53 protein-coding genes are annotated in these 56,652 nt (G+C 50.0%); 30 read left to right on the top strand and 23 right to left on the bottom strand.

Translation table 11 applies throughout. From position 1 onward, the window contains the following. Positions 1-351 precede the first annotated feature (351 nt). The 3 genes from ACWJ62_RS06145 to ACWJ62_RS06135 all read right to left on the bottom strand — a co-directional run bounded on the left by ACWJ62_RS06145 (position 352) and on the right by ACWJ62_RS06135 (position 5,600). Positions 352-2,652 carry an EAL domain-containing protein gene (locus ACWJ62_RS06145; protein ID WP_449285413.1) on the bottom strand — a complete coding sequence of 767 codons (2,301 nt, stop codon included), beginning with the start codon at positions 2,650-2,652 and terminating at the stop codon, positions 352-354. A gap of 42 nt (positions 2,653-2,694) precedes the next feature. After that, a complete protein-coding gene (locus tag ACWJ62_RS06140) occupies positions 2,695-4,344 on the bottom strand; it encodes an electron transfer flavoprotein-ubiquinone oxidoreductase (protein ID WP_449285412.1) in 1,650 nt (549 codons plus the stop codon). A 158-nt stretch (positions 4,345-4,502) separates the two neighbouring features. Then, a complete protein-coding gene (locus tag ACWJ62_RS06135; RefSeq protein WP_449285411.1) occupies positions 4,503-5,600 on the bottom strand; it encodes a DcaP family trimeric outer membrane transporter in 1,098 nt (365 codons plus the stop codon). A 1,045-nt stretch (positions 5,601-6,645) separates the two neighbouring features. On the opposite strand from ACWJ62_RS06135, the gene ACWJ62_RS06130 reads away from it, so the two are divergent. Next, entirely contained in the window at positions 6,646-8,490 is a 1,845-nt protein-coding gene (locus ACWJ62_RS06130; RefSeq protein ID WP_449285410.1) for a methyl-accepting chemotaxis protein, read from the top strand. 392 nt (positions 8,491-8,882) lie between these two features. On the opposite strand, the gene ACWJ62_RS06125 is transcribed toward ACWJ62_RS06130, so the two are convergent. Together ACWJ62_RS06125 and ACWJ62_RS06120 are read right to left on the bottom strand one after the other, a co-directional pair. Continuing rightward, positions 8,883-10,223: an MmgE/PrpD family protein gene (locus tag ACWJ62_RS06125; protein ID WP_449285409.1), complete on the bottom strand. Its 1,341-nt coding sequence runs from the start codon at positions 10,221-10,223 to the stop codon at positions 8,883-8,885. Positions 10,224-10,268: 45 nt separating this feature from the next. After that, complete coding sequence (locus ACWJ62_RS06120; protein ID WP_449285408.1) at positions 10,269-11,630, bottom strand: MmgE/PrpD family protein; 1,362 nt, start codon at positions 11,628-11,630, stop codon at positions 10,269-10,271. A 175-nt stretch (positions 11,631-11,805) separates the two neighbouring features. On the opposite strand from ACWJ62_RS06120, the gene ACWJ62_RS06115 reads away from it, so the two are divergent. The 13 genes from ACWJ62_RS06115 (at position 11,806) to ACWJ62_RS06055 (ending at position 24,297) form a co-directional block, all read left to right on the top strand. After that, positions 11,806-12,879: a TRAP transporter substrate-binding protein gene (locus ACWJ62_RS06115; RefSeq protein ID WP_449285407.1), complete on the top strand. Its 1,074-nt coding sequence runs from the start codon at positions 11,806-11,808 to the stop codon at positions 12,877-12,879. Positions 12,880-13,047: 168 nt separating this feature from the next. After that, positions 13,048-13,635, top strand: a complete 588-nt coding sequence (locus tag ACWJ62_RS06110; RefSeq protein WP_449285406.1) for a TRAP transporter small permease subunit — start codon at positions 13,048-13,050, stop codon at positions 13,633-13,635. 4 nt (positions 13,636-13,639) lie between these two features. Further along, a complete protein-coding gene (locus tag ACWJ62_RS06105; protein WP_449285405.1) occupies positions 13,640-14,923 on the top strand; it encodes a TRAP transporter large permease in 1,284 nt (427 codons plus the stop codon). Between the two features lie 140 nt (positions 14,924-15,063). Continuing rightward, positions 15,064-15,885, top strand: coding sequence for a hypothetical protein (locus tag ACWJ62_RS06100; protein ID WP_449285404.1), 822 nt, complete (start codon positions 15,064-15,066; stop codon positions 15,883-15,885). Beyond that, positions 15,875-16,771, top strand: coding sequence for a LysR substrate-binding domain-containing protein (locus tag ACWJ62_RS06095; RefSeq protein WP_449285403.1), 897 nt, complete (start codon positions 15,875-15,877; stop codon positions 16,769-16,771). Before ACWJ62_RS06100 ends, ACWJ62_RS06095 begins: the two co-directional genes overlap by 11 nt. 172 nt (positions 16,772-16,943) lie before the next feature. Then, positions 16,944-17,780, top strand: a complete 837-nt coding sequence (locus ACWJ62_RS06090) for an FAS1-like dehydratase domain-containing protein (RefSeq protein ID WP_449285402.1) — start codon at positions 16,944-16,946, stop codon at positions 17,778-17,780. Further along, a complete protein-coding gene (locus tag ACWJ62_RS06085; RefSeq protein ID WP_449285401.1) occupies positions 17,780-18,943 on the top strand; it encodes an acyl-CoA dehydrogenase family protein in 1,164 nt (387 codons plus the stop codon). Before ACWJ62_RS06090 ends, ACWJ62_RS06085 begins: the two co-directional genes overlap by 1 nt. Before the next feature lie 66 nt (positions 18,944-19,009). Further along, a complete protein-coding gene (locus ACWJ62_RS06080) occupies positions 19,010-20,212 on the top strand; it encodes a CaiB/BaiF CoA transferase family protein (RefSeq protein WP_449285400.1) in 1,203 nt (400 codons plus the stop codon). Between the two features lie 12 nt (positions 20,213-20,224). After that, positions 20,225-21,082, top strand: coding sequence for an HpcH/HpaI aldolase/citrate lyase family protein (locus ACWJ62_RS06075; RefSeq protein WP_449285399.1), 858 nt, complete (start codon positions 20,225-20,227; stop codon positions 21,080-21,082). Positions 21,083-21,085: 3 nt separating this feature from the next. Continuing rightward, positions 21,086-21,835, top strand: a complete 750-nt coding sequence (locus ACWJ62_RS06070) for an electron transfer flavoprotein subunit beta/FixA family protein (RefSeq protein WP_449285398.1) — start codon at positions 21,086-21,088, stop codon at positions 21,833-21,835. Further along, entirely contained in the window at positions 21,835-22,773 is a 939-nt protein-coding gene (locus tag ACWJ62_RS06065; RefSeq protein ID WP_449285397.1) for an electron transfer flavoprotein subunit alpha/FixB family protein, read from the top strand. Before ACWJ62_RS06070 ends, ACWJ62_RS06065 begins: the two co-directional genes overlap by 1 nt. Positions 22,774-22,971: 198 nt before the next feature. Then, positions 22,972-23,676, top strand: coding sequence for an NAD(P)-dependent oxidoreductase (locus tag ACWJ62_RS06060; protein ID WP_449285396.1), 705 nt, complete (start codon positions 22,972-22,974; stop codon positions 23,674-23,676). 120 nt (positions 23,677-23,796) lie between these two features. Next, entirely contained in the window at positions 23,797-24,297 is a 501-nt protein-coding gene (locus tag ACWJ62_RS06055; RefSeq protein WP_449285395.1) for an AAA family ATPase, read from the top strand. Between the two features lie 107 nt (positions 24,298-24,404). Here the strand turns inward: ACWJ62_RS06055 and ileS are convergent, their stop codons facing one another. Further along, positions 24,405-27,533, bottom strand: a complete 3,129-nt coding sequence (ileS, locus tag ACWJ62_RS06050) for an isoleucine--tRNA ligase (protein WP_449285394.1) — start codon at positions 27,531-27,533, stop codon at positions 24,405-24,407. A gap of 718 nt (positions 27,534-28,251) precedes the next feature. Here ileS and ACWJ62_RS06045 point away from each other — a divergent pair. Continuing rightward, complete coding sequence (locus tag ACWJ62_RS06045; protein ID WP_449285393.1) at positions 28,252-28,710, top strand: hypothetical protein; 459 nt, start codon at positions 28,252-28,254, stop codon at positions 28,708-28,710. A 79-nt stretch (positions 28,711-28,789) separates the two neighbouring features. On the opposite strand, the gene ACWJ62_RS06040 is transcribed toward ACWJ62_RS06045, so the two are convergent. The 5 genes from ACWJ62_RS06040 to ACWJ62_RS06020 all read right to left on the bottom strand — a co-directional run bounded on the left by ACWJ62_RS06040 (position 28,790) and on the right by ACWJ62_RS06020 (position 32,739). Continuing rightward, the gene (locus tag ACWJ62_RS06040; RefSeq protein WP_449285392.1) at positions 28,790-29,227 is read right to left on the bottom strand and encodes an acetyltransferase; all 438 of its coding nucleotides are present in this window, start codon (positions 29,225-29,227) and stop codon (positions 28,790-28,792) included. Then, positions 29,217-29,762 carry a DinB family protein gene (locus ACWJ62_RS06035; RefSeq protein WP_449285391.1) on the bottom strand — a complete coding sequence of 182 codons (546 nt, stop codon included), beginning with the start codon at positions 29,760-29,762 and terminating at the stop codon, positions 29,217-29,219. Before ACWJ62_RS06035 ends, ACWJ62_RS06040 begins: the two co-directional genes overlap by 11 nt. 226 nt (positions 29,763-29,988) lie before the next feature. Continuing rightward, complete coding sequence (locus tag ACWJ62_RS06030) at positions 29,989-31,383, bottom strand: MmgE/PrpD family protein (RefSeq protein WP_449285390.1); 1,395 nt, start codon at positions 31,381-31,383, stop codon at positions 29,989-29,991. A 23-nt stretch (positions 31,384-31,406) separates the two neighbouring features. After that, complete coding sequence (locus ACWJ62_RS06025) at positions 31,407-32,078, bottom strand: cysteine hydrolase family protein (protein WP_449285389.1); 672 nt, start codon at positions 32,076-32,078, stop codon at positions 31,407-31,409. Further along, entirely contained in the window at positions 32,068-32,739 is a 672-nt protein-coding gene (locus ACWJ62_RS06020; protein ID WP_449285388.1) for a polysaccharide deacetylase family protein, read from the bottom strand. Before ACWJ62_RS06020 ends, ACWJ62_RS06025 begins: the two co-directional genes overlap by 11 nt. 452 nt (positions 32,740-33,191) lie before the next feature. Here ACWJ62_RS06020 and ACWJ62_RS06015 point away from each other — a divergent pair, with 452 nt between their 5' ends. Beyond that, positions 33,192-34,109, top strand: coding sequence for a LysR family transcriptional regulator (locus ACWJ62_RS06015; RefSeq protein ID WP_449285387.1), 918 nt, complete (start codon positions 33,192-33,194; stop codon positions 34,107-34,109). An 84-nt stretch (positions 34,110-34,193) separates the two neighbouring features. Here the strand turns inward: ACWJ62_RS06015 and ACWJ62_RS06010 are convergent, their stop codons facing one another. Next, the gene (locus ACWJ62_RS06010; RefSeq protein ID WP_449285386.1) at positions 34,194-34,994 is read right to left on the bottom strand and encodes a hypothetical protein; all 801 of its coding nucleotides are present in this window, start codon (positions 34,992-34,994) and stop codon (positions 34,194-34,196) included. A 162-nt stretch (positions 34,995-35,156) separates the two neighbouring features. Between ACWJ62_RS06010 and ACWJ62_RS06005 the strand changes: the two genes are divergently transcribed. After that, positions 35,157-36,053: a DMT family transporter gene (locus tag ACWJ62_RS06005; protein ID WP_449285385.1), complete on the top strand. Its 897-nt coding sequence runs from the start codon at positions 35,157-35,159 to the stop codon at positions 36,051-36,053. Here ACWJ62_RS06005 and ACWJ62_RS06000 read toward each other — a convergent pair. Both ACWJ62_RS06000 and ACWJ62_RS05995 read right to left on the bottom strand, forming a co-directional pair. Further along, positions 36,033-36,917: a LysR substrate-binding domain-containing protein gene (locus ACWJ62_RS06000; RefSeq protein ID WP_449285384.1), complete on the bottom strand. Its 885-nt coding sequence runs from the start codon at positions 36,915-36,917 to the stop codon at positions 36,033-36,035. The two genes, ACWJ62_RS06005 and ACWJ62_RS06000, sit on opposite strands and share 21 nt — an antisense overlap. Before the next feature lie 472 nt (positions 36,918-37,389). Then, positions 37,390-38,013 carry a DsbA family oxidoreductase gene (locus ACWJ62_RS05995; protein WP_449285383.1) on the bottom strand — a complete coding sequence of 208 codons (624 nt, stop codon included), beginning with the start codon at positions 38,011-38,013 and terminating at the stop codon, positions 37,390-37,392. A gap of 142 nt (positions 38,014-38,155) precedes the next feature. Between ACWJ62_RS05995 and ACWJ62_RS05990 the strand changes: the two genes are divergently transcribed. The 4 genes from ACWJ62_RS05990 to ACWJ62_RS05975 all read left to right on the top strand — a co-directional run bounded on the left by ACWJ62_RS05990 (position 38,156) and on the right by ACWJ62_RS05975 (position 40,587). Next, positions 38,156-38,770 carry a nitroreductase family protein gene (locus ACWJ62_RS05990; protein ID WP_449285382.1) on the top strand — a complete coding sequence of 205 codons (615 nt, stop codon included), beginning with the start codon at positions 38,156-38,158 and terminating at the stop codon, positions 38,768-38,770. A 282-nt stretch (positions 38,771-39,052) separates the two neighbouring features. Next, positions 39,053-39,466: a DUF3830 family protein gene (locus tag ACWJ62_RS05985; RefSeq protein ID WP_449286147.1), complete on the top strand. Its 414-nt coding sequence runs from the start codon at positions 39,053-39,055 to the stop codon at positions 39,464-39,466. A gap of 189 nt (positions 39,467-39,655) precedes the next feature. Next, positions 39,656-40,105, top strand: coding sequence for an N-acetyltransferase family protein (locus ACWJ62_RS05980; RefSeq protein ID WP_449285381.1), 450 nt, complete (start codon positions 39,656-39,658; stop codon positions 40,103-40,105). Positions 40,106-40,215: 110 nt separating this feature from the next. Next, positions 40,216-40,587, top strand: a complete 372-nt coding sequence (locus ACWJ62_RS05975; protein ID WP_449285380.1) for an antibiotic biosynthesis monooxygenase family protein — start codon at positions 40,216-40,218, stop codon at positions 40,585-40,587. Between the two features lie 262 nt (positions 40,588-40,849). Here the strand turns inward: ACWJ62_RS05975 and ACWJ62_RS05970 are convergent, their stop codons facing one another. Further along, entirely contained in the window at positions 40,850-41,761 is a 912-nt protein-coding gene (locus ACWJ62_RS05970) for a LysR family transcriptional regulator (RefSeq protein ID WP_449286146.1), read from the bottom strand. Positions 41,762-41,929: 168 nt separating this feature from the next. Here ACWJ62_RS05970 and ACWJ62_RS05965 point away from each other — a divergent pair, with 168 nt between their 5' ends. The 3 genes from ACWJ62_RS05965 (at position 41,930) to ACWJ62_RS05955 (ending at position 44,194) form a co-directional block, all read left to right on the top strand. Further along, on the top strand, positions 41,930-42,571 hold the full coding sequence (locus ACWJ62_RS05965; RefSeq protein WP_449285379.1) for an NAD(P)-dependent oxidoreductase: 642 nt from the start codon (positions 41,930-41,932) through the stop codon (positions 42,569-42,571). A gap of 84 nt (positions 42,572-42,655) precedes the next feature. Further along, positions 42,656-43,477: a type 1 glutamine amidotransferase domain-containing protein gene (locus ACWJ62_RS05960; RefSeq protein WP_449285378.1), complete on the top strand. Its 822-nt coding sequence runs from the start codon at positions 42,656-42,658 to the stop codon at positions 43,475-43,477. A gap of 216 nt (positions 43,478-43,693) precedes the next feature. After that, positions 43,694-44,194 carry a Crp/Fnr family transcriptional regulator gene (locus ACWJ62_RS05955; RefSeq protein WP_449285377.1) on the top strand — a complete coding sequence of 167 codons (501 nt, stop codon included), beginning with the start codon at positions 43,694-43,696 and terminating at the stop codon, positions 44,192-44,194. Between the two features lie 61 nt (positions 44,195-44,255). On the opposite strand, the gene ACWJ62_RS05950 is transcribed toward ACWJ62_RS05955, so the two are convergent. The 4 genes from ACWJ62_RS05950 to ACWJ62_RS05935 form a co-directional block, all read right to left on the bottom strand. Next, entirely contained in the window at positions 44,256-44,756 is a 501-nt protein-coding gene (locus ACWJ62_RS05950) for a hypothetical protein (RefSeq protein WP_449285376.1), read from the bottom strand. Between the two features lie 511 nt (positions 44,757-45,267). Further along, the gene (locus tag ACWJ62_RS05945; RefSeq protein ID WP_449285375.1) at positions 45,268-45,711 is read right to left on the bottom strand and encodes a hypothetical protein; all 444 of its coding nucleotides are present in this window, start codon (positions 45,709-45,711) and stop codon (positions 45,268-45,270) included. A gap of 57 nt (positions 45,712-45,768) precedes the next feature. Beyond that, the gene (locus ACWJ62_RS05940; RefSeq protein WP_449285374.1) at positions 45,769-45,909 is read right to left on the bottom strand and encodes a hypothetical protein; all 141 of its coding nucleotides are present in this window, start codon (positions 45,907-45,909) and stop codon (positions 45,769-45,771) included. A 133-nt stretch (positions 45,910-46,042) separates the two neighbouring features. Then, positions 46,043-46,678, bottom strand: a complete 636-nt coding sequence (locus tag ACWJ62_RS05935; protein WP_449285373.1) for a hypothetical protein — start codon at positions 46,676-46,678, stop codon at positions 46,043-46,045. 181 nt (positions 46,679-46,859) lie between these two features. Here ACWJ62_RS05935 and ACWJ62_RS05930 point away from each other — a divergent pair, with 181 nt between their 5' ends. The 5 genes from ACWJ62_RS05930 (at position 46,860) to ACWJ62_RS05910 (ending at position 54,083) form a co-directional block, all read left to right on the top strand. Then, complete coding sequence (locus ACWJ62_RS05930) at positions 46,860-47,408, top strand: hypothetical protein (RefSeq protein ID WP_449285372.1); 549 nt, start codon at positions 46,860-46,862, stop codon at positions 47,406-47,408. 105 nt (positions 47,409-47,513) lie between these two features. Further along, positions 47,514-48,083: a hypothetical protein gene (locus tag ACWJ62_RS05925; RefSeq protein ID WP_449285371.1), complete on the top strand. Its 570-nt coding sequence runs from the start codon at positions 47,514-47,516 to the stop codon at positions 48,081-48,083. After that, the gene (locus ACWJ62_RS05920; protein WP_449285370.1) at positions 48,080-50,389 is read left to right on the top strand and encodes a hypothetical protein; all 2,310 of its coding nucleotides are present in this window, start codon (positions 48,080-48,082) and stop codon (positions 50,387-50,389) included. The genes ACWJ62_RS05925 and ACWJ62_RS05920 overlap by 4 nt, the downstream gene beginning before the upstream one ends. Positions 50,390-50,541: 152 nt before the next feature. Continuing rightward, the gene (locus ACWJ62_RS05915; protein WP_449285369.1) at positions 50,542-53,793 is read left to right on the top strand and encodes a hypothetical protein; all 3,252 of its coding nucleotides are present in this window, start codon (positions 50,542-50,544) and stop codon (positions 53,791-53,793) included. Between the two features lie 71 nt (positions 53,794-53,864). Then, entirely contained in the window at positions 53,865-54,083 is a 219-nt protein-coding gene (locus ACWJ62_RS05910; protein ID WP_449285368.1) for a hypothetical protein, read from the top strand. A 101-nt stretch (positions 54,084-54,184) separates the two neighbouring features. Here the strand turns inward: ACWJ62_RS05910 and ACWJ62_RS05905 are convergent, their stop codons facing one another. From ACWJ62_RS05905 to ACWJ62_RS05890, 4 genes are read right to left on the bottom strand one after another with little or no spacing between them, the layout of a single operon-like run. Then, positions 54,185-54,457, bottom strand: coding sequence for a hypothetical protein (locus ACWJ62_RS05905; protein WP_449285367.1), 273 nt, complete (start codon positions 54,455-54,457; stop codon positions 54,185-54,187). Beyond that, a complete protein-coding gene (locus ACWJ62_RS05900) occupies positions 54,454-54,744 on the bottom strand; it encodes a hypothetical protein (protein WP_449285366.1) in 291 nt (96 codons plus the stop codon). The genes ACWJ62_RS05905 and ACWJ62_RS05900 overlap by 4 nt, the downstream gene beginning before the upstream one ends. Beyond that, a complete protein-coding gene (locus ACWJ62_RS05895; protein ID WP_449285365.1) occupies positions 54,734-55,942 on the bottom strand; it encodes an Arm DNA-binding domain-containing protein in 1,209 nt (402 codons plus the stop codon). The genes ACWJ62_RS05900 and ACWJ62_RS05895 overlap by 11 nt, the downstream gene beginning before the upstream one ends. Beyond that, positions 55,935-56,174: a hypothetical protein gene (locus ACWJ62_RS05890; RefSeq protein ID WP_323128549.1), complete on the bottom strand. Its 240-nt coding sequence runs from the start codon at positions 56,172-56,174 to the stop codon at positions 55,935-55,937. Before ACWJ62_RS05890 ends, ACWJ62_RS05895 begins: the two co-directional genes overlap by 8 nt. A gap of 153 nt (positions 56,175-56,327) precedes the next feature. Here ACWJ62_RS05890 and ACWJ62_RS05885 point away from each other — a divergent pair, with 153 nt between their 5' ends. Next, a complete protein-coding gene (locus ACWJ62_RS05885; RefSeq protein WP_449285364.1) occupies positions 56,328-56,564 on the top strand; it encodes a helix-turn-helix domain-containing protein in 237 nt (78 codons plus the stop codon). Positions 56,565-56,652 lie beyond the last annotated feature (88 nt).

The raw sequence follows: 56,652 nt of genomic DNA, 5'->3' as shown, positions 1-56,652 counted from the left end.
ATTTGAGGCGGTTCAAACGGTTGCGTTTCAAGTTGCACCTTCTGGAAACCCCTTTTAATACCGATGCTTACACGATTTACGCCGAATCTGGGCACAGAGTTGTCCGGTTATGATTGTCGCAAAACTGCCAAAGTGACCGCTGCCCTTTGCCCTTGATTTAATACTCTACTCGCCCAGATAGCCCTATACAACTTACTGAATTTTGTCCGGTTGTCGTTGTCCGAAACTGGAAAAAATTCCGTTGATAAAACATCAACTATATGATGTTTCTCCACCGAAAACGGCAGCAACTGGAGCCAGATTTTGTCAAATCTGGATGGGCTTGCACTCTGTAACGTTTTGTCTGACCGATCAATGTGGGCAGCTTGCATTGTGCTTTGAAAGAAAAGAGGTCAAATCCTCAAACGGCATCGGTTTGGCAAAGAGGTAGCCCTGCAGAAGCTGGCAGTTATGCTTGCGAAGGAATGCTGAATGGGCCTCTGTTTCTACTCCTTCCGCGACGACGTCCAGCGACAAATGATGAGCCAGCGAAAGAATGCCCTGGGTTATTGCCGCATCAGTTGGGTCGATAAAGACATCATTTACAAAAGAACGGTCTATCTTGATCTTGGAGACAGGCATAATTTTCAGATAGCTTAGGCTAGAAAATCCGGTTCCAAAATCGTCAATCGCAATTCCTACCCCCAGAGCACGTAACTCGTGCAGTCGCTCCACAACCCTATGGGTATCGTAAATCACTACCGATTCGACGATCTCAAGTTCCAAAAGGTTGGGGGCTAATCCCGTCCGGCGGAGAACCTTCTTGACCAGTTCCACAAAGCCCTCCTGCCTCAATTGCACCGGTGAGACATTTACCGAGACTTTGTGATTCTGGTAGCCGATGCCGTGCAGGTGTACAGCATCGAAACAGGCTCGCCACAATACCCACTCCCCAAGCTTGATTATCTGGCCGGTATCTTCTGCAAGCGGCACAAACTGGTCTGGCGGAACCAAACCTCGGGACGGGTGATGCCAACGAACCAGAGCCTCAGAGCCAGACACACTTCCAGTCGCGCCTTCTATGATCGGCTGATAGAAAACCGCGAGTTCGCCCTCATTTTCCTCAAGAGTCCGTTGTAATTCGTTTCGCAACTCGACCCTTCTATTCGCTTTATCCGTCAAATCCGAGGCAAACCATTGGTAAGTGTTTCTTCCATGGTGTTTGGCGCGAACCATGGCAAGGTCGGCCTGAAGTACCAGTTTCACGGGATCGCTAGTCTTGCCGTCGTCCATCGCAATGCCAACACTGGCAGTCAGACGCAAAACGTGGCTTTGAATATGGTAGGGAGCGGCGATTGCTTGAAGAAGTTTTTCAACTATAGCCAGAACGTCATCAGGTTGGGCCAGATCCGGAAGTACAACAATAAACTCATCTCCGCTACATCGGGCTACTGTATCGCCGCAGCGGATCCGACTTTCAAGGCGCAAGGCGACTTCGGTAAGGACTTGATCGCCAATCTGATAGCCAAGCGTGTCGTTAATTGGTTTGAAACCGTCGAGGTCGAAAAATAATACGGCAACCTTGCGACCAGATCGCGCTGCTACTTTGCACGCCTGTTTCAGCCGATCTTCCAGCAACGATCGATTAGGAAGTCCTGTCAGAGCGTCATGATTGGCTTGGTATGCAATTTTGACCTCTGCTGCCTTCTGTTCCGAAACATCGTTAAGGATGCCGATGAAGTGGCTGACGTTGCCTTCGTTGTCTCGGATTGGGCTAACGATTAGTTCGTTCCAGAAGGGAGATCCATCTTTGCGGAAATTGCGCAAAACTCCGGAGATTTTCTGCCCGGACCGCAGTCCCTCCCGAATTCTCGCCAGGTCCTCGTTGTCGCTATTGTCAGGTACGGAACAACGGCCGAATTGTAGAAAACGGCAATTGCGCCCAAAGCACTCTTGAGCCGAGTAGCCGGTAATACGCTCGAACGCCGAATTGACGTATACCACGGGCATATCTGGTTGGCGAGCGTCTGAGATAACGATTCCATCAGAGGTGTGCTCAATGGCTCTATGTACAAAATTGAGTTGTCGATTTTGCTCGAGCTGGCCAGTTACATCTACGACAATTATCAGATCGAGTTCTTGATGGCCAACCTGAAGAGGTTGGCGTTGAACTTCCACGAAAAGCTCGGTTCCATCGTTACGTCGATGAACACCGAGAGAACAGCCTTTTCGCGCAAAAAATCCTTCTTCGTTGGCCAAAGAATTCGCCTGCTTCTCTTCAAAAACAAGCTGATCAAATGTAATTCGGCACTTGTCTATATCAGGTATACCGTAGAGCTCCCGAGCTGATCTATTTAGCGAGAGTACTTGGCCATTGGAAGAATCCACCAGGAGCATGGCGAGTGGATTACTATCGAAAGCGATTCGGTAATGCGCTTCGCTCTGAGGCTTTTGCAACAGTTTAGTGTCAGTCTCCGGACCCAGCCTGTGATCCACCAACACAAGATCGTGACGACTCGCGCGCAGTGCTTCCTCAGCACCAGAGGTGTTGTTGACGCACTCCAGTTCCAGGTGCATAACGCCCCGTTGATTGAGCAGATCTCGGGTAATCAAAAAGTCGTTTTCGCCATCTTCAACCAACAAGATACGCATTCGGATCTGGTCTTCCTTCATGGTAGTTTTGCGTCCTGTTACTTCGGTAGTTTTGGCTCAGAACTACATGTTTGGATAGTTGGGCCCACCGCCCCCTTCTGGAGTCACCCAGTTGATGTTCTGGGCAGGATCCTTGATATCGCAGGTCTTGCAGTGAACACAGTTCTGGGCGTTGATCTGGAAGCGCTTGCCGCTGCCGTCGTCTTTCTCGACCACTTCGTACACGCCGGCCGGGCAGTAGCGCTGCGCAGGCTCGTCGTACTTCGGCAGGTTGTCACGAATCGGCAGCTCCGGATCCGTCAGCTTCAGGTGTACCGGCTGGTCTTCCTCGTGGTTGGTGTTGGAGATAAACACCGAGGATAGGCGGTCAAAGGTCAGCGTGTTATCCGGCTTGGGATAGGTCACCTTCTTGCACTCGGACGCCGGCTTCAGGGTGGCGTAGTCCGGAGTGGTATCGTGGAAGGTGATCGGCATGCTGCCACGCAGGATGTTCTGCTCGAAGAAGGCGATAGCGCCGCCAACCACGTTGCCGAACTTGTGCATGGCCGGGCCGAAGTTACGCTCGGCGTAGAGTTCCTTGTACAGCCAGCTATCCTCGAAGCACTTCTGGAAGCTGGTAATTTCCTCGCCGCTCTTACCTTCCTTAAGAGCCTCGAACACCGCCTCGGCGCCCAACAGGCCGGACTTCATGGCCGTGTGGGAACCCTTGATTTTGGAGCTGTTCAGGGTGCCGGCGTCGCAACCCAGAAGCAGGCCGCCCGGGAAGCTCATTTTCGGCAGGGCATTGTAGCCGCCCTTGGCGATGGCGCGCGCACCGTAGGACACCCGCTTGCCACCTTCCAAGTGCTTTTTGATCTCCGGATGCAGCTTCAGGCGCTGAAACTCTTCAAATGGGCTCAGATGCGGGTTGCTGTAGGACAGATCGGTGATCAGGCCCACGTAAACCTGGCCGTTCTCCAGGTGATACAGGAACGAACCGCCGGTGGAGCCGGTCTCGTTGAGCGGCCAACCGGTGGTATGGACGACCAGGCCAGGCTCGTGTTTGGCTGGATCGATGTCCCACAGCTCCTTGATGCCGATGCCGTAGTGCTGGGGATCCTTGCCTTCATCCAGCTTGAAGTCGTTGATCAGGCGCTTGCCCAGGTGGCCACGGCAGCCTTCGGTAAACAGGGTGTACTTGGCGCGCAGTTCCATGCCCGGCATGTAGCCGTCTTTCTCGAAACCGTCGCGGGCCACGCCCATATCGCCGGTAATAATGCCTTTTACCTGACCGTCTTCAACGATGGTCTCGGAGGCGGCAAAGCCGGGATAAACCTCAACGCCAAGCTGCTCGGCCTGTTCGGCGAGCCAGCGGCACAGGTTGCCGAGGCTGATAATGTAGTTGCCATGGTTGTGCATGTTCTTGGGCACAAACGCATTCGGGATCTTGGTGGCGCTGTCCTGGTTCTTCAGCAGGAAAATGTCGTCCCGGGTAACGGGCGTGTTGAGCGGGGCGCCTTTCTCTTTCCAGTCCGGGAAGAGTTCGTTGAGGGCAGAGGGCTCGAATACGGTACCGGCCAGAATGTGGGCGCCGATCTCAGAACCTTTCTCTACAACGCATACGGTGAGTTCCTCGCCAGCTTCCTGTGCCAGTTGCATGACACGGCACGCTGCCGACAGGCCCGCCGGGCCGCCGCCGATCAGAACATCAAATTCCATCGATTCGCGTTTCATTACCAATGCTCTTATAAAAAAATGCCCTCAATAAAGAGGGCTAAGGGGCACAACAACGTGTGACAAGTGGAGTTAACTCAGACATTCAAACTTTTCTAGAATCCGATCCCATTCCTTAGGTCAGGATCCTGGCATACACAGTGTGTTGGTATTGCTCCTCAAAAGCTGTACCGAGTCGCGAACATAATTCGGTTAGCGTCTTCATCGGTGCCGTTAACATATTCGGAGTGCCAGTTGCTCAGCTCCACGCCCATATTGACGTTTTTCAACGGGATCCATTGATAGTTGAGTAAGATGTTTCGGTTTGTTTCGGCTTCGCCACCGGTTGCTACGCCATCAGCAAGAGCATCGTCCCAATCATTTTTTACCATGCCGGCAACAAGGTTGATGCTACTACCTCCCCCCAGGTTGAGACTGGCGCCGATGTTCCCGCCGTAGGCATTGATGTTTTCGATGCTGCCGTTCGCGACATATGCATCGTCTGCATTGGACTGGTACAAGTAACGGTTGGCACCGTTGGAATAGTTCAGGGCACCCTGAACGCTGAAAGCATCGCTAAGGAAAATTTTTCCGGTAGCGAATGCAGCAAATGCCAGAGTGGAATCGTCATTGGCACCGGTGTCATAAGTATTCTGCTTGGTCAGGGCCGCTACGGCGAAAGCGCCACTATCCGTTTTGGATTCGAATCGAGCGGTGAGGGCCGGCGAGCTATTACGAATCTCCGAGTTTGCCAGGCGGCTACGGGGATTCTCCACCGACAGGGAAAGGTTTCCAGTAGTGTAGCGAATCTGCGGCTCGCGATGCCACAGTCCGGCATTACCGGCTACGCCATTGAAATCGATGACAGGAGTCGCGCCAGCGAAGCTGGTGAAGTTAGACCATGTTTGACCAGCTAGTATGCCGTTGTATGAACCATATGCGTGTCGCAGGCGGAGGGTTCCAGCATAGAAATCGCCCTCAACATTTGCCTTCACCCCTTCAGGGTTGTTGACTAGGATACCGATGCGGCTCTGGTTGGCGGACGCGCCAAAGTGACCGTTGGAACCTGAGCTACTAATCCGAGTGAAAGAGCCTTCTTGAGCAAGGCCGGCAAGATTATCGTCAAGGTCATATGTCATGGTCAGGTTAGCGTAACCATATATGCGGGCGTCAACATCGCCAGCCTGGAGGTTGATTGCGTTTGCCTGACTGGCTAGGCCGACTGCAATTGCTGTAGTTATAAGTTGGATTGCTCTTGATTGCTTTTTGTTAGCCATAAATTGTCTCCCGCATTATTGTTGAAATACTTTTTGTATTGCATGTCCAAGACTTCAGCACGCTTTGCCTAATCTGGTGGCAAGCGACTTATTCAAGCTATCAACAGAATAAATGGGTAACAATTGCATATACGTACATAGCTGATATGCAGGTTTGTTATAGGTTGTTTCGCTCAGACAGTTTGATCTGACAGATTTTCTGAGATAGGGAACGGATAAGTAGTTCTCAAAAATGCTAGGTATCATTAAAAGGGGGCTTTGGCTTCAACTGAGCAGGTCTTACATAAATAAGCTCACATGTACTTGTCAGTATTACTGGGTTCCATTTCTTTCGTTGCAGTGATCTTGACTCTAATTCGAGAATAATTCTCGTTACTCCCCTCTGCTGGAATGAATGTGTTGAATCAAAAAAAGCGTCTCGCTTGCTAGGGGTGATGCACCCAAAAAGCTTTCGGTATTCTTACCTTTCGGCTTTTTAAAGGCCATTAAAAACAGTAAATTAGATGCTTTCCGGGGAGGTCGTATAGAGAGCTCTTGGCCTCTTAAACTACCAGGCGACAACTACCCTCAGATATGAGGCCATGGACATTTCTTTGACAAGATTCTAAGTGACTGAAAGGTCTCGAATGACATAGTGGAGGCTCATCATATCGTTTTTGTATAGCTGGTATGCCGACTCTTAAGCTTCGGTCGACATTTTTTTCTGTAACATGAGGTTTGTTTAAGAGGCTTTCTTTTATGGTGCGATGAACGCTGTCGAGGAATGTTTCTATCGTTAAATTTTTAATTTAGGCGTTCTCCAGGCCGTTATACGCAAAGGCTCATGGAGGGTGTCATACGTTGCAGAAAATAGAAGAATAGGTTTGACCATTTAAGATGAGCTCAAATCAGGTTCTTGGATGATGAAAATCATCTAAGAGATAGCTCCTGGAGCGTTCTTAAATCAAAATTTATATATTTATTTACTGTCCATCAAAAGGCAAACAGCACAGCTATTTTCTTCGATATAGTTAGTTGATTGTAGAATAAAAATGAGAAACAGCTTATGGTCCTCCCAAAACTAGGCTTTAAACAGAATCTCCTTCTGGTTGTTTTGCTCACCACCTTCGGTTTTTCATTTCTCGTGTATATGTCTATATCCGCCTTAAATAGTCAGACGGATGCCGCTGAGAGGGTTGACGTTCTTGGAGGCTGGGTAATCGGTTTAAGCAATATCAAAGCCGATATGGCAGTTTCATCCACTATCGAGGGTGACGACTGGCTAAAGAGGCTAAAGCGGCTTCATGAGAAGAAGGTTGAAGAACTGGAGGTTCTCAGGATTCAAGGGATGGAGGAGGCCGGAGATCTGGAGGTTACTATTTCTGAATGGGTTGAAGGGTACGTACAGCGAATGAACCTCTTAGCCCGAATCGGAAGTAGCAATGATGAAGGGCAGCGCGCTGCGGTTACACAAGCTTTGGATGAGCTTGTAAATAACTCTTTTTCTTTCATGCGAGAGGATCTCCGCACATTATCTGATGCGGTCTACCAACTTATTGAAAAGCGCTCGAAGGAAAGCGTGAGTCTCTATGATGAAGCCATGACGAATATGCGTAGCAATCTGGAAATCAGGGACTTCTTGGAAGAGTTTGAGCAGTATGTGGGCCCGCTTGATGAAGAAGCTCAGCAACTAGCGAGCATGATCTCGCAACACCAGTTGCTCGAAAAACAAAACGATAGAACGTTGAAGACACTGACCGCCCAAGTGGAGAGAAGCCTGGAAAGGGTATTGGGAGGGCTGGCCGATGCCCGAAAAGGCGCCGACGAAACTAGCGCTGCCGCCAGGATGACAATACTTATCACTGGAGCCTTGGTAACCGGTGTTTGCATGTTGCTCCTGTTGATCACTTGGCGTCGCTCGACACACTCCCTAAGTGCAACGTTGGATTCCTTGGAACAGATCGCTGCCGGAGATCTATCTTTGAAGATGCCCGTTCGTGACGGAGCACAGGATGAGTTCGATCGACTGGGTTCTGCCGTTAACCATCTAACGGCGGCACTTGGCAGCGTACTGAACAGTGTAAAGGGGAGTAGCGGTCAATTGCTCCATATGTCGTCTAAGCTGAACGACACAATGAAGATGCAGGTTCAGCAGAGCGAGCAAGTCGAGAGCGAAACCACCACAGTAGCAGCATCAATTGAAGAGATTAGCTATACCGTGGCTGGTATGGCAAAGGCATCCGAAGAGACAAATCAATTATCAGTAGAGGCTCTTATAGCTACTGAAAATGGTGGCCTTGTCATAACAGATGCCCTGGGCTTATTGGAGCAGCTATCCAATTTGTTTGAGAACATTCATCGTGAACTTGACCAACTTAATAGCGCCTCAACGCGAGTGGACAATGTAACTGGAATAATCAATGGACTCGCAGAGCAAACTAACCTCTTAGCGCTTAATGCCGCGATAGAGGCAGCACGAGCAGGTGAGGCTGGCAGGGGGTTCTCAGTTGTGGCTGATGAGGTACGAGCGCTTGCAGAAAAAACAGTTGCTGCAACAACAAATATTGATGCAATTATTTTGGATATGAAGCAGCAGATGCAAAAAATACTGTGCTCGATGGAGGATGGACAAAGCCAAGTTAGTGCTAGCCGTGACAGTGGAGGTAAAGCTATAGGCGAAATGGATCAGATCAGAGACCTTTTTGGTCAAGTCAGTGATCGAAATCAGCAACAAGCAGTCAGCATCGAAGAAATTGCTTCAACTGCCCAGGCAATTGCGGAAAGCATGAATGCAGTACTTAAAAATGTCTCTGAAAGTTCAGATAGAAGCAGGGGAGTTGGAAGTTACTCGAATGATGTACTTGCCCATGCAGATAACTTATTGAAGTTAACAAATGAATTTCGATGTTAATGATTTTTAGTGATTTGGCAGAATAGTGGGTGTTATGTATAAAAAGAAACTGTGTAGCTATAGTTTCTTCTACTAGGGCGAGTACGATTCCAGAGCGGCGCGGCATATCAAAAATGCCGCCCATGTTTTGCAGGTTAGCCTAAGAAGGGTGAGACCATATTCGGGCTCATCGACAGCAACTTCGCAGACGATCCATGCTAGATGCTTCAACGTGATTGCTATCTGATAACCTCAAAGGTTAGCCACGTTTCACTATTCGCCGGAACGCAAGGAAACCAGCATTACCGCAGATGTTGTTAATTGGTGCATTGCGTCTAAAAAACGATGTGCCTGTTGCCATGTCAACTGGTCAGGCAAGGAGAAAAACAGATCGCACAGAGAATCTGGGCTATTTACAGGTTGGTCAGCGATTCCAGCCCTCTAAAAAGGGCTTTAGTGCGCGCGCCCTTGGAGCTCAAGCAAAGGATCGAGTCTTCGAGTTCATCAGCCAATTTGTCAGTTAGCCCGGCATGTGCAGCCAAACGCTTGAACTTCTTGCGACTGGCGAGAGCGTCAACCGGGTTTTCAGGGTCGCCCTTTGCTGAAACGATCGTTTCCTTTAAACAGCGGCCATCGGTTGTGTAAAGGACCAGCTGGCAGCCAAAACGTTGGGGAAACTCTTTACTGAGTGCTGGCGACTCGAACACACCCACCTTGGAGCGCAAGGAATCAATATTGATATCACTCAATGAATCACCAACATAGTCGCCTAGATCAGGCTCTCCCTTAACAAAGGCAATGGCAAATGCGTGCTGAAGACTAAATCGAGCCCTGTGCGGTGTGTCAGGCCCGACGTCGTCACAAAAGTCCACCGCACTTTTATAGGTATGCACTTCTACACGGGATATATCATCAAAGGAAAGTATTGAACGATAACGGAGTGCAGCCTCAACGACTGGATGCGTGTGACGACACCCTGGCCAGGGCTTCTCACTGACCTCTTCGATTTTCCAGCGCTCGCTACATTTTTCGCCGAGCGCCTCCAAGCGAGGATTCGTTGAAGTCGCCGCCAACAAGCCAAGGCTTCCGTCAATGATCTGCCGGGGTGCGGGAAACCCTCCGCTTGCCAGATCCGCAGCCAAGACGCCACTTTGTGAAGCTCTGGCTGTAGCTAATTGTTTGCCAAACCCCTTCTCAAGCCGGCATTGCCAAAGCCCACTGGACTGCATTCCAGCCAAACCAACGGCATCAGCCATTTCTTCACTGTCGAGAGAAATCAGGCTTCCGGCAGCAACTGCGGCACCAAAAACACCGCATGTCGCTGTGCTATACCAGAATCGATAATGGTCAGGCCCTGCAGCTTCACCAACGCGAATAGCAGCTTCATAGCCTCTTACGATCGCATCAAGCAGTTCAGTAGCCGAATTCGACTCGCGCTGTGCGACTGCCAGCGCAGCCGGAATTACAGTATCACCGGGATGGACGATCGATGTTCGGTGCAAGTCGTCCATCTCAAGGATGTTACCGAAGGAGCCATTTACAAACGCCGCAGTAGAAGCCTCTCTTCTGCCTGCACCGATACAAGGTACGGAGCCTTCTGGCAGTGTTTTGGCGTATTTAATGATTGCCTGGCCTGATTCTTCTCTTGAGCCAATCAGTGCACAACCTAGCCAATCCAGCAAACGATATGTGGCCTTTTCACGAGTTAACTCATTAATATCTTGGTAAAGAGCAGAGATTAATTTTTCAGACATCACATGATCTCGTTTTTAACTGGGAATGAGCTTTGACGGTGCAAATCAGGCGGGACAGAGAAGATCGAGCAACGATCGGGCGTCCTCGACTTGCTCAAGATTGTCGACTAACGCAATCACGCGCTCAACAACATCTCTAGAAATCGCTGCAGAAGTTAACTCCAGGTTTTCCCTGAATTTCTGCAGGTGTTGGTCTCGAGTCAAAGGATTAGAAGGAGAGCCGGGCATGTCCTCGGTCGCCATAAACAATTTGCGTCCATCACGCATCAGTAACTCAACTGAAGAGGGGCCAAGAGCATTGGGGTCATCATTGGGTTCAACAATCAGATTTACCCGCTGTCCCAACTCACCAACAGTTGGATCGTCAAGAACTTCTTGGTGAAAGTCGCGAGGTCCCAATGTACCTTTCACCAAGGCGCGAGCGACACTGTATTGCAAACATAAGCGCGCATAATTGGGAGCCATGCCGGCTATCAACTTGCGACCTACCAATCTTGCAGTTAAGGGGGTTACATAAGCCCGTACGGCTTGGATGTCTCCAACACTGAATGAATACTGCTGTTTGAGCTTGATTGCTGCCTCAATAGCACCCTGTGTCGCACGACCGGTCGGAAAGGGCTTGTGCGACACTTCCTCAATTTGCCAATTATGCCCCAGAGAAGATATGACTGGGGCAATATCATATTCTCCTTCGAACAAGTTGAAAAAACCGAAACGACCTTCAAGCACATTGCGAGGAGCGACTAGCCCCCGGGCAGCAAGGTCACAGGCAGTTACGGCATTTCGAGTATTAAAGCCAATCTGAAGAGCCAACAACATGCTGCCCTCTTCATGCGACTGCATGGTCCCGCAACTCTGTCCGTAACAGGTGCCAAAAGAGTTGAGCAAAGTCTCCTTATCAAACCCAAGCAGTTTGGCTATGGCAGCTGTAGCCCCGAAGCCACCTGCGGTTCCTGGCCGAAAAAAGCGGAGTGGTGAATTGGAAGCGATACCTATCCCGCAAGAAACGTCCGTTCCCAACGCAATAGCTTCAATGAGGCGTTTTCCTGAGACGCCATCCTCACGGTCAAGAACCGCAAGAGAGGCCCCGAGAATAGAGGCCATAGGATGAACAACGGCCCCCTCGTGTACACAGTCGAACTCAGAATTGTGGATTTGAAAAGCATTGACCAATGCTGCAGTCGCGCATGGATACCGGTCACTTCGGCCAAGTACCCTGCTATCGTTATTATGTCCCCAACCGTGGATCGTTTCGCTCAGCTCATCTGCCCATTGGCCATGCATGCCCGAAACCCCTACGCCAAGTGCATCAAGCAGGAATACCTTGACGGCAGATATGGCTTGAGGAGATAGATCTTCGTATGAACGGCTAACCACATGATCCGTAAAGGAGGCTATCGCATCCATAGCTGTTTTCCTCGCAATGTCTTGTACTTTGATTGAAGTTAATCACAGCAAGACATTGCCCGCCTATACCGTTTCGGCATAGCTGATACACATTCACATCATTGAAACCTAATAGTCGCAGGAATAATGTTAAAGCTCAGCATAAATACTTACCAAAAAAATGAGGCATCATAAAATGAACAATAAACTGTCAGCCATAACTAAATCATTAATCCTCTGCGGTTTGATTGGATCCTCTAGCCTTCAGGCAACTCAGCTTTCTGAGCAAAGCTTGAATTATGTAGGTACATTCAGAAGTCTCGCATTGTTTCAAAATTTTGAAGGTCCTTTCTGGGAGCAAGAAGTCACTCAAGCATCAGGGGGGAAAATTCGCACTCAGGTAACCACTTTCGCAGAGATGGGCCTTGGTGGTAGCGAAGTATTGAAACTCCTTTCCAGGGGGCTCTTCGATGTAGGCTCTACTGTTGCGGGTTATTCTGTCGAAAGCGCGCCTGAGTTAGAAGGGCTGGACATGCCCATGATTGCCCCCCTCGTTGATAAGGCAAGGGACGTCAGCAATAGCTATCGTCCCATCATGGCGGAAGCTATTTCCAAACACTATGACGGTGCAAAACTTCTTTCTGTTGTCCCCTACGGCCCTCAGATGGTGTTCTGCAATGCTCCAATAGCCAAGCTAGATGATCTCAGTGGCAAAAAGATTCGAGCCAGTGGTCGGACCACAGGTGAGTTCCTTGAAGCCCTAGGTGCTCAGGCTGTTACGTTGAGCTTTAATGAAGTTCCAGGTGCACTTCAGAGAGGCGTAATTGACTGCGCGGTGACGGCTCCTCTTTCTGGTTACAACGGCGGCTGGTACGAAGTAACGACTCACCTTTATCCACTTGCAGTTGGTGGCTGGGACCACGTAGTGACTGTCATGAACGGTAAGAAATGGAGTTCTCTGGACTCAGATACTCAGGCATGGCTGGAAGCAGAAACTCTAAAGTATGAAAGCAGAGTATGGGATGCCGCACAGGCCGACTTTGAGGAAGGCGTTAACTGCCTTACTGGACAAGGCATCTGCAAACGTGGTGACTCAGCATCAATGACCCTAGTCGCTACAAGTGATTCTGATGTGGCCTATGCCGCAAGTCGACTGGAAGAACAAGTAATTCCTGCTTGGGCAAACCGAGTCAGTAGCGAATCCGTTGATCAATGGAATAGTACTATCGGAGCAACCACAGGATTGACTGCACAGAAATCTGCCGACTAGTACAAAAAAACGGCCCCATGCTTCACAACTTGGGAATACGTGGGGCCTGTTTAACTTGAGAGTTAATGAACAGTGAAAGATCTTAAATGATTATTTAAGGGTTTGGCTGAATGTACGCTTTAAAAATATTAAGAAGTACTTAGTCGAAATATTAATCAGGTAAAAGCAATGCTTAAAAATATAGCCAAAGTGCTTGATGTGACTATCGATCAAGCTAATAAATTAACACGCTGGATTGCAAGGCTGGGTGGAGTTGTTCTTCTTGCAGCAGTCGTAATGATCGTTATTGAGGTTTTGTTTCGGAAGATTGCTGATATTTCTGTTTTCCCAGCTACCGAGATGTCAGGTTACTTTATGGCTATTATTGCAAGCTGGTCTTTCTCTTATGCAATGCTTGAAAAGGCGCACATAAGAATTGATGTTTTTTACGAAAAAGCCTGCAATAAAATACGGAATCTTCTGGATTTGCTTTCCATTTGTAGCCTTGTGTTCATTAGCATTTTTGCAGCTGATGCTGTCATTAGCGTTGTCTTGGACACGTACAGGTCAAATGCTCACTCGAACTCGCCATTAATGGCACCTCTATGGATACCTCAGCTGCTATGGATGTTTGGTTTCGTTTGGTTCACCTTCTCCGTTTCTTTGCTTCTCCTCCGTGCCCTTGTAGCTTTGCTGGAGCTAGATCAGAGAAGGTTTAGCCACCTGCTCTCCAGCCCGTCGGTAGACGATCATATCAACGAGGTTACACGGGACTAATATCATGATTATTGCATCAATACTGACGCTGCTGGTGTTGCTTTTTTTAAGCGTACCGGTCGCTGCCACACTGATTATACTTGCACTTACAATTGACAGCTTTTTTTCACCTTTCCCGCTCTACTTGGCTTTCGGGGATGTTCTCTGGTCGGCATCTGACAGCTTTCTATTAATTGCCATTCCACTTTTTGTCCTTTTGGGCGAATTGCTGGTCCGTTCCGGCGTCGCGAAAAACACATATATGGCGCTAGAATCTTGGCTCTCTTGGCTTCCTGGCGGTCTGCTCCACGCGAATATTGGTACGGCAACCCTTTTTTCGGCAACTTCAGGCTCCAGTGTTGCGACCTCGGCCACTGTTGGCACTGTCGCCCTGCCGCAAGCCAAACTGCTTGGTTATGATAGTCGACTGTTCACCGGCTCAATCGCTGCTGGCGGTACTCTGGGAATCATGATTCCCCCTTCTATCAACTTGATCGTCTATGGCTTCATCACCGAAACCTCAATTCCTAAGCTGTTTGCCGGTAGCCTGATCCCCGGGCTAATACTGGCTCTTATTTTCGTGATTGGTACGGCCATCATCTGTTCAATGCGCCCTTCATTGGGCGGACCCAAGCGTCGTCATACCTGGTCGGATCGAATCAAAGGGTTGATCGAGCTGTTCCCGGTCCTGTCGCTTTTTCTCATCGTAGTAGGGTCCATTTATGCTGGCTGGGCGACCCCAACCGAAGCAGCGGCTGTTGGCGTTGCCGGCGCACTGGGTTTAGCCGCATTTTTCCGCTCACTGAGCATCAAGATGTTGCTTGAAGCCCTTGAAGGCACTATGAAGACCACAGGCATGATAATGCTTATCATCGTCGCGTCCTACTTCCTCAACTTCGTATTGGCCTCTTCCGGCGTCACGCGTGAAATTTCCAGTTTTATCACTACGAGCGGAATGGAGCCATTCACCACACTCTTGCTGATAATCGCTCTATATGTTGTCTTAGGCTTTTTCCTCGAAACGCTCTCTTTGATGGTGATTACGTTGCCAATGGTAGCGCCAGTAATTATATCTCTGGGCTATGACCCCATCTGGTTTGGTGTTCTGGTTATTCTGCTAATTGAAATGGCGCTCATTACTCCACCTGTCGGCCTTAATCTTTATGTTGTACAAGGCGTTCGTAAAGAAGGCTCGCTGAATGACGTCATGATTGGTGCAGCTCCCTACGTTCTTATGATGATTATCATGGGAATTCTGCTGATTGCATTCCCCGATATAGCCCTGTTCCTCCCAAGAGTTCTGGAGTAAATGCTTTCAAGCATGCTCAGAGGTGGCTTTGGCCTCTGAGCATGTATTTAAACGAACATAAAACAGCGCTGCCATTGGCTCAACCATACAGATATTTCGACTCTTGACTTAATCTACAAAAAGCCTCGCGGGTGGTGATGATGGCTATAGCCATTTTAATAAAGGCCATAACGACCGCTCTGATAATTATCTCCGTTGCCAAGGGAGTCGAGCGTCTAGGCCCACGTTTTGGCGGGATCCTGGCTGGCGCGCCGGTTATTATCGGTCCAGCATACTTTTTTTTGGTCACGGAGCATGATGTCGATTTCGTTATAGACGCCGCCTTATCGTCCATGAATGCTATGTCAGCTACTTTGGTGTTCTCAGCGCTTTATAAGCTGTTACCACGCCAACAACCGCTATGGTTAGCGTTGCTTCTATCATCACTGGCCTGGTTAGCATCGGTACTACTATTACAACACCATATTAAATCCACTTTTTTCGCAACCATTACTTTTATAGCGACTTTTTTACTGGTAAAGAGTATTTCACGCCACACCCAAGCGACACCGAACGGACAAAATAAAGGTAGCACTTTCGATATTGTGTACAGAGCTATTGCCGCTGGCGTCCTTGTTGGTATCGGGGCAGGCCTTGCTCATCATACAGGTCCGGCTTTATCGGGCGCTATCGTTGGCTACCCTATAGGACTGACAACGATCGTGATAACGCTCCACCATCGACACGGTCCAGATGTGCCCAAAGCCACGATGGTCTCTGCACAAACAGGTATTACAAGTATTTTCGCCTTTCTTCTGACGCTTGTTTATTTAGCTGCCTCATTACCTCTTCTGAGTGCCTTTCTTCTGGCTATACTTGCAGCATTATTGACTACTTCTAGTTTCCTGCTGTTCGAGTTTTTTGCTTCTCCAAGCCTTTCACCGTCCCAAATGAAAATGACCGGAGATGACGATGCATTTTGACTTCCGGGATCTTGAACTGTTCGTGAGCATTGCGGAATCTGAAAGTCTGACCAAGGGCGCCAAGCGCAACAATATTTCTTTGACCGCTGCAAGTACGCGCCTCAAAGGCTTGGAGGAGCAGCTATGCTGCAGGCTTTTTTACAGAGAGACTCGTGGCGTTAGACTAACCCCCTCCGGAGCCCGCCTACTCAAACACGCGCGATCAATCCTCCAGGGAGTAGCTGCCGCCAAGGCCGATTTTTCGGCGCTTGAAAATGACCAACTGGGCCATCTCCGTGTCTTGGCCAACACAACGGCTATTACTGAAATTCTGCCAGGCGTGCTTGCCGACTTCCTTGCGCAGAGACCTGGTGTCACTATTGATCTTCAGGAAGCCATGAACCGAGACATCATCAGGACAGTTTGTGAAGGCTCGGCGGATCTTGGCATAGTGTCTGACCAAATCACGGGTTCTGGCCTTGAGGTTATTCCATTTGCAACAGACAATCTGGTTCTCGTGACGGCCCAGACGAACCCGCTCAGCTTAGCCTCGAAGATTAGTTTTTTTGACACCTTGTCTGAGCCCCATATCTGCCTGCAAGAAACTAGCAGTCTCTTTACATTTCTACAGACTGTAACCCTAGAGACCGGGGAAGTCTTCAAACCAAGAGTTCAAGTTTTCGGGTTCGAATCCGTATGCAGGCTGGTCGAGTCCGGTGTTGGTGTAGGCGTGGTTCCCGAGTCGTGTGCGCTGCGGTATAAAGAGACAATGGAACTTCAAATCATAAGTCTTTCCGAGACTTGGGCAAGGCGCAGACGATGTTTGATCTTCAAGGATCGCGATGCTATGCCTCGATGCGGTCATGCACTCATCGACGCAATCCTTGAAAGGTATGCCGAGCAATAACATTGCATCAACCTCTCGTAATAGTTGTTTTCCTTAATTAGTTCCTTTCAATAATTAAATATCAGCTATTCACTTCCATAGCTTCTTATTTTCGGAAGGCCCGGTTCTCAAAACAAATATTTAAATAATCTCTCCCCTGCAACAAACTAAAAATTGTTATAGGAGAGATTTCATGAATACAAAATCAATCGATGATTGGGTCGGAAAGAAGAATCAGACTGAAGATTCAATTTCTAAACTTTTGTGTAATCGCTTGAGTGCCACTTTCTCTGTGCCGGCGCTTGAGAAATATGACGAGCTCCCACCGCTTTGGCACTGGGCTTTCTTTCAGGAACCTGCACCACAAAACGCTTTAGGCCCAGACGGGCATCCGAACGCAGATACCTTTATCCCTGGCATTGATGGCTATGTGCGCATGTGGGCAGGTGGTCGGGTGAAGTTTCTCGAGCCACTGAAAGTAGGAATCGATGCAGTACGAGAATCAACTATAGCCAAGGTTTCTGAGAAAGAAGGACGCACTGGCAAGCTTATTTTTATTACTGTGCACCATGAAATTTTCCAGCAGGGCACGCTCTGTATCAGCGAAGAGCAGGATATAGTTTACCGGCCCCCCGCTCCCATCGTTAAAAAGTCGGAGCCTTTCGACGAAGAGTATGACTGGGTCGAAACGATTGAGCCAAACCCAACACTACTGTTTCGGTATTCCGCCGTCACTTTCAATGCCCACCGCATTCATTACGACTGGCCCTACACAACGGGCGAAGAGTCCTACACGAATCTCGTGGTACATGGCCCGCTAATCGCAACCCTCATGGTTAAAGCATTCACTGACGCAAATCCCAAGCTGAAGCCGGTGCTCTTGTCATACAGAGGCCTCAAGCCATTGACTGCTGACGGAGAGTTCAAGGTTTCCGGAAAGCATGATCAAGATGGTGCTGCTGATCTTCGGGCTTTCAACAAGCATGGACTTGCACACATGGCAAAACTCCAATTTGAGGAGACTCACTGATGTTCCAGCATGATATCGATTCAATCAACGCGATTCGCGAGGGTGTCCGTGGCCTTTGCGAAAATTTCGACTCTGCCTATTGGCGTGAAATTGACGAAAAACGGGCCTTTCCCGAAGAGTTCGTCAAGTCAATGACTGAAGCCGGATGGCTTGCTGCCATGATTCCAGAAGAGTACGGAGGCTCTGGGCTGGGGCTGTCAGAAGCTGCGGTAATCCTGGAGGAAGTAAACCGTTGTGGTGGCAATTCCGGAACGGTCCATGGACAAATGTACAACATGTTCACTTTGCTGCGGCATGGAAGCGACGAGCAAAAGCAACGCTATCTTCCGAAAATTGCGGCCGGTGAGTTGCGGCTTCAGTCTATGGGTGTCACCGAACCAACTACAGGTACGGACACCACCAAAATCAAAACAACTGCTGTCCGTAAAGGCGACAAATACGTTATTAATGGCCAGAAAGTATGGATTTCCCGGGTCCAGCACTCTGATCTCATGATCCTGCTTGCCCGCACGACGCCACTGGCAGAAGTTACTCGTAAGTCTGAAGGCATGTCGATCTTTTTGGTTGACCTTGAGCACGCGCTGAAAAACGGCATGACCGTACAGCCCATCGCTAACATGGTTAACCACGAAACCAACGAACTGTTCTTCGATGATCTCGAGATACCGGCCGAATGTCTGATTGGGGAAGAAGGCAAGGGTTTCCGGTACATTCTGGATGGGCTCAACGCCGAGCGCACCTTGATAGCGGCTGAGTGCATCGGCGATGGCCGCTGGTTCATTGAGAAGGCATCAAATTATGCCCGCGAACGAGAGGTTTTTGGTCGCCCTATTGGTAAAAACCAAGGCATTCAGTTCCCAATCGCTCAGGCTCATATTGATATTGAAGCTGCCGATTTGATGCGTTGGAGGGCCTGCTACGAATATGACAACGGTCTGCATGCTGGTGCCAGTGCAAACATGGCCAAATACTTAGCCGCTGAAGCCTCGTGGAAAGCGGCGAATGTCTGTATGCAGACTCACGGCGGTTTCGGTTTCGCCTGCGAATATGACGTTGAGCGAAAGTTCCGGGAAACCCGTCTTTACCAGGTTGCCCCGATTTCAACCAACTTGATTTTGTCGTACGTGGCCGAGCACCTATTGGAGCTCCCCCGCTCATTCTGATTCAGTCCCCCAGTTTGCTGGGCAATCTGGGGCGTGAACTTAGACCTCAACATAGGCGGCACTACGATGCACAAAAAATCAAACCCAGCTCCGCTTAACGGTATCAATGTCATTAGCCTTGAGCATGCCATTGCAGCCCCCTTTTGCACACGACAGTTGGCCGACCTTGGCGCCAATGTTGTCAAGGTGGAACGGCCAGGCAGTGGTGACTTTGCTCGCGGCTATGATCAACGGGTAAAAGGGCTTTCATCGCATTTTGTCTGGACCAACAGGTCCAAGAAAAGCCTCACGCTCGATCTCAAGTCGGCACAGGCAAAACCGGTTATGGAGTCGCTTCTTGAAAACGCTGATGTCCTAGTACAAAACCTCGCGCCGGGTGCTGCAGCACGTCTTGGACTTTCCTTTGACCAGCTGCACGAGCGTTATCCCCGGTTGATCGTTTGTAACATATCAGGGTATGGCGAAGGCGGACCCTATCAGGACAAGAAAGCTTACGACCTGCTTATCCAGAGCGAAGCCGGTTTTCTCTCCACTAGTGGACTGCCGGGGAGCGAGGGCATGGCCAAAGCCGGCTGCTCAATTGCTGACATAGCGGCCGGTATGTATGCATATACCAATATATTGTCGGCTCTTATATATCGTCAGCAGACAGGCCAAGGTAGCAGCATTGATGTTTCCATGCTTGAAAGCCTCGTCGAGTGGATGGGCTATCCAATGTACTACGCCTTTGAAGGTGCGGAGCCGCCTCCGAGAGCAGGGGCTTCTCATGCAACCATCTATCCTTATGGTCCCTTCATGGCCGGCGATAACCGTTCGGTAATGCTTGGTTTGCAAAATGAGCGTGAGTGGCAGTCATTCTGTGAAACAGTTCTTGAGCAACCAGAACTGGCCGAGGATGAACGTTTCGCCGCTAACTACAAGCGTTCGGAAAATCGAGCCGTTCTTCGTCAGATCATTCATGATGTGTTCAGCACTCTCTCATCCGACGAAGTCGTTGCTCGACTGGACAAGGCCCGCATTGCTAATGCTCGTGTTAACGACATGCATGCTGTGTGGGACCACCCGCAGTTAAGTGCACGCCAACGTTGGACCACCATCGAAAGCCCCAACGGCAAGTTGCCAGCATTGTCGCCGCCTGGTATCAACAGTGCTTATGGGGCTCGTATGGATGCAGTTCCAGCACTGGGGGAACACACCTACGAAATACTGTCCACCTTAGGTTTTCCAGAGAGCGATATTCAAAGTCTGAAAGAAGCATCCGTGATTTGAGGATAAGCCGTCATGACAGTATTCAACAAAGCACGCTCAGTTCTGTTCGTGCCAGCTTCACGCCCGGAGCGTTTCAGTAAAGCTCTTTCTTCGGGTGCCGACGTTGTTGTCATCGATCTGGAAGATGCCGTAGCTCCGTCGGATAAAACTGCAGCGAGAGATGCCGTACGAAAGTTCCTTGAGGAAGAGACTGAAGCGGCAGTGATCGTCCGCATAAACGCGACCGGTACGGAATATTTTCCAGCTGATCTTGAGTTGTGCTGTCGGCTCACTGGCATACGAGCAATCATGGTCGCCAAAGCGCAAAGTGCCGAAAGTTTGCAGGTTGCCGCACATACCGGCAAGCCGATCTGGCCGTTGGTGGAGACGGCCCTCGGTGTTACTGAGCTACCTAAAATGGCGAACGTGCGGGGTGTTGAGCGTTTCTGCCTCGGAGCACTGGACCTGGGGGTCGATCTCGGCATCAAGCCTGATACGGCGGGCGCCCAAATAATGCTGGACCGTGTCCGCAGCGAGCTGTTACTTCATTCAGCAGCCGCGGGGCTGGCCCCTCCTATCGAGACTGTTTTTCCATCCATCGACGACGACGTCGCTGTTGAGCAATTTGCAAAACGTGCCTGTGAGATGGGATTTGCAGGGATGCTCTGCATCCACCCTCGACAACTATCTCCTGTTCACAGAGGTTTTTGTCCTGATGAGGCAGAGCTTGACTGGGCACGACGCGTGCTCGCAGCTTCGGAAGATGCCGGCGCAGCCTTCCAGGTGGACGGCAAAATGGTGGACGCTCCCGTCATTCAACGCGCCCGTTTGTTGCTGAGCCAAGCCGATGATGCCTCCAGGCAATCTCCAGCCGAAAAACCACTAGGCTAAGCTATGAAAATACTTGTTACTGTAAAGCGTGTGCTTGACTACAACGTCAAGGTGCGCGTTAAGGCGGATGGCAGCGATGTGGATTTGTCCAACGCAAAAATGGCATTGAACCCCTTTTGCGAAATCGCTGTTGAAGAAGCGGTCCGATTGAAAGAGGGGGGCATTGCTTCCGAAGTAGTGGTCGTCTCAATAGGCCCAAAGGAAGTGCAAGAGCAGGTCCGCACCGCACTGGCGCTCGGGGCAGACCGTGGCATCCATATCGAAACCGATGCCATGCCTGAATCATTATCTGTCGCCAAGCTGCTGGCCAATGTGGTCAAAGAAGAAGAGCCTGGGCTAGTTATCCTCGGAAAGCAGGCAATCGATTCAGACAACAACCAAACCGGGCAGATGCTATCAGCGTTGACCAATATGGGGCAGGGTACCTTCGCTTCCAAAGTGGAAATAAATGGTGATGAAGCTGTAGTAACCCGCGAAGTTGATGGAGGTCTTCAAACCCTGGGCCTAAAGCTCCCTGCAGTTCTAACCACTGACTTGCGTTTGAATACGCCTCGCTACGCCACACTCCCGAATATCATGAAGGCGAAGAAAAAGCCCTTGGATGTCAAAACACCGGCTGATCTTGGCATCGAGTTGCGTTCATACTCCGAGCTCCTCAAGGTCGAAGCCCCAGCCGAGAGAGCTGGAGGTATCAAGGTCGCTTCCGTCGAAGAGCTGGTAGATAAGTTGAAGAACGAACTGAAGGTAATCTGATGACCATCCTGATTATTGCAGAACATGACAACAAGATCTTGAAACCGTCTACCCTGCATGCAGTCACCGCAGCAATGCAGATAGGAAGTGATGTGGCCGTACTTGTTGCTGGTGATAATTGCCAGTCTGCGGCGGATGAAGCCGCAAAGGTTGAGGGTGTTTCCAGGGTTCTCTTGGCTGACGGTCCTGCCTACAGTCATCATCTCGCGGAGAACGTCGCGCCGTTGGTCGCCTCAATTGCGTCAGGCAGCAAAGGCGTAACCCATATTCTGGCTCCCGCAACAACAACCGGTAAAAATCTGCTTCCCCGTGTAGCTGCTCTGCTTGATGTTGGTCAGGTCTCCGATATTACCGCTGTTGAGAGCAACGATACGTTCAAGCGTCCGATATACGCAGGCAACGCAATTGCGACTGTCAGAGCACTCGATTCGGTCAAGGTAATCACGGTGCGTAGTACTGCGTTTGAGGCAGCGTCGGCTGAGGGGGGCGCCGCCGAGATAGAGACCTTGGACAGTCTTCAGGATACTGGCATTTCTCGCTTCATCGGTGAGGAAATTGCCGAATCGGACCGCCCCGAATTGACCGCCGCCCGCGTCGTCATTTCGGGCGGTCGCGGGATGGGTAGTGGTGAGAATTTTGCGCTTATCGAAAAGCTTGCAGACAAGCTCGGAGCTGCTGTTGGCGCCTCCAGGGCCGCTGTGGACGCCGGTTTCGTTCCCAATGACATGCAGGTTGGACAGACCGGCAAAATCGTTGCGCCAGAACTTTACCTTGCAGTAGGCATTTCCGGAGCTATCCAGCATTTGGCCGGCATGAAGGACTCCAAGGTAATTGTGGCAATTAACAAAGACGAAGAGGCGCCTATTTTCCAGGTCGCTGACTACGGACTCGTTGCCGACTTGTTCGAAGCAGTACCAGAGCTTGAAACCAAGCTTTAATGGGGAGCATCACTGTATTAAACGGAATTGAAAGGGCAGGCAGCTGAGAGCCGAAAAGGTGTCGTTCAGCACTCAAAAAACTAGACGAATTGTTATGGTAACTTCCGGGCATGTTGCTCCAAATAGGGCGCCGCTCTCTGCGCGCTGCATGAGCGGGGCATGTGGCAAAACGAACGGTTAAGATGAGCACCATTGTCTATGAAGATCTGCATTGTTGGCGCGTCAGGAAAGCTAGGAAAGTACATGGTGCAGTGCGCGCTTGATCGGGGTTACGAAGTCGTCGGGGTCTGCCGAGAACAGAGCGTTGGAAAGCTTGACTCGTTCCATGGCCGCATAACAGTCGTTTCCGGAGCCACGAACGATCGCGAGGTCATTAGGAGGGCCGTTGCAGGGTGCGACGGGGTGCTTACCGTGCTGGTCCCCTGGGGCGTCCAGCAGTACTCTACAGGGACGGCGCAGGCCGTGATCGATTTCGCGGAGCCGGGTGCGCGACTTATCTTCTCATGTGGGTGGCACATCACGCGTGATGGCAAGGACCGGTACCCATGGAAGCTCAGAACCTTCGTCAAAGTCTTCGGTTGGCTTGCGCGTCTAGCCCGCTTCGCGGATCTAGATGATCAGGTGGAAGCATGCCGGCGAGTGTTCGCAAGCAAAACCCGGTGGACCGTCGTGCGTGGGAGCGACCTCGAAGAGGGAGATAGCCAAGGCCTGCCTGTCTGGAGCCGGCACGTGGGTGATCCTATTCTCGAAAGCAATATCACGCGTCGAATAGACTTCGCCATTTTCATGGTACAAGCACTCGAAAATGACGATCTAATACATGAAGCTCCGGCAATTGTCGGGTGCGCTACTCCCTCGGCGCTCGCACATGCCTCCGTATCTGGGGCGAGCTATGATCGCTAACTAAGTGCTGCTCTGCGGGCTTCAATTGATCAATCTGCATAACAAAAGGTCGAAGATGACATAGTTCCGCTGCACTTCAAAATGCGACTTGAAACTCTCGTTAAGTTTAAGGTTTAAGCAATGAGTTCGTACGGAACGTTAATATTTTTCTGTGGGAAGATGGGAGCTGGCAAAAGCACTTTATCTACCAAAATCGCTCGTGAGCGCGGAGCAGTGCTTGTTTCCGAAGATGAATGGTTGGCAGCCCTTTTCCCCGGCGAGATCAAAGATTTCAGTGATTATATCAGTTACTCGTCTCGTCTTAAGCCAGTTCTCAGATCGCACGTTGAGCAAATACTCGTGGCGGGTACGTCCGTGGTCTTAGATTTTCCCGGCAACACAAAGAAGCAGAGGGCTTGGTTCAAAGAGATATACTCGCAAAATAGGATGCCTCATCAACTGTATTATTTGGCAGTAGATGACGAGGTTTGTCTGAGGCGGCTGAAACACCGGCAAAAAGAACAACCTGAGCGAGCACAGTTTGACACTGAGGAGGTCTTTAGGATGGTGACTGACTACTTCGAGCCGCCTGAAGAGTCAGAGGGGTTCAACGTCGAGGTTGTAGAGCAGAAGCTCGATTAACAAGGCGATCGAGTACCTTCTGGACGTACCCCGGTCTACTAGACACTCCTGGCCTATGATGCTGGGGTGTGCCATGTATATTGGGGTAAGTCCAGTATTTCTCCGAGCTATTTGCGAATGTTCATGTTCAAGTGCATGCCGTCAATACTGAACCCGTGTTGATGGCAGTGGGTACTGCGCTGTAATACTGTGCATAGAGTTTCACCAGCAATGTATTCCAGATGAGTTGTGATGGCGGCGTCTAGTTTTGCATCCGCGTCATAGTCGATGCTGATGCGATCGGTAACCTTTAACCCCAATGCTTTGCGCGTTTTCTGGATGCGGTTCACCACTTCGCGAGCCAGTCCCTCTGCAACCAGTGCTTCAGTAAGCTCACAATCCATGTCGATAGAAATAAAGCGGTTGCTCAAGGCCTGGGTGCCCTTTTTTGCCTCACGAAATATCAAAATGTCGTCAGTGCTGAATACCTCGCCTTCCAACTCAAGCTGGTTTCGTTCATAGACGCGGTTCAGCGTATCAGCGTCTAATGCCTCTATGAGTTGTTTAAACTTCTTAAAGTCTTTACCTAGGCGCTTGCCCAATACCGGCGAGTTGGGTTTAGCGTAGAAGTTAATGTAATTGGCCTCGGCGGTTGTGTAAGCCACTGCTTTCACATTCAGCTCACTCTTTATGTACCCCTCAAGACGTGCAATTTCATCCAACATGCTCTGATCGTGATGAATGATGGTCAGTCGTGCCAGCGGTGTCTTGGTTTTTATTTTTACCTGGTTTCGCTTCTGCCGACCTAGCATGATGATGTTCTGCATACGGGCCACGGCCGCTTCCAGTGTGCTCTGGATAAGCGTCTCATCCGCTTCCGGGTAGCAACATAAATGTACCGAAGTCTTTTCTTCTTCTGTGGAAAAAACCTTCAGCTGCTGGAAGATGTGTTCGGCCAGAAAGGGTGCAAAAGGTGCTAGACAGGTGTTCAGTTCAGATAAGGTCGTGTATAGGGTTTCATAGGCTGCCACCTTGTCGGCTGTCATCTCTTCAACCCAGAAGCGCGCTCGGTTCAGGCGGATGTACCAGTTGGTCAGATCTTCAATGAACTCGAAAAGAGCTGGCACTACGTTGTACAAACGATAGCCTGCCATCTCGTGTGCCACATTAGCCTTCAGGCTCTGCAGGCGCGAAATCAACCACTGATCAAGAATATTCCCTGAGTGCCCCGCCCCGGCGCCAGATCCTTTCCAGCCGTCGATCTCGGCATAGGTTTTCAGGAACCTGAAGGCGTTGTACCAGGGCAACAACACTCGGCGCACCATGTCTTTGACGCCGCTGTCGGTAAAGCGTTGTTCCTCCCCTTTTACCAATCCGGAATTGATCATGTACAAACGCAGCGCATCGGCACCGTACTCTTCCATCAGAAGATCCGGTGGTGTGTAGTTCTGCAGGCGCTTGGACATTTTTTTGCCATCGTTGGCCATCACGATGCCGTTCACGATCACATTCTTGAATGCCGGTTTGTCAAACAGCGCGGTGCTCAACACAAGCAGCGTATAGAACCAGCCACGAGTCTGATCCAGGCCTTCGGCAATGTATTCAGCCGGGAACCCTTGTTTGAAAAAGTCCTGATTTTCATAAGGGTAGTGCAACTGGGCGTAGGGCATTGAGCCCGATTCAAACCAGCAATCGAGTACTTCTTCAACACGTCGGTAAGTTCCAGCTTCGCCGTCAAGTTTGAAGCTGAGCTCATCTACATACTCCCGGTGTAGATCATCCACGCTCACGCCAGTGAGCTTTTCGAGCTCATTAATTGAGCCAACGCAAATGCGGGCGTCGGTTTCGTCATTGATCCAGATTGGCAGCGGTGTGCCCCAGTAACGGTTGCGAGAGATACACCAGTCAACGGCATTGTCTAGCCAATTCCCCATGCGGCCGTCGCGGATGTGTTCCGGCACCCAGTTGATGCTTTGATTGTGTTGGGCAATACGCGTCTTGATCTGCTCCACCTTTACATACCAGGACGGAATAGTGCGGTAGATAATGGGTGTATCTGAACGCGGACAAAATGGATAACTGTGTACAATCACGTCCTGGAGATACAAGGAGCCATCTTCTTTTAACCTTTTAATGATGTGTTTGTCGGCATCCTTGATGTAGTCACCGGCAAAGTCACTTACTTCCTCGGTGAAATGGCCACCGCTATCGATGGGGCAGACATTGGCTTCGATACCGTGTGCACGCATGATACGGTGGTCATCTTCACCAAATGCTGGAGCCAAGTGCACAACGCCGGTACCACTCTCGGTGCTGACATAGTTATCGGCCAGAATCTGAAAAGCCCCCTCTTTCTCCAGATGACTGAAATAAGGAAGTAACGGTATATAGTGCCTGCCTACCAGTGCTGAGCCTTTGGCTTCTTCTTCGATTATCAGCGTGCGGCCCTTTTCAATGGCTTCGAGGCGATCTTTTGCCAGCCAGAACCTCAGCTCTCGTTCGTCATCGCGTACCATCACGTAGTCGATATTGGCATTGACACACAAACCAAGATTCGACGGCAGCGTCCAGGGCGTGGTGGTCCACGCGGCAATATAGGCATTGTCATCTTTGAGCTTGAAAAGCACGGTGACTGAGGGGTCTTGCACTTCCTGGTAGTTGGAACCAGCTTCAAAGTTGGATAACACTGTGCCAAGCGCCGTGGAGAAGGGAACCACCTTCACCCCCTTATAGATCAACTCCTTGTCCCAGAGTTGTTTCAATACCCACCACACGGATTCCATGAAAGACGCGTCCATGGTCTTATAGTCGTTGCGAAAGTCCACCCAGCGCCCAATGCGGGTTATGGTCTTTTCCCATTCGGCGGTATAGCGCTGTACGATGCCGCGACATTCTTCGTTGTAGCGTTTGATGCCCAGTTTGGCGACCGCCTCCTGGGCAGACATGCCCAGTGATTTATCGATTTCATGCTCAATAGGTAGGCCATGGCAGTCCCAGCCGAAACGGCGCTGCACGTAAAAACCCTTCATTGTGTAGTAGCGAGGGACAATGTCTTTCAGTGTGGAAGCAACCAGATGCCCATGGTGCGGCAATCCGGTAGCAAAGGGCGGACCATCGTAAAAAATGTAGGGCTTGCCTCGGCGGGTTTGTTCTAGAGACTGTTGGAAAATCTGCTGTTCTTCCCAGAACTTGAGCACCTCGTGCTCTGTTTCGACGAAGGAAAAACTTTCTACGGGTTTGCTGGTTTCGCTTGCCAATGATTTGCTCCTGCGCTGAGGCTATCGGCCGGTAGTGGAACTCTGCCTTGGCGGGAACAAAAAACCCGCCTGGTGGCGGGTTTTGAATTTTTGCGTATAACAAGGACCGTTCAACCCACCATAACTAGTGTTGGATTGAAATAATAATAAAGTCGAAGTGACACGCTTTGTTTTTCATATCCTTCTATTTTTTTGGGTTTCGAGAAAAAAGTCAAGAAAAAGCCCTGGGGGCTGGCATATGGTATTGCCCGGCCTCTCCCTGTTCGACGCAATGGGGCAGAGGAAGGTGCGTCTAAACGCCAGGTTTTGATTAAATGATCGCCAATTTGGCCGCCACTCACCCAACTGTGATGTGGACGGGACCGATTTGCGAAGCATGCTGCTGCACTATGAGAAGACCGGGCTAGTCTTGTTCGCAGAATGGGTATATTTATCGCGGTCCTAACGAGGCTTCGTCACATCCGATTCCGAGCCATTTTGCTGCCTGTTTCCTGAAATTTTTGTCTTGGCCATCAGTTGGCCGATTATCGCGATTCCAGCGTCTAGCCAGTCATTGCTGCTCTTCGAAGATGGTAATTTTGGCGACTTCTTGAATGTTGTCAGAAGAGATAAAAAGGCTATCACATTCGATGCATCAACGTGTTATGCAATATCTGGTATGGCGGTAATGCACGTGGCTTAATTTTTGCCTCTAAAACTAAAAGCTTTTGAGAGGGGAATGAATATGCAAGTTAATAGTGCCTTGTACACAACAACGTCAACACAAGTAAATAAAAGCGGCAATAATTTACCGCCTATTAAGACGGATAAAGCTGCTGAGCCACCAAAATCACTATCAATAAGAGAGTTAGCTCAATCTATTGATCCAGCCAACATGTCGAGGAACGAAGCGCGTGCAATGGCAGATGCACTAATGAAATCTGGAGACGCGGACCTCTCCAGCACATTTTTGTCACTTAGTATGGTGCTAGTTCGTGCTGAAGACGGAAGTTTACAGAACGCGACCGAGTCAGATCCTGTTATGAGCGAGAAATTTAACATGTTTGATGCGATACGCAGCAATATCGAATTTAAGCAATCCAAAGGTCTTTCAACTGAAAGAGATATTTCTGCACTGTCATTTTTGGAAAAGTTTAAAATGATGGGGGACTTTGCACAGATTGATACCTATGCATAAAAAGACTTTTTGAAAACCGAAAATGAGTTTTCTTTCAGCCCTCTGTCTAGCGGGGTCTTATATTGCTTGCCTGGCCCAGTTAAATTTTTAGCGCCATATGCAGCAGGGGATATGGCTTGCCTTGTCCATCAACTGGTGAGCGCCCGGTTACCGAGAAGCCAATATGCCGGTAAAAACCTAGCGCTTGCTCATTCTGTTCGTTCACATCAACTTTAGTTGCACCTTGGTCTTTGATTGCGTGTTTCGCTAACAGAGTACCAATACCTTTGCCTCGCATATCAGGAGCAATAAACAGCATTTCAATATTGCCATCATGCACACCACAGAATCCCAGTATTTCACCGCTGCTGTTTTTGGCACACCTTAAATCAACAGCGTCAAAATACTGCTCTAAGATCAGCGGTTTTAGTTTCTGAAGATCGTCTTCCTCCAAAAAATCATGGGTTGCTCTCACCGATGCTTCCCAAATTTCTAGCAACCTAAGATGATCTTTTTTTTCTGCGAGCTCAATCTTCATAAGCTTCTTCCGAAATCAAAGCCAGTAGATCCGTAATGCCAATATCCTGACCTGACTGTGATAGCAACACGGATACTTGCCCCCTGTGGTGAGTTTGATGGTTAAAAAAATGAAGAACCAGGCTCGACAAGCGTTTTTGGGCGTGAATCCCTTGGGTGTTCTGGTAGCTAAAAACGGAATCCAGATCACTGCTGGATAGTTCACCGATCCAGTTTATGATCTGTCGATCTAGCCAGGCGCGATGTTCAGATAGGCGTTTAAAATCAGTGAAAACAATCTGATCCAAGCTTGCCGGGTCGGGAAGATCAGCGACCTCGCGCAAGGACATAGAGGAAGACGGTTGTTTAGCAAACCGCTTAAGCCAGATGGTGTCGCCAACAATTAGATGATTGAGGGTGCCCAGAATGGAGCCGAAGAAGGCCCCGCGTTCTTTGCCCAATTCTGTTGCTCCGAGATGGCTAGCAGCCGCATAAACTTTTGAGTTCATATGTCGGTTGTAGGCGGCCAGCAATTCAAAATGGTACTTCAGGCCCATCGGAGTTCCTTCTCATTTATAGCTCTGCTCAACGCATGCGGGTACTAAATGTAAGCGAAGCCGCACGTAGTGATCGTCGCCAAGACTCGCATTTTTAGGCACTGAACTACCAATTACCATGCAGCTGTCTAGCAATTGGACTTACCCCGGTACAGTGAACAAGGCGCCGGGGTAAGTTTACAGGCGGTTTAAAACCGCCGGTGGAGACGGGGTAGAAACCGAGCAACTAGCCCAGGATATCGATGAGAGAACGGATATTCTCGAGATCTTCGATATTCCAAACCATGTCAAGAATCGTGTCGGCGCTGCCTGGATCAATAACACCCTGAGCGCAATCCAGAAACTTGCCTTCTAACTCGTAATCAGTCAGAGGATTGTTCGGGCCGCCACGATATGCCTCATTGGCCCATTTTTCGATGACTTTTCCGGTTTTCGTGACGACTTCCACCCTCGAACGGATCTGATCGTAGCCCATCGCTTCAATTTCAGGGTCTAGCTTGGTTTTGATCTTCAGCTGCATGCTCTGAGATTGTGGCGAGTTGACAAATTCATCGGTGAACTCTTGTTTGCCAGCCTGCCGGCGCAGAATGATGGCTGCCAGCAGGAATGCCATGCAGAACTTACCTTCCAGCTCCGTTTTTGCCGTTTTGAAACGGATTGGATTCAAAATATTGGATGCTGCATGGAGAGTTACACACTCAATGTCAGAAGGCAGAAGGTTGTTCTCTTCCAGCAAGAATTTGAGTGCGTCCATCGACGGATGTGTCAGCACGCCACAAGGGTATGGTTTGATACTTACACCTGGCTCTGCGATTGAGAAAGGTGCTCCGAAGCGACCAGTAACATACTCTGGGTTACCGCCACGACCGGCAACGGAAAGGTAACCCCAGGGGCCATCAAGCGCTTCATCGTTAAAGGTGAAACTGGCTTGGCTCAAGAGTGCACTGGTTACGCCATTTTCTGCGGCGCGGCCAACATGCATTGGCTTGCCCATAGTTCCAAAGTTGGCCCGGATGCCCGCAGCCATCGAGGCCGCACCGCCGATTGCATTGGCGATACCTGCCTGGTCAAGGCCAAGCAGCTTGGCAGCCGCTACAGCTGCACCGAAGGTGCCTATCGTCCCGCTGGTATGGAATCCATGTTTGTAATGATCCGGGTTGATTGCTTCAGCAATTTTGCACTCTACTTCGAAGCCTGCGACGAATGCCGTAACAAATTCTTCGCCAGTGACATTACCAAGCATGTCCGAGATTGCCAGAGCAGAAGCCAGGGGAGGAATGGTGGGGTGAGTCAGCAGGCCGTACTGTCTTCCAGGAGACTCTGCCAGCTGCGTGTCGTCCCAGTCCATCGCATGTCCAACGATACCGTTGAAGAACGCTGCCTGAGGAGCCGAAACGCGTGTCTCGCTATCGCCAATCGTTCTTGCCTGGGAAGGGCCTTTCACACTATTAATGTACTGCTTCGTCACGGCTGCGATTTCTTGATCGGAACCACCGAGCATTACGCCGAGTCCATCAATAATACACCGACGTGCAATACGGAGTGCTTCATCGGGAATCATGTCGAATTTAAGGTTTGCAGCAAATTTTGCGGCTTCTTGGGTAAGATTTGAGGTTTCCATATTCATTCCTGTTTAAGCGTTTGTTAGCTGGCGGCAGTTTCCCAGGCATTCAGCAGCGACTGTTGGTCGCAAACCAAGCCGAAGCGTGCATTCACGTTTTTTAGAGTTGCATCGTGTAGTTCTTGGTCCCAGGAGGCACACAAGTCTCCAGGTACGCAGACGTAGTATCCGAATTCGAAGGCGTCACGTAGGGTGCTTTCTACACAGACGTTCGTAGACACTCCAACTGGAACTACTGTTTTGATGTCATTTGCTCGTAGTACCATATCCAGGTTGGTGCCCTTGAAAGCGCTGTAACGATGCTTGTAGATCTCTATTTCATCCTCCCTGGGCGAGAGCTCCTCAATGAAGTCGGCACCATCGGAACCGTGCATTGCGATTCGGTCTGATGCGTAGGTAGACCGGCGACGCTGGCTTAGCCAAGGTGGGGTGTCGCTGAAATGATGATGAAGTGTGTTGAATCCCACATGACAGACAAGAACGCCAAGCTCTCTTGCTTTTTTTAAGGTCTCGGACAAGGCAGGAATAATCGACCGAACTGCATCAAGCGGCCTTCCTGCTTGGCTCGCCGCGTAGCCATCAATACAAAAGTCCTTCTGCATGTCGATGATTAGCAGGGCCGTGTGCTTGGGGTCTGAGCGCTCGACTAAGTTACCCAGAATCCGCTCTTCTGTGTTGTTTCGTTTAACAGTCATGATTTGTGTACCAATCGAAGATTTGAGAGCCGGTCATGAAGACGACATCCTCACGTTCCTGCAATAGATCAAGCATTTGCTCGAAATAGGGGAGTCTGTGCGCTACCCCCATTAGGTGAGGATGCAAGCCTATTCCAAGAACTTTGGATTGGCCTCGTTTGAGCTCCGAGGCGAAGCATTTCAGGGTATCCTGAAGTCGTTTGAACATTTCGTCGGAGCGATGCTTCTCGACCGCATAGACAACACTGTCATTGATTTCCAGGTTGTAAGGCATCGCAAGAAGCTGGCCAGAGCGGGTTTCGAGCCAGCACGGCGCATCATCCACAGGCCAGTCACAGACATAGTCGATTCCCGCCGCACGCAAGTGATCCGGGGTGTCATAGCTTTCTTTCAGTCCGGGACTGAGCCAACCCCGTACCTTTTCGCCGGTGAATTGCTCGATTCGCCGTATTGACTTGTTTATCAGCTCAATTTCACTGTCAGCGCCCGAGGCCTGCAAGCTCTGCTGATGGTACCCGTGCCCAATAAACTCCCAGCCCGCGTCTTTCACTTCGCTGGCGCATGCCGGATATGCGTCAATAACGCCCGCGTTGATACTGGCGCTAGCAGGAAGGTTGCGGTCCTGCAGGACCCTGAGGAGTCGCGACATTCCAACGCGCATGCCGTACTCAGCCCAAGAGTAGTTCGGAACATCAGGAACTTTCTCAGCTCCATGTGGTGCCGGAAGTAGCTTTCGGGGAATCGGGCTATCGAATCTCCAATGTTCTATATTTACGACTATGTGGATAATGAGATTTTTTCCGTTAGGCCCGGGCGGTAAGCTTCGCCGATGAGATAACTCATATTGGATTCGTGACTTAGGAAGCATCGTATTTCCGTCTTCGTAATGTTTTGGAAATTATTGAACGTTTTTTATATTACATGATGAATTTTCGAGGAGCGTTGCATTAAATAATTAGCAGATATGCCGAATATGAATATCTGTGTAGGCAGGTTTGATTCCACTGATTTTTGCTTTGCGTATTTTGGCTATTCGTGCAATTTTAAATGCACTGATTCAACGCGATGAACTAGTGCAGAGTGTTTTTGAAGGCATATTATGAGGATGCGCTCATGGAACTAAGGCAATTAAAATATTTTGTAGCGCTCGCCCATGCCGGCAGTATGTCACGCGCTTCCACATTGCTGTCCGTTGCTCAGCCGGCAATTAGTCGTCAATTGAGGAGCCTTGAAGAAGAGGTGGGGCTGTCACTCTTTACACGAACTGGTCGTGGTGTAGAGCTGACAGACGCTGGCAGGGTTCTTCTTGAACGGGCGGCCCCGATTATCGAAAATGTGAATGACCTAGTTGAAGAGGTCAGAGGATTGCAGGGAGTAGTGTCTGGCAAGGTGCGAGTTGGCCTGCCTCCTACGGAAAGTCAGTTTTTTGCTGCGCCGCTGGTTCTAAGGATAAATAAAAAATATCCAAACGTTTCTCTTCAGATTATTGAAGCGTTTAGTGGCGATGTTAATGAATGGTTAGCCACGGGACGAATTGACCTGGCCCTTTTTTATAAGACTTCTCGCTCATCACAAGTTATTTGTGAAGGGCTGGTTGATGAAGGATTGTGCCTTGTGTCTTCGCGCCCCTTTAAAGACTCAGACCGGGAACTGAGTGTTGAGGAGCTCTCCAGTTTTAAGTTGATATTACCGAGTACCCGTCATGGTTTGAGGGCGCTTATTGAGCGAGTAGCAATGCAGTTCAATGTCACCCTTGATATTAATTTCGAGGTGGATTCGTTTTTAGCAATTAAAGACTTGGTCCGCGAGTCTGTTGGGTTGACGGTGCTGCCTTACATGTCGGTGAAGCATGAGGTTGAGCTTAAGGAGCTATTTGTGAAACGTATTTCGACAGAGCAGATGCGTCGGACACTAGTTATGAGTTTGTCCACTCAGCATACGCTAACGCAGGCAACGCGGACGGTCGCGCGAGAGTCACGTGAACTGGTGCATGATTTGGTAAAAGCGGGTACCTGGATTGGAGTGATATAAGCTTCTCTGTCAGCCGTGCGGTATCTAAATTGTGGATCGTACCTTTAAAGGCGGCTCGTCCGTGAACCGCTTGAAGACTCCGAATTACTTTGCTTGATCGAGAAGGACGGGAGCTTCGTAAGAGAAATCGATCCACGGGTTGTCTCCTAGCGTGTCCGACCATTCCACGCTTGGATCTTCGTAACGCATGATGAAATTCTCAGGACCATGAGCATAGGCAACCACAAGGCCGTGATCCGAGTCGAAAAAACCACCATGCGACACTAATCCAGGATACGAAATTCGCCAACCACTGCCATGCTTGTCGACGTAACCTAGGGTAAGTTTTCCGACCACACCGTCACTAAGTACAAAGAACCATGTCCAATGTCCGCCTGAAATGATTGTCATCACTTCGTCAATGCCTTCTCCTTTTTCGGAACTATTTACATGTAGTTTCCCGAATTTATGCTGAAGGAAGTGCTTAATTTCAGTAGACATCGATTTCATGTCATATACTTTTGGATAGGGCGACACATCCGGCTCCGAGGTCGACAAATAGCCCCCTCTTGGTACTGCAGGCTCTCTGCCGGCAGATTCGATTTGATCGAGTAAATCTCCTCTGTTCAGCGCAAAAGTATTCAGGATAAGCTGCTTATCTGCGTCATTAAGGGCCTGATTTTTCGATTTTTCAATAGTTTCATGCGCCTCTACAGGGATTGGCACCTCGGTCACTCTGACTCCAATATCTTTTAGGTATTGGTTTACGTTCTTCACGCCGCTTACCGCAGGTCTCCCATCACTGAAGGCGAGCTCCAGAACTCCTTGAGAAGACCGATCACTTGCCGATACGTGGGGCGATACCGATAACAGTGCTAAAAGAAACGAAAAAACAAATCTGTACATAATATTCCTCCAATTTTTAGTCATTCCGAAGTCTAAAAACTTATGAGGAGAGCACCGTAAAGTAAACGAAAAATAAGTGAATTGTGAATTCACCGGTATATCGTTGCTCGGAGATCGCTTGCTCTGAATAATGCGTCAGTATATAGATAAGTGAGTAAGCTTATGAATATTACCTTTCTTGTTTTATTAACCGCTATCGCTCCTGTGATTTGGGGTAGCACCTATTTTTTAACGACCGAATTTCTTCCAGAGAACCAGCCATTTCTAGCAGCAGCAATACGGTGTCTTCCTGCTGGATTAGTCTTGTTGTTAGTATTCAGGGAAAAGATAGACTTTGCTATGTTCAAAAAGCTGATAGCATTGTCCTTTCTCAATATATCATTGTTTCAGAGTATGCTATTTATTTCAGCCTATAGATTGCCGGGAGGTATCGCCGCTTTAATCGGTTCGCTGCAGCCAGCAATAGTTACTTTGCTTGCCTTTGCGCTAAGGAACGAAAAACTATCAATAGGGAAGATCTTGCTTTTGGTTTCTGCATTTTTTGGAATGAATCTGATATTCCTCAACGGTGAGAGTAGATGGGATACTATTGGGATTATTTCCGCAGCAGTTGGCGCTATCTCAATGTCTTTAGGAACATTTTTCTCGAGGGAATGGTCTGCCAAGCTGAATTTGTATGCCTTTACAGGTTATCAACTATTTTTCGGTGGAATCGTACTGCTCTGCATCTCTCCTTTTTTTGACACCTACCCAAACAGCCTTGAACCCAAGAATATCTTAGGGTATGGGTATTTGATAATATTTGGCGCTATTATCTCTTATTCGCTTTGGTTTAACGGAGTGAAGAATTTGCCCATAGGCGTGTCTAGTTCGCTTGGATTCCTCAGCCCCATCAGCGCTATCCTAATTGGTTGGATAGGCCTGAATCAATCGCTAGGGATTGTTCAAATTATTGGCGTTATTGTAGTGCTTTTATCCTTGTATAAGATAATTTCTACAGGAAGAAAGAGCGCCGAGCCAGATAAGGAAGAATCTTTGTCAGATGAGGCGCTCAACTAAAAAATCAATGAAGTACCTCACAAGATTGGCGTTCGCCCTATTGCTTGGGTAAACAGCATAAAGATAATGCGGTTCCGGGCGCCAATCTGGGAGGAGAACAACGAGATCACCTTTTTCGATTTTTTCTCGAACATAAATATCGGGTGTCAAAATAATTCCCTTACCATGTGAAGCTATTTCCACCAAAGCTAAGCTATTATTAACCGTGAACTTTGAAGGCGACGGCTCTATTATTTCTACGTCATTTCCTCGACTAAATCGCCAGCGAGTAGAGGATGAAAGGCTGTAACCCAAGCATTCGTGAGATTTCAAGTCCTCGGGTGCTAAAACTGGCGAGCTGCTGCTAAGGTAGTTGGGTGAGGCACAGAGAGTTCGTTTTAACTCGGAAACTCTGCGAGACTTTAAGGAGGAATCAGTCAAAGTTCCGCCGCCGCGGATCGCGATATCTACACCTTGGGAAATAAGATCTTGATGTTTGTCATCCATCAAAATCTCTATTGATATCTTAGGGTATAGATCTGAAAAATCGACAATCAGTCGGTTGATGAGCTTCATGCCAAGGGAAATTGGGGCGCCGACCTTTAGCTTTCCAGAAATACCATCTTTGGTAGCGAATAGATTTTGCTCTGCATTGTTGATTGCATCTAATGCGAAGCACACTTCACGGTAATAATCTTGCCCAGCTTCAGTGACATAAAGCTTTCTCGTGGTTCGATTGATAAGCGGGGTCTCAAGCGCCATTTCCAGCTCATTAATGTTCTTGGTGACCGCAGCTTTTGAAAGGCGGAGGTCCTTGGCGGCAGCTTGAAAGCTACCCAATTCGACAATGCGTCTGAAAACTGTAAGCGCTCTAAGCTTATCCATGGAACTCTACCGAACCTCAACGTTAAATCGCCTATGAACTAGGGCGTCATCTTTTGAATACAGGCTGATGATGATTCAGGTTTGCATATTTATCAATTTTTTCGTTCGGTTAGTTCAACTCCTCTACCTGGAAGGCTGCAATCTTGCAGCCTTCACAATACCTCGACTTAGTTCCGGCGTTGGGTCCCACTGTGATTTTAATGCCGCTGCCGATGCGCACTCAAAAAATAATGAAATGAGTAGTGTCTACATACCATAGATAGCTTTGCGGGATTCTTCTGCCAATCACACCTTGGAATAGCTACTCTGTTATATATTTCAAAAGCGAAAAATGAGTTAGCGTCGTAGCTGGATTACACAGTAGCTCTCCTCTAACTCGGATTATCCTGATTGCTTCGAATACGTTTCTTTAAAACGTTGATAAAGTCTTATCAGATGATCTTTGACGAAGTATTGTTAATTATAAAGGCAGTTAAATAACCGCTAGCTCTTTGAGAGAACTCACCAGATCGTCATATTTGGTCGTTGTGCGTATTGCATGTTTTTCACCTAAAACAAGTGTAGGTATTGAACGAACACCGTATTGAAAGGCGATTTGGGAATCTTTGGTAATTTTGCTTACCACTTCCTCTGATTCAAGCACATCATTAAACTCGCAAAGCTCATATTGCAGATCTGCTGCGGCTTCCAGGATCACTGATTTTTCGCCAATGTTTTTGGCGTATTGGAGGTGATACTTTTGGAGAAGATCAAACATGTCCCAGTGCGAGTTTTGTCCTCCAAGGATTTCCGCTGTCTTTGTTGCTTTGGCCGCCAGGAATCCGTTTGGATAATTAAAAGGGGCTTCGCGCATTCCTGAGATATTAAATCGCTCGTAAGAGCCTTCGAATTCCGCACATGATTCCCAATGCTGTAGGATTTGATTTTTTGCGCCCTCCAATGATCCCCAGCGATTGATCATCTCTCTATCGTTCCTTTGAAGAACGAAACACCTATGTATAACTTCGACATCATAATTTTCTTGAAGTTTTCTTAGGGCAGGCGACTGAATGTAGCACCAACCGCATACGACATCATGAAAAAATTCAATTTTCATATTTAAAAATCCCAAATTTAAGAAGTTTGAATAAGTAATTTTAAAGAAAACATTGTTCAATGGGGCGGAAAAGACAGTTTACTCATGGTGAATAAAAGATAGGTTATGATTGGTTTGAATTTAACTGGAGCTAGATTTTGCTATGAACACAATGCTTGAGCTCATTAAAAACCGGAAGACAACTGGAAGGTATGATCTTTCTTTTAAGATTTCGGCTTCTGAGGTTGCTGAAATTGCTGAGTTCGCCTTCCAATCCCCTTCTGCCTTCAATTTGCAGAATTGGAAAGTGATCGCAGTGCACTCTAATGAAAAGAAGGAAAAGCTTTACGAGGCCGCATACTGCCAAGAGCAAATACTTGATGCGTCGGTGACCTACATTATATGTGGGAACAGCTTAGGTTATAAAAATCTTGAATTTATTTTGCAAGGCGATGTCGAGCACGGAATTATTCCCGAAAATATTAAAAAGTCATGGGTCGATATGGCTAGTGCAAGCCACGAATCAAATGAGCTGGTAAGAAGAGATGAGGCCATTCGCTCGGCGTCACTGCTTGCTATGAGCTTGATCTATGCAGCAGAAGCCAAAGGCTACGACACCGGTAGTGTTGGAGGGTTTGATCCAGATATGGTGAAACAGTTTTTTGCGTTGGAAGGAGGCATCATTCCTGTTGTTTTGGTTACCGTCGGAAGAGCCGCAGAAGGCAACTGGTCTAAGAAAACCAGACGACCAATTAAAGAAGTTTTTGAACTAATCTAAAAGGCCTGATAGTTGGTTTTCTCAGGGCTTTTGCATTTGTGAAGGGATGCTTTTTGATTCCAGCTTTGGGTGACTAAACAAGCGCAAGCTGATGTTTCACCCCTAGGCCGGATGCTGTTCCCTGATTTCCGCTGTCACTTTTTTCGCGCAGCAGCTTGTCCGGAAGGTTTCGTAGGCTTAACGGTTTGGGCCATCGAAAGCGCTCAGACATATTGCGGCTTTGACGGTGCTTGAGGTCGATCCTGCGACTTTGGGAATTGTTTGAAACGAACGGTACAGATGATGAGAAGAATCAAAATATCCTGCGATGAATTTGTTTTCCTTGCGGAAACCATTGACGAAGCACCACTGACAGTGGACGCGTTCTTGAAAATGTTGCCTTACCACCAGCGAGTTATTCACGTGCGGTGGAGTGGTGAGGGCTGCTGGATCCCTTTAGGGGACGCCAGCTATGGTCTGCCCTGGGAAAATGCAACCAGTTATCCGTCCCCGGGGGATTTCCTTTTCTACCCTGGGGGCTACAGTGAGACCGAAATAATCTTCGCTTACGGCCCTTGTTGTTTTTCCAGCAAACTCGGTCAACTTGCGGGAAATCATTTCCTGAAGATTGTCGAAGGAAAAGAACAACTTCAGGCCATAGGAAAGCGATGCCTCTGGAATGGGGCTCTTGATATTGTCTTTGAATTGGCTGACTAATGCGTTCTCTCAAACCGGGCATAGTTTCGCGGCCCTGCCTCGAAAAGGCTATTCAATCCAATCAAGTCTACCTAAGTGGGCAGGTTTCGCTTTTGGGCTTGCTGACTTGTTGACGGAGATCCCCCAAGAGCTTCATGCATGGCTAAGAGATCTCTTTGGCAGCGCAGCACATAGATAATGGAAAGGCACATGGAAATACGAAAAGCATATTTAAAAGAGCTAGCGATGTTAGCTCCACTATTTGACGCTTATAGGGTCTTTTATAACCAACCAAGCAACCTAGCAATGGCTCGCGAGTTCCTGAAAGCCAGAATGCTAAACGAGGAATCCGTGATTTTGGTTGCCGTCGATGATGCTGGTATAGCGGTTGGTTTCACCCAGCTGTATCCAAGCTTCTCCTCGGTATCGGTCGCTCGAGTATGGGTTCTTAATGACCTCTATGTGCGTCCAGAATCGAGAGGGCACGGCGTGGCGAAACGGTTAATGAATGCTGCGAGAGAGTTTGCTTCTAACGACGAAGCCAGAGGGCTGACGTTGGAAACGGCCGAAAGTAATATCAGTGCACAGAGTCTCTACGAATCACTTGGGTATAAGAGAGAGTCGGGCACGTACCACTACTTCCTCAGGCTTCAGACGTGACACGTGCATGGTAGCTGTTTCCGAGAGCAAGAGTGGGATGAGGACACTCTCGAAATGACAACGGAGGAACGGAATTCAAGGGGATCGATGCTTGCTCGGCCACGCGGCTCATGACGTCACCCCAAGTTACCTCCACCTTGGTTGAGGAGTTTCCTTCTAACAGCATTTATCTAATAGGGGGCGAAGTGATTCGCGTAGTATATCGGTGGAAAGTTAACCCAGAGAACTTTGAGAACTTCAAAGAGGTATGGGTTCATACTACAAACAACATACATGAGACGGTGCCAGGAGCTTTGGGAAGCTTTATGCTCCGTAGCACTGAGAATGAAACTGAAGTGGTTACTGTGGCAAAGTGGGATTCGGTTGAAAGTTGGAAGCGCTTCTGGGTGTCAGATAACCCATCGGAAATGGTGGGCATGAGAAGAATAGGCGAGCGCGTTTCAGTGACGATATACGATGAAATCGACGACTTTACACGATAATAAAGCTATCTGGTGCCAGCATTGCGCGTGACCGTTGTTGACCATTTCCCCTTTGCACTGCTCTTCTTTAAAGGCTACTCACCAGTAAAGCCCAGCCTCGTCATGCTGAGCTTGCAGTAAACTTTTAAGCCCCACGTAAAGCGGACACCTTTAACACTCCTGGAACAGGGTCTTTGCCCACGCTTGGGCCTTTGATTCAACCAAGGTGTCCGAATTAAGGGGATGGTTTCAATGGATCCTACCTGTCAGCGTTTTCATATTTTCAGGCATCCCAGTACGGTTCGTCCCCTCCAAGATATTCCAAGGCAAACTCCAAGAACACCCGTACCTTAGCCGGAAGATACTGTCGTTCGGGGAACACTGCATAAAGGGTGTGGTCGGGGATTCGGTAGTCCGGGAAGAGGTTAACCAACTGTCCCGATTTGACTAGGGGGCCGGCGACAAAGGTTGGCAGTCGGCCAACGCCGATGCCTTCGAGGATAGCCGCCAGGATGGCTTCGCTGTTGTTGACTCGATAGCTGCCGGTCACTTCAACGTTTTCTGACGCTCCGTTGCGCTCAAAGGTCCAGACGTTGCTGTCTCGGGAGTAGCTGAACAGAATGCAGTTGTGTTCAGCCAGTTCAGCTGGGGTGCGGGGGAGCGGGCGCTCCCTCCCGTAATCCGGTGACGCGAAGATGGCCTGTCGCAATGGCGCCAGTTTGCGAGCCACAAGGGCCGAGTCCGGCAGTCCTCCGAAGCCACTCCTGATCGCAATGTCGATGCCGTCAGCTACAAGGTCCACGGGACGGTCGTCCATCAACAGCTCGATGTCGAGTTTGGGGTGACGTTTCAGTATTTTTGGAATTAGCGGGGAGATGTGCAGCCGGCCGAAAGACATCGGGCTGCTAATCTTCAGTTTGCCTTGTGGCTCACCTTGCAATTCTGCAACCGCGTCTTCCGCCTGACCCGCCGCCAGTAACGCCTGTTCCGCGTGTTCGAAGTAACGTTCCCCGGCCTCTGTCAGGCTCAGTTTGCGCGTGGTCCTGTAGAGCAAGCGCACGCCAAGATCCTGTTCAAGTTGGTTAATACGTTTGCTTACCGCCGATTTTGAAACGCCGAGTACGCGCGCCGCCGGAGAGAATCCGCCGCCCTTAACCACAGCAACAAATGCCGGAATGGCTCCGAATGCGTTCATCAAATCGTCTCAATGTAGAGTATTGGTCAACAGTGATTTTCCATAATAGTGGATTATCGCTGATTGGGAAACGGGGTAGAGTTATCCGCGTTAACCAAGGGGGCCAAGTAAGGGGCCCAACGGTGGCCAAGTGCCACCTTGAAGATTTAATCAACAGGATTTCAACCAATGAAAATTACCGTACTGGGTGCCGCAGGCAACGTGGGTCGTCGAGTTGTAGCGGAGGCAATTACCCGAGGGCATGAGGTGTCGGCGGTTGTTCGCGATGCCGGGGCCTTCAGGGCCCTGCCAGACGCGGCCATCGCAAAGGCGGGTGACGCAACCGATCCGGTTGACGTCGCCAGACTGACCTCTGGCCAGGACGTTGTCATTAACGCGACTCGACCGCCGGCGGATGATCGCGAACGTGTTTTTGAGTATACCCGAGCTCTGATGACGGGCGTTGCCCAGAGCAATGTCCGGCTGATCGTGGTCGGCGGTGCTGCAACGCTCAAAGTACCGGGAACCGGCGGTCGAACGGTGATGGAAGATGCCAGATACCTTCCGGTCTCAGCCCGGCACATCGGCAGAGCCAGTGCCCATCAGCAGGAGGCCTGTCAGGCAGAAAATCGGGTGGATTGGGTCTACCTAAGCCCACCTGCAAACCTGATTCCCGGAGAGCGGACTGGCCAATACCGATTGGGTGCGGATGAACTGGTCGTCGATACCGATGGCAATTCAAGCATCTCCATCGAGGACTTGGCTGTTGCCCTGATCGATGAGGCGGAAGCCCCTCGCCATCTCAGGCAACGCTTTACTGTCGCCTATTAGATGCCTGGCGACGGGACGTCAAAGCCCTTTTGTTAATTGCTATCTATTAGTTACTCACGTTTTACGAGATCACCGGAGTAAATCATGAAGCACCTCATCAATGCTGCCTTGCTGTTTGCTATTCTGTTTACGATCAACTTTGCCCACGCGGGAACCTCAGCCAGAGAACTTGAAAAGATACTCATCGTTCTGACCAGCCATACCGAATTGGGAGATACCGGTGAGAAGACAGGTTTCTGGCTGCCGGAGTTGACGCATCCATACTACGAGTTCACCGAGGCCGGTTACACCGTGGATGTCGCCAGCATTGAAGGTGGCATGGCCCCCCTCGACGCCAAAGCTTTGGAAGAAGACGATGAGTACCATCAGGTGTTCTTGAACGACGCGGATCTGATGGCGAAGGTGATTCGCAGCATTCCGTTGGCACAGGTTGATCCGGATGACTATCGCGTCATCATGTTTGCCGGAGGATCTGGACCGATGTGGGACTTTCCGGACAACGAAGATATCAGCCGCATTTCTTCAGCTATCTACGAGAATCAGGGCATTGTTTCTGCCGTATGCCATGGCAATGCTGCTCTGGTGAATCTTCGGTTGTCCAGTGGCGATTTATTGGTGGCGGGTAAGCGTGTCTCCGCATTCACAAATGAGGAAGAGGCCTCACTGGGGACAAGCGATGTCGTTCCTTTCCTTCTGCAAGACAGGCTGGTTGAGAGAGGCGCCATTCACGTCTATGGCTCAGCTTGGGAAGAGAATGTTGTTGTCGATGGTCGCTTGGTGACGGGCCAGAACCCTGCTTCCGCCCAGAAAGCTGCGCGGAGCATTATTCGAATGCTGCAAGGTGACGAGCTCCTACCGCCACATGCAGGGCCGGGATTCTACCCCTTTACCACCGACGGTTATTAAAATCGTTGGAAATTATCGAGACGGAGAGGCAACTCTCCGTCGCTCCCCAGGTTTTATGGAACCATTCGGTATAGTTATCGAGATCAGCTCATGCCTCGTTTGAGTGCGGTATCGAAGGTACTGAACTCGCCAAGTAAGTAATTAGGAGACTGCAATGCCGAGTCCTGCAAGGAGAGCTAAACTTAAGCTTTAAGCGATTGGAAGGGAGGAAGGGTTATGCGTGAGATCGATGGCCTGACTTTCTGGGAAGCAAGAGGTGGTTCTTATTTTTGTGAGCTCTCCAGTTTCGGTGCTCTGTCGGGTGAAGTAATCCAGTACCTACTTAGAGAGGGCAAAGTGATCGCGCTGGATGCCGGAGATACTATTTTCAGCGTAGGCGATAGGAGTGATGCGTTTTACATCGTACTTGCAGGAGCAATCGACACTTGGATGCCCGGACAAAAAGAACGAATGTCGTTCGTTCGGCGTCATGAAGCTGGTGAAGAGGTGGGCTTCGCAGCGATGATCGCCTTGCGGGACAAGGTGGCAACTACAGTTGCACATTCTGACTCGGTTGTACTTGAAGTTAGCTCTGATTTGTTTTTTAAGCTGCACGAAAAGGAAGCTGAGGCATTTGGCCTAATGATGTTAAATCTTACTCGGGGGATGGCCCGCGCGCTTATTAATATGGCAGTTTTGTTGTCGGAAAAGGGGGTTCGATTGCCTGGCAATGTTTGATGGCTGCTCTACCGAAGTTAGTGCCCCTCTTTCCGAATAAAGGAGGCATAACCCTTTGGGTTTACTTTCGAAACTCGGCCACTTCCCGCTCAAGATTGGCATACATGGTTAATAACTCATCTCCCGAAAGCCTTCCGTCCGAGCTTACGCGGGCTTTCTGTTGCACAAGTTGGCTACGCTGCTCGGCATAAACGTGATGCAGAACACTTGGTGGAAAATCATAGCCTTCGTGATCGTTGAGCTGTTTGCGAAGTGCTTTGAATTGACTAGGATCGGGATTGAGCTTCACTTTTTCTGCAACGTCCTTTTTCCTAATCTCGTAGATGCCTCCCCAATGAAAAACGGCCTGCTTCCAGGCTTGTGAGAGTGTCGCTTTCTCATCAATGTAGAATTTCGTGACCGATCCTCGTTTGTTGACTGAAAAATAACAGACTTCTTGGTCGGCTCTTCTGCCCGTGCCCATACCTAACGTGATGCCATGAAACCCAACACCGCGATATGGTCGGGTTGTCGGATGATTCTTGTTAATGAAGTCTAGGTATTGAATGGCGGCTGAACGCATCAGATATCGGGCCTCGTAATAATGGGCTCGAGTCTCTTGGTACCTGTACCATAGCTGTTTTGCGATTCGGGTGTTTGGCCGATTTAATGAAAAGTATTTCTGGTACCGCCTCCCACGAATGGTGACAGCAACGCGCCAGCCGTGAAATCCGGACGATAACTCACCCTTTTCGTAAAAACTTATAGTCATAACGAATAGTCGATATGTTCCTTCTTAATCTAATCGGCAACTTCAAACAGTACAGTAATGTAACAGCGCCGGCGCGAAGTGATTATTCGTTAACTCCACCGCCACCGATCAGTATGTCATCGCATATTTTTTGGGTTTGAGCGTTGCCCGTGAGGGAGCAGTTTAGTTGCGCGATAGCTGAAATTCGCTCGCATTAAGTGCTGCGTCTATTATAGCGAGATGAACGTCTGAACCTCGTGTATGCCCCACTACTGGTCGACCGTGAATCAGTTTCGGGTATTGTAGACCTCAGAAATTTCGTGCGCTTGACCGCTCCAGATGCTCATCCAGCCTCACTAATAGTCTTTCCTCTGGTGTAAACAAAACAACAGCACGGTGCGACGATGGCAAATAGGATGCAAACCAAAGAAATTACTCCGGACGGGCTCACGGTCTCCATTGCGCCCATGGTCAGGTAAGCGGCCAGGAACGCTACTATGTGCAGAGTACAGAACAAAGACAACTCCAACACCGATGGCTTTGTCCGGACAGACATCATTGAAGTGATCTGGATACCGCTCGTTACCAGGGCCGCTGCCAAAGACAATGGGAGTATTTGGCCGAATTCACCCCTCAGGTTTGCGATTGTACCCGGACTAATCCACTGCAATGGCGAATAAGCAACGATCAAAATGGTGGTGCATAGCACGAACATAACGATCGAGGCGCAGTTCAGGTAGGCTTGGAAGTGGCTGATGGCCTGCGGATAACGTTTTTGTTCACTCATCACTTTGAAGTCCCCACATTGATTCGGTTCTTTGCCGCGGTCTGTGGCCCCAGCTTGTCATGCTTGAGACTTCTTCTTTTCGATAACTTTCTTAGCCCAAACCTCCAACTTGTCTGCTTTCCAGTACCCCACCACCCCCAAAATCGTCAGTGTTAAAACGAACGCGCTGAATCCAATCAAACCTGCCAGCATGTTCATGTTCCTCTCCCTCTGCCTTTCCAGATGTCTCATGAAGAGCATATCGGATTTCTTGATTCCTCCAAATCTCTGACTGATGCCAGCTACGTCCCTTTGATTTGCTGGGCACTGAGAATTTCGGGCATCAATTCCGTCAATCCAACGGAAGGAATTTCACCAGTTCCAGGACGGGCTGTGGAGTGCGACGCTGAATGAGCCAATCACGGGGACTAAGGTAGCCCTCGTCGCTCTCGAGTTCAGGGTTCGGTAGTAGCATGAGACGAGATAGCCCTATTGGATTGATGGGTATCTTCGTGACCGCCAGTATAGACTCGAGGTGAGGAATTGCTCCTGAATCCGTGAACTGCCATTTGGGAAAACGAATCTCTCCCTCCGCCAATGCAACGGCGTGTAAGCGGGGCGGAGTGCTGAGCGCTCTATGCTCGGCTTCTATAGAAGAAATGCTGAGAATAGCTGCGACATTCTTCAGACTTAATGAACTGTGGACAAGATGGCGACATTCCTCCACCAACTCACTCAGTAACTTAATCGTCCCAGACGTATCCTCAGGTTGGGGACTTTGGCCGAGCCCTCTGGCCCCTCCTTTTTTAAGAACTTCGATCTCTTTAGCTGATAATGGATTAGTTTTCTCCCCGCCTTTGGCCAATAAGCGCCGCGACGGAGCAATGCCTGCCCCCTTCAATAGACTTCGCAGTTGGCTGCCGGAGACTCCGAGATCCAACATGATCTGAATGTCATAATCGCTAATCAGCGGCGCTTTTACTTGCACGGTATTTTCTCTAGAGATTCGCTGTCCTCTTCTCTCCTCCCAGTTTGACAGACATTCTAGTTCTTGCCAGCTCAGATCGGGTGTTTAAGCATTGCGGAGAAGATGCCTTCGTCTGATGACGCGCTCGCGTCGATTTTCGTTAATTTGACGCCAACACAGTTTCGCTTATCCCAGAGAAAATATGCTTGAGACAAGCGAATGGGAGCTGGCGGTGTTGTTGAATTTGGAGTTTCGTGTAATCAGGCGCGATCGATTGTTATCCGTTTCCATGGAACCGTCAGACCGTCTTCTGATCGCTTCCAGAGTCTATGCATTGAGAGAATCTGAGATTCTTTCTCCGTATGCTCGTCAGCACTTGTCAATCCTGATGCCACCAATCGTGCGTCGTTCTGGCAGCGGGTATTTGCCGATAGGAAATTTCCGAACGATAGAGATCTGCCGCTCACTGCCGCCGGGGGCATGGATAGGCGTGCTTGTGCTGCGATCGAATTCAGCGATTGACGAAAGCTTCCTCCCTGTCTCCGACCTGGTGTCGTTGATTCTCGACGGTCTAACGCTGCGGTACGCGAAGAAGCCATTCCTGGCAATCTGGAGCCTCTGCTCGGAAGAGTCACTGGCAGATCTATCACAGGAATTCACGACTCGTTCCGGGCTGGAGCGGTCACTCGGACTGGATAGAAAGCAAAAAATTCCAGCCGAACCCGAGATTCAGGAATCAGTTTGGGGGTGAGATATCTCAAATTGACGAGTTCGTGCATAAAAAACACCGTTTAACGTCACCCGGCCCCCTCTCGGCCTTGAAAGAATGGGTCATCGTTTAAGGAGATTCCTAAGCATGACCCATCTACTAGAGAAAGAGGATTTGCAGCGGATTCGGTTTCGTTCCGTGCCCGTGAGCAGTTTGATCGCCCCACCGATTTCAGCCGAGAAACTTCACCTCATGGGGCTAGAAACCTCTTCGCTGACGGAACCCGCTCAACTCTCCCTCACAGCGATTCAGGTCGCTACGATGACCCAGCCCATTCTGGTGGTTCGTAACGGTGCTCACTACGAGGTGGTGGGCAATCTCAGAGCATTTGCTCTGGCCAAGCTACTGCCTTCCGATCATCAGGTGGGTGTGCTGGAGCTGCGGGGCACTCTGGCTGGCGTGAATCACCTGGCGCGCATTTCGGCGTTCCTAACAACGAGTGCTACGGCTCTTGAAGCTCAATCGGCGAATCAACAATTTCTCCGAACCTGGCTCCTCACCTCCCAGGAGATCTGCAAACGGATCTCTCCATCGCTTTGCTCTCGTTCGAGACTGAGACAACTCCTGAGAATTCGGAACAACGACCAGCTTAACTCACTGACTCCTATTCAATCGGGTTTCGCGCAACTGCTGGATCAATCTGGAGGCGAATCATGAGTATTGATCAATGCATTCAGGATGTCTCCACGTACTGCCAACTGAGCAGTACCCAAACCGGATTGCCGTTAATTGCCCAGCTTCTGTTGCGGCTCGACAAACTGACGGAAGGCGTTCGATCAGTCCAACTGCCTCCGCCGATCGTTAACGCGGCTGCAACGGTTATGGAATCGATCGCTACAGAGCCGGGCGTAAATCACGCTTCTGAACGCCGCTTAAAAACAGAGCACCCCGTGCACGCGGGCCTGCTTCAGTTGTCGTCCCGGAACAATCTCGATTCGGCATCTGCAGCAACGATAACGACGGTTCTGGTCGCGACTAGTGAGTGGCGAAACCGTCTGGAGGTCGGAGCTACCGAGGAAGAGGCTAGCCGAAAAATGCTCTCCTCATCCGAGTACGAGGTGTGGCTGGCATTGAGAAAACTACCGATAACGGTCTTGGCCGAGATATCGGGCCAGTCTTTCGAGGCGATTTATCGCAATACTGCAGGGGCACTGGCAGGTGAACAGCGCGGAAAAGCCCAGCTTACTTACCTCCGTTATGTTGAGCGGTTCCTCGCCCGCTTCCTGGGTATTCGTGAGCGGACTGCCAATCGGGATTCCCGCGATCCGATACCAAGAGACGAGCAGCACATTACTATCCCACTGGACATTGACCCCGAAACGGATTTGGAACATCCCACAATCTCTGTATGGGAGCATCACCTCAGCCCGCAAGAACTCAGGAGAACTACTGCTTACAGTGAGGGAAATAGTGCCATAGAGATCCAGAATGCCGGCGTCTTTTTCCGTGAGCAGACACCAATATCACGAACAAACGGACAGACTCCCGAAATTGCCGCACGGCGAGCTCGAAGTCAGATTGCTCACGTGCGCCGAACTGCTCAGATGTTGCCGGGTCGGTGGGGCCAATTAACAGATGATGAGATTTGTCAGCTGCTAACAACCGATGCTGGGCATGTGTTTCTGGCTGTTCCGGCCCTGAGAATCCTAAGCCTCATAACCGGGCGACCTTATGATGATGTTGCGAAGATACGGCTTGTTGCCACTGCGGATAATTTACCTCTGACCATCGGCCCGGGTGACCTGTACGTGGTCACGAACGATCGCACGTGGGTGACAGGGGTTCTGGCACCAGAGGATCGCCGCAAATCTCACCCTGAATGGGAGCCAGTTCTGCAGCCCCATCTTGATCGGTTGGTGCTACCGATCACTGAAAATATATGGGAACTCCTGAAGTTATTGATAGCACGGCGCTCTCGGGGGCTATCAAAGCGCTCTGTGTCGCTTTTTGATATGGATGAGGACACGGCACAGATTCTGAGTGGGGAGATTTCGTTGTCGGCCAGAGGTGGCTCTCGCAGCGTGACGCGTACCCGTATCGAGCAGCAATTGTATTCCGAAATCCTGGCTATCGATGGCGATTTTGTCGAAGCAAGTTTGATCACCGGGCGCCATCCGCCTGGAGGCACTTCGGCTGCATTGTTTTACCACTGGTGCAATCGCGAGCACCTCGTTGCTCAGTATACGAAAGTGCTGACGCGGTGGGAGTGCCTTTTAGAGCGAGTCCCAGCGTGCAACGGTCAACAGCAGCAACTCGGGCTGGATGGTGCAGTGGGGTCGAACCTGGCGCTTCGAGTGTCGGCGATTCAGGCGCTTTGTAGCGACTTTCAGAACGACGTCGAGCGATGGCGTGCCGCATGGGTGGCCCCGGAACTGTTAATCGGCTTTCACAACGCTTTCACCAACTACACATTGCTGATGGTGTTGTTTCTGACGGGATATCGCGTTGTCACTGACGTACTGGACAAGCGCTCGGATTGGGATGAAGAGGCCGGGACGCTCGTGATTGTTGACAAGACCGCAGATGACATGGGGCATATTCGGATGGTGCCAGTGTGCGCAACGCTCCGAGCTCAACTGCGAGCTTATGAACAGCATGCTGCACTGGTCAGAGAAAGATTAGTCCGCCTCGGTGGAGAGGGTTCGGCGGGGTTCTTGTTCTATCTCTCCAGCAACGGAGATCTGGAGAGGGTGACACCCAAAACGATAAAAGCGCGTTTTGCTTGGGCGTACGGATTACACCTGAATTCTAACCGGCATTACCTGAGAGGTGCTCTGCGAGAGGGCGGGGTATCCGGTAACTACGTTGACGCGTTGATGGGGCATTGGGGGATTGGTCGAGAGCCGACAGCTCGGTATTCGGGATTGGATCCGTTGCATTACACCAAAGAGGTAGGAGCAGCGCTGGAGAAGATCGCAGAGCAAATTGGCTTCGCTGTTATTGCTGGATATGGGGAGAAATGATCATGTGGACGGGTTGGGAGGAGGTGGGCTTACCCTCGGCGGAGCAGATCCGAAAGGCGGCTGAGAAGCGAGCTCAGTCTGGAAAAACCAAACTCGGGGCTGCGGCACGGCAAGAGTCCCGGAAAAAGCGTCGAGATTCAATGAGGTTGAGGTTGATCAAGGGGCTCAAGATGTCCTATCCAGAACTGTATAACGGAGAGCGCGATATTGCACTGTCAGATGAGCAGGTGGAAACGTTGCGTGAGGTCGTGTGCGGGGGATTGATGGGGCAGGAACTGCGGGACGCTCACAACCTGTTGGTAAAAGGCCTGTATCGCGGCACACAGGAGCTGGGATGGCAGTTAAATCCGCCCTCTACGGTTCGCACTCTATCCATGGAAGCATCGGCGATTTCCTCGCGTTCCCAGGCTCTCTGCCAGGAGTACAACACCCTGAACGGGCGATTTTACGAGGATCTGGGCACTATCGCTTCCCAGGCCAGGTTGCAGGACGATATATCCCTAGCTGCCGGTCAATTGCTGTTCAGCCTGATCATGCACAGTGGATGTTTGAGCACCAAGGTGGTGCTTCAGTTGCCAGAGGCAATACGTTGCGGTGCTTACGTGCATGGAGACAGGGTCTGGCTGGAATGTCGTGATCGCTCCTCAAAAACGGGCATTGTTGAGAGCCAGACCAGTGCAGATTCAGAACAGACAGACATCGATAAACATGAGCCACTCAGGTCGGAGGTTGACGCTGAGAGGCCAGACCGTCGAGTGCTTCCTGTACCTGTAACAGGGTTGTTACTCATGCAGTACTACAAGCGCTATGGTCGTCAGTGGCCCAGGGAATCAGTCAGGCATCTTATCGGAAGCTACCTGAAACACCTTGACCCCACAGCAACGATTGGTCGCAGTCCACATAAGCGAGTTATTGAGATCAGTCGTGCCAAAGCTGCGGTGCTTTTGCCAGGCGTACTGCGCACGTACGCAGAAACTGCCCGCCTGGCTCCGCCTATCTCCTCTGTCAATATGGTTCGGCTAGTCACCGGCACGCATTGGCGGTTGACGGAGGACGAAGAACAAGAGGCCGACGGTATAAAAGCGGTAGAGCATGACCGGATCGCGAACAAAACCGTATGCAGGAATCTCCGGGAATCCCTGTCGCGATTGAAAGCCCTCCTGCGAGCGCCGAACGTAAGTGGCAAACAGGAGGCCATGAGGATTAGGGCCGGACTACGGGATTACCTGAGCAAGCATGTGGACCTGCATCCATTGATTGAACTGTTAACGCATTGGGCCATTCACCTGTTGGCACATGGAAACAAAGGCGGTGAGCCCCTCGCTCCGTCGTCGACACTGGATTATGTCGAGAAGGTGAGCAAGGCACTGCTACCGCTTGCCTCGGAACTAGCATGCCCTGAGGAATTAACGGGTGAACAGTGGGAAGCGCTGTATGAGTCTGCCCTTGAAAATAGCTCTGCAGCCAAACCGCCCGTTGCAGCGCGCTTGGGGTATTTTCATCGATTTTTAGAGCAGGCATTTGATTACTCCGAAGCAGAGATTGAGGGTACTGCTGGCGCCGGGGAAGTGGACGCTGCGATCATAACGCCCACCGAATACGTTCAGGCTTATGAGCTGTTGGTGAAAGAGCGAGCAGATGACCTTTCACGTCTATGTGCCGCAGCGTTAGTGCTAGGTTACCGCTGCGGCCTTCGTAGAACTGAAGCATTGGGACTAAAGCTGAAGGATTTCGTGGGATTCGACACGAATTTGGAGCGAGTCGAACTACTGGTACAACGGAACGGTTTTCGAAGGCTAAAAAGCTTCAGCGCCACTCGACGTTTGCCACTGTGGGTGTTATTGACCGAAGAAGAGCTGATACTAATCCGGTCTCTAAGGGAGCGACGAAAGGCGCAAAGCTCCGGAGATCTTGAGAAACCAATGTTCGATCTGCCAGTGGGGATCGAAAGGCACTTGGTCGAACGAATGGTGATGGTGCCGGTAACACAGACATTGCGTCACGTGACGGGGGATCAAAACGCGCGATTCCATCATCTTCGACACTCGTTCGCCAGCCTTACTCTGCTACGGATGCTGGAGTTTAATCCGCTGCAATTAATTCCGACGGTCTACCGAACTGATGAAGCTCGGGGATATCACCCATGTGCAGATGAAGTCATGTGGCGAAAAACCGGTCTCCGTGACACTCTGTCTGCCATCTATATGTTGTCAACATGGCTTGGGCATTCCAGCCCTTCAGTAACCATGCAGACCTACGCGCATTCTGCGGATTGGGCTCTCGTTCAGCGCTTGTCGGACACCCATGAGGTGGCATTCACTCAGATTATGCAGTCCAACATTACAGGTATGTCCCTCGGAGCAACCGAAAAGCACAACCAACGCAGGAGAATCGTAAGGCCGACAGCCTCCGTGGTTCTGAACTCACTCGTATCTTCTTGGCCGCGCGATTATTCCTGCAAACCAGCGGCGAAACTTAGATCCGAGCCGGCAACAGATTTTAATCCCTATCACGATTACACGCAGAAAATTCATTATCTTGCGCCGTACCAGGTAGAAAGATTCCTGACTGAGAAGTCGGACGTCCGTAACCTGGAGGATCAAGATTATTCCCGTGTCGCCAAGATTATGGGGTTCAGTGAATATTTGATTTCGAAAATCCACAATAATGCTGTGTACCTTGCTACGTTGACCTACAAAGGGCGGGAACGAGCCAAGGGCCAAGAGCGCAGCCGCTTTTTTACGACCGACGAGCGGACCAGCAAACCGTTTGACGATAAAGATCGGAAAAAAGGTGATCCCCAGTTGCCCTTCTTTATCGCTCCTCCCCGAAAACAGGTTATCAGGCGTTACACGAAGCGATTTTTCGATGCGTTAATAGCCTGGTACGCCAGCGATTCAGACATGGCAAGTAAAGCTATTAGCGAGCACCTTCATGCTGTGCAACGCGTGAAGAGTCAAGTGAGGCATCGGAAAGAGCCTCAGAAGTTAAATCAGATCGCTTTGTTCAAGGCCATTGGGATTCAGTCGTGGATTCGGATCGAGGTGAGAGTTCCGGCCGACCTTGCAATTACCGACCAGAAGTTAAAACGGCACTACAGCCAATGGCTAAAATTGGAGGCAAAATGGATTTCTGTTGAGCGCGTGGTGAATCGTAAGGGGCGTTATGATGGTCATTATGGAAGTTGGTTCCCAGAGGTTCAGCCGCCTGAAGAACTGATTTTCGACAGGGGCGGCAAAAGGGGGCCTACCGAGCATTTTTGGGAGGCTTTACTGTTTGCAGCGTTTTCTGCTGGAACATATCTACTGGAGCCTTCCCAACTCGGAAGCGCCAGCACGCCATCAGATGATCGACAAGATGCTCCTGATGCCGCGGTGATCAACCCAAAGGGGATCGAAGTCTGACGCTGTTTTTGGATGGATCCGTTTACAGGTTTGGTAAACTACACTGCTGAGTTAGCAAGCCGGAGGTTTCCATGAAAGAGAAACGACCAACAGAGCACGAGCTACTCAAAAACTTGGATGCCTTCGGAACCCATGCTGACGAATTGGCTAAGCCGCGTCGTCACGAGTCTGATCCTTTAGGGAGACTTAAAGGTTCCGTTGAGAAATGCGAGCGACCCACGGACCCCGCCTTCAGCCAGAAGATTGGGATGCATGGTTCGATGGGGAAGGCGTTTCAGAGGATTTTATAATGAACCGTGGAGAGAAGCGCTGAATAGGAAGTGCCAGGCATCATGACGAAGACGAGGATCTGAGTCGCAAAAGGCAGTGTCGACTCAGATCCCACTCGCATTTAATAAGGGGCGAGTGTTGCTAGCAGTGCGGTCACGAGGTTTGCCGTCAGTGCCAGCCCCATGTCATAGCACGCCAGCCGAAACAATCCCCAGCTTCCCTCGCGTGGAATGGTTTGTTTGGGGAGATCGTTAACGACCCATAGTGCCTCGGTAGATTTTCCCGAGGAATCACTCAGCTCCAACATCCAGCTCGCGCCTATCGTTGCTGGAGTTACCAGTCTGATTCCATCGACGCGGTACCACTGCACGATCTCATTGGATTGATTGCTCATTGTCCAGCCTCCAGATGGTCCGCTAGTTGCCTCTCTAGTCGTTCAATCAACTCTGCCAACAACTGCTGGTTGGTCATTCCACGAAGAGGAACGAGCTGAAACTGCACCCAGGTCTCAAGTGCTTCGGTGTTGGAGCGTTCGTCTCCAGCACCGAGGGCCATGACGAGCTGGTTTCCCGGGGTAATATTCATTGCCACGGTAAGAGCCGAGGCAAGATTCCGAACAAACCGGACATCTTTTCCGCACTGGAGCATGCTTTGATGGCGGTGAATAGCTCTACTTCTCATTGGCAGTGTCCTCCACGGGGGCTTGCTCAGGATTTTGAAACTGTGTGATCAGCAGGCGTTCAAAAGCGGATCCATCGCGACGAGTCAGGTTGGGCACGTAGCGGCTGTAGACGCGAAAGAGCATTTCCGTGGTGGTGTGCCCCATCTGGCGCGCAATCCATTCTGGGTTCTCGCCAGCAGCCAGCCACAAAGTCGCTGCAGTGTGGCGAGTTTGATAAGGCCGTCGTTTTCGCAAGCCCAGATGTCGAAGCAGCGGGTACCAAACGCGCTTGGTCACGTTGTTGTGATTCAGCGGTCTACCGGTCCGGGTGCAAAAAACAAAATCCTTTTTCCCAGTGGCCTTCTTTTGTTCGGTGAGCGCATCGACCACCAACTGAGACATTTCGATCGTCCTGAAGGAGCCGTCATTTTTGGTGTATTCGAGGCGCCCGTTCACTAAAGCCTGACGAACCAGGATCTGGCGCCGTTTGAAGTCCACGTGGTCCCATCGAAGTCCGTCAATTTCACCGGTTCGCATCCCGGTAAAAAATCGAACGATGTAGTAGTTCCGGAAGTCCGGTCGAACGGTATCGATGATCTGCCTGACCTCATCAATACCAAATGGCTCTACATCCGTGCGCGGAATCTTGAGTGATTTAATCCCGTGGTAGGGTGAGCTAAACTCGAACCGGTTGGCTGCTTCACTAAGGATCATGCGCAAAGGCGTCATGATTCGGTTGATACGACTGGCTGAAAGACGGTTTCCTTTCCGGGTCGAAACTTTGGCGAGTGAAGCCCGGAATTCGAGGATGTCTTTCTTGGTGATGCGGCCAACCTCTTTTTTCCCGAAATGGGGATTGAGGTAGTTCTTCAATGTTCCCTCCATCGTGCTGATGTAAGACCGACGCCATTGGATTCTCATTTCGTCTAGCCAATCCGTAGAGAAGACTTCGAATAAAGGCGTGTCGTGGGCTTCCCGGGCCCTATGTACTTCTGCTTGTTTGGTGAACTCCTGTGCCCGAGGGCTGCTAGGAAAGTAGCGCTGGTATTCAAATGTCCCCAAAGTGATCTCAGCTTCAATCCGTTTGAGAACGCTCTCTAGCTTCTTCCGGTTCGACGCAGTGTTCTCCAGAGCTGTCTGCTCGCGACACCGCTTACCCTGGTAGTGAAAGTCGAAAAACAGTTTTTGCGTGGACTCACGCACTCGGATACTACCCATTCATCCGTCCTCCATTAGCCATTGGAATCGCGAGAGACTGGTTTCCTGATTGCATTCCCATGTCCCGCTCGATGGGTTCCCACATGTACAGGATTTTTCGCCCTCCGAACGGACGGATGTAGTGGATGCCCTCGATCAAAACGGAATCTTTGAGACGTTCCCTCACGGTTCGAGCGTCATAGCGGATTCGAGACGCAAGCTCTTCTGTGGTTAGGTATTCGGTTTTCGACATAACTAGCTTTTAACCTCTTTTTGTAGCGTACAAGCTACATATTAATGTCAAAGGCATCGATGTCAAGCGTCTTTTGTAGCGCTTAGGCAACATTAGATGTGATTGTGCGTCGCCTTTGGTAAGCTGAGACCTCGCAAAGAGGGGGCAAGCGCAATGATCAGGTTTCGGCTAAAAGAACTGATTGCCGAGAAAGGATTTCAAGAAAATCGAAGGGTTACGCTGGATGAAGTTTCTAGGGAGACGGGTATCCACAGGACGACACTATCCAAGATAGCGAACCAACGTGGCTACAACACAACTACCGAAATTTTGGACAAGCTTTGCATGTACTTCGATGTAGAGCTGCAAGAAGTAGCGCAGTTTGTTGAGGATCCTGAGGGTCAGAATTGATCCCTTACCGCTGGGCCTTGGGCTTCAGGCTTCCTTTCCTCGTTCTTACACAGGTGTGATTAGAGCTCAACCTATCGTCCCCCCCCCC

This window comes from Marinobacter sp. PE14, from assembly GCF_053566155.1.
This window is presented reverse-complemented; position numbering and strand designations above follow the sequence as displayed.

Bases quoted from the DNA above. Each gene is read 5' to 3' on its own strand.
- ACWJ62_RS06145 (WP_449285413.1), bottom strand. From the start codon at position 2,652: ATGAAGGAAGACCAGATCCGAATGCGTATCTTGTTGGTTGAAGATGGC.
- ACWJ62_RS06140 (WP_449285412.1), bottom strand. From the start codon at position 4,344: ATGAAACGCGAATCGATGGAATTTGATGTTCTGATCGGCGGCGGCCCG.
- ACWJ62_RS06135 (WP_449285411.1), bottom strand. From the start codon at position 5,600: ATGGCTAACAAAAAGCAATCAAGAGCAATCCAACTTATAACTACAGCA.
- ACWJ62_RS06130 (WP_449285410.1), top strand. From the start codon at position 6,646: ATGGTCCTCCCAAAACTAGGCTTTAAACAGAATCTCCTTCTGGTTGTT.
- ACWJ62_RS06125 (WP_449285409.1), bottom strand. From the start codon at position 10,223: ATGTCTGAAAAATTAATCTCTGCTCTTTACCAAGATATTAATGAGTTA.
- ACWJ62_RS06120 (WP_449285408.1), bottom strand. From the start codon at position 11,630: ATGGATGCGATAGCCTCCTTTACGGATCATGTGGTTAGCCGTTCATAC.
- ACWJ62_RS06115 (WP_449285407.1), top strand. From the start codon at position 11,806: ATGAACAATAAACTGTCAGCCATAACTAAATCATTAATCCTCTGCGGT.
- ACWJ62_RS06110 (WP_449285406.1), top strand. From the start codon at position 13,048: ATGCTTAAAAATATAGCCAAAGTGCTTGATGTGACTATCGATCAAGCT.
- ACWJ62_RS06105 (WP_449285405.1), top strand. From the start codon at position 13,640: ATGATTATTGCATCAATACTGACGCTGCTGGTGTTGCTTTTTTTAAGC.
- ACWJ62_RS06100 (WP_449285404.1), top strand. From the start codon at position 15,064: ATGGCTATAGCCATTTTAATAAAGGCCATAACGACCGCTCTGATAATT.
- ACWJ62_RS06095 (WP_449285403.1), top strand. From the start codon at position 15,875: ATGCATTTTGACTTCCGGGATCTTGAACTGTTCGTGAGCATTGCGGAA.
- ACWJ62_RS06090 (WP_449285402.1), top strand. From the start codon at position 16,944: ATGAATACAAAATCAATCGATGATTGGGTCGGAAAGAAGAATCAGACT.
- ACWJ62_RS06085 (WP_449285401.1), top strand. From the start codon at position 17,780: ATGTTCCAGCATGATATCGATTCAATCAACGCGATTCGCGAGGGTGTC.
- ACWJ62_RS06080 (WP_449285400.1), top strand. From the start codon at position 19,010: ATGCACAAAAAATCAAACCCAGCTCCGCTTAACGGTATCAATGTCATT.
- ACWJ62_RS06075 (WP_449285399.1), top strand. From the start codon at position 20,225: ATGACAGTATTCAACAAAGCACGCTCAGTTCTGTTCGTGCCAGCTTCA.
- ACWJ62_RS06070 (WP_449285398.1), top strand. From the start codon at position 21,086: ATGAAAATACTTGTTACTGTAAAGCGTGTGCTTGACTACAACGTCAAG.
- ACWJ62_RS06065 (WP_449285397.1), top strand. From the start codon at position 21,835: ATGACCATCCTGATTATTGCAGAACATGACAACAAGATCTTGAAACCG.
- ACWJ62_RS06060 (WP_449285396.1), top strand. From the start codon at position 22,972: ATGAAGATCTGCATTGTTGGCGCGTCAGGAAAGCTAGGAAAGTACATG.
- ACWJ62_RS06055 (WP_449285395.1), top strand. From the start codon at position 23,797: ATGAGTTCGTACGGAACGTTAATATTTTTCTGTGGGAAGATGGGAGCT.
- ACWJ62_RS06045 (WP_449285393.1), top strand. From the start codon at position 28,252: ATGAATATGCAAGTTAATAGTGCCTTGTACACAACAACGTCAACACAA.
- ACWJ62_RS06040 (WP_449285392.1), bottom strand. From the start codon at position 29,227: ATGAAGATTGAGCTCGCAGAAAAAAAAGATCATCTTAGGTTGCTAGAA.
- ACWJ62_RS06035 (WP_449285391.1), bottom strand. From the start codon at position 29,762: ATGGGCCTGAAGTACCATTTTGAATTGCTGGCCGCCTACAACCGACAT.
- ACWJ62_RS06030 (WP_449285390.1), bottom strand. From the start codon at position 31,383: ATGGAAACCTCAAATCTTACCCAAGAAGCCGCAAAATTTGCTGCAAAC.
- ACWJ62_RS06025 (WP_449285389.1), bottom strand. From the start codon at position 32,078: ATGACTGTTAAACGAAACAACACAGAAGAGCGGATTCTGGGTAACTTA.
- ACWJ62_RS06020 (WP_449285388.1), bottom strand. From the start codon at position 32,739: ATGCGCGTTGGAATGTCGCGACTCCTCAGGGTCCTGCAGGACCGCAAC.
- ACWJ62_RS06015 (WP_449285387.1), top strand. From the start codon at position 33,192: ATGGAACTAAGGCAATTAAAATATTTTGTAGCGCTCGCCCATGCCGGC.
- ACWJ62_RS06010 (WP_449285386.1), bottom strand. From the start codon at position 34,994: ATGTACAGATTTGTTTTTTCGTTTCTTTTAGCACTGTTATCGGTATCG.
- ACWJ62_RS06005 (WP_449285385.1), top strand. From the start codon at position 35,157: ATGAATATTACCTTTCTTGTTTTATTAACCGCTATCGCTCCTGTGATT.
- ACWJ62_RS06000 (WP_449285384.1), bottom strand. From the start codon at position 36,917: ATGGATAAGCTTAGAGCGCTTACAGTTTTCAGACGCATTGTCGAATTG.
- ACWJ62_RS05995 (WP_449285383.1), bottom strand. From the start codon at position 38,013: ATGAAAATTGAATTTTTTCATGATGTCGTATGCGGTTGGTGCTACATT.
- ACWJ62_RS05990 (WP_449285382.1), top strand. From the start codon at position 38,156: ATGAACACAATGCTTGAGCTCATTAAAAACCGGAAGACAACTGGAAGG.
- ACWJ62_RS05985 (WP_449286147.1), top strand. From the start codon at position 39,053: ATGAGAAGAATCAAAATATCCTGCGATGAATTTGTTTTCCTTGCGGAA.
- ACWJ62_RS05980 (WP_449285381.1), top strand. From the start codon at position 39,656: ATGGAAATACGAAAAGCATATTTAAAAGAGCTAGCGATGTTAGCTCCA.
- ACWJ62_RS05975 (WP_449285380.1), top strand. From the start codon at position 40,216: ATGACGTCACCCCAAGTTACCTCCACCTTGGTTGAGGAGTTTCCTTCT.
- ACWJ62_RS05970 (WP_449286146.1), bottom strand. From the start codon at position 41,761: ATGAACGCATTCGGAGCCATTCCGGCATTTGTTGCTGTGGTTAAGGGC.
- ACWJ62_RS05965 (WP_449285379.1), top strand. From the start codon at position 41,930: ATGAAAATTACCGTACTGGGTGCCGCAGGCAACGTGGGTCGTCGAGTT.
- ACWJ62_RS05960 (WP_449285378.1), top strand. From the start codon at position 42,656: ATGAAGCACCTCATCAATGCTGCCTTGCTGTTTGCTATTCTGTTTACG.
- ACWJ62_RS05955 (WP_449285377.1), top strand. From the start codon at position 43,694: ATGCGTGAGATCGATGGCCTGACTTTCTGGGAAGCAAGAGGTGGTTCT.
- ACWJ62_RS05950 (WP_449285376.1), bottom strand. From the start codon at position 44,756: ATGCGTTCAGCCGCCATTCAATACCTAGACTTCATTAACAAGAATCAT.
- ACWJ62_RS05945 (WP_449285375.1), bottom strand. From the start codon at position 45,711: ATGAGTGAACAAAAACGTTATCCGCAGGCCATCAGCCACTTCCAAGCC.
- ACWJ62_RS05940 (WP_449285374.1), bottom strand. From the start codon at position 45,909: ATGAACATGCTGGCAGGTTTGATTGGATTCAGCGCGTTCGTTTTAACA.
- ACWJ62_RS05930 (WP_449285372.1), top strand. From the start codon at position 46,860: ATGCTTGAGACAAGCGAATGGGAGCTGGCGGTGTTGTTGAATTTGGAG.
- ACWJ62_RS05925 (WP_449285371.1), top strand. From the start codon at position 47,514: ATGACCCATCTACTAGAGAAAGAGGATTTGCAGCGGATTCGGTTTCGT.
- ACWJ62_RS05920 (WP_449285370.1), top strand. From the start codon at position 48,080: ATGAGTATTGATCAATGCATTCAGGATGTCTCCACGTACTGCCAACTG.
- ACWJ62_RS05910 (WP_449285368.1), top strand. From the start codon at position 53,865: ATGAAAGAGAAACGACCAACAGAGCACGAGCTACTCAAAAACTTGGAT.
- ACWJ62_RS05905 (WP_449285367.1), bottom strand. From the start codon at position 54,457: ATGAGCAATCAATCCAATGAGATCGTGCAGTGGTACCGCGTCGATGGA.
- ACWJ62_RS05900 (WP_449285366.1), bottom strand. From the start codon at position 54,744: ATGAGAAGTAGAGCTATTCACCGCCATCAAAGCATGCTCCAGTGCGGA.
- ACWJ62_RS05895 (WP_449285365.1), bottom strand. From the start codon at position 55,942: ATGGGTAGTATCCGAGTGCGTGAGTCCACGCAAAAACTGTTTTTCGAC.
- ACWJ62_RS05890 (WP_323128549.1), bottom strand. From the start codon at position 56,174: ATGTCGAAAACCGAATACCTAACCACAGAAGAGCTTGCGTCTCGAATC.
- ACWJ62_RS05885 (WP_449285364.1), top strand. From the start codon at position 56,328: ATGATCAGGTTTCGGCTAAAAGAACTGATTGCCGAGAAAGGATTTCAA.